Source organism: Streptomyces sp. NPDC048106 (genome assembly GCF_040706415.1).
Classification (GTDB): domain Bacteria; phylum Actinomycetota; class Actinomycetes; order Streptomycetales; family Streptomycetaceae; genus Streptomyces.
Window position 1 is genome coordinate 1 of record NZ_JBEZND010000051.1, and the last position, 56,875, is coordinate 56,875.

A 56,875-nucleotide genomic window follows, 5' to 3' on the forward strand; every position below is an offset into this window, starting at 1 on the left:
ATGACGAAGATCACCAAGCTGATGGACCCGGCCGAGGCGACCGGTGAGTACATCGGCGTCACCCTGATCGAGGGCGACGCGGCCGAGGAGCTGGCGGACGCGCTGAAGACGGTCTGGGAGACCGACCCGCAGCAGTTCTACGAGCACGGTTACCAGGAGCTGGTCGACCGCGGTTTCCGCATCGACGTGGCGCCCATCGGCGACGTCGACTGGGTCGAGATCGACAACCACGACGACCTGGCCAAGGGGCGGGAGATCGCGTGCCGCTACTGACCCGGCTGATCCCCTCGCCGGTCGTCGTGGACATCCGTCCGGGTGCCCTGGACGACCTGGCCGGTGTCCTCGCCGACGAACGCATCTCCCAGTCGGGCCGGCTCGCCGTCGCCGTCAGCGGCGGCTCCGGTGCCCAGCTCCGCGAGCGCCTCGCCCCCTCGCTGCCCGGCGCCTCCTGGTACGAGGTGGGCGGTGGCACCCTCGACGACGCGATCCGGCTGGCCGGCGAGATGAAGTCCGGCCACTACGACGCGGTGGTCGGGCTCGGCGGCGGCAAGATCATCGACTGCGCCAAGTTCGCCGCGGCCCGCATCGGCCTGCCCCTGGTCGCCGTGCCCACGAACCTCGCGCACGACGGCCTGTGCTCGCCGGTCGCCACGCTCGACAACGACGCGGGGCGCGGCTCCTACGGAGTGCCGAACCCGATCGCGGTCGTCATCGACCTGGACGTGATCCGCGCGGCCCCGGCCCGCTTCGTCCGGGCCGGCATCGGCGACGCCATCTCCAACATCAACGCGATCGCGGACTGGGAGCTGTCCCACCGCGTCAACGGCGAGAAGATCGACGGTCTCGCCGCGGCCATGGCCCGCCAGGCCGGCGAGGCGGTGCTGCGCCACCCGGGCGGCATCGGTGACAACGGTTTCCTCCAGGTGCTCGCCGAGGCGCTCGTCCTCAGCGGCATCTCGATGTCGATCTCCGGTGACTCCCGGCCGTCCTCGGGCTCCTGCCACGAGATCAACCACGCCTTCGACCTGCTGTTCCCGAAGCGCGCCGCCGCCCATGGCGAGCAGTGCGGGCTCGGCGCGGCCTTCGCCATGTATCTGCGCGGGGCCCACGAGGAGGCCGCGCACACCGCTTCGGTGCTGCGCCGGCACGGGCTTCCGGTGCTGCCGGAGGAGATCGGCTTCACCGTGGACGAGTTCGTCCGCGCGGTGGAGTTCGCCCCGGAGACCCGGCCCGGCCGCTACACCATCCTCGAACACCTCGACCTCAAGCCGAACCAGATCAAGGACACCTACGCCGACTATGTCAAGGCCATCGGTAGCTGAACTCCGTCCGGTCGTCCATCCCGCAGGGGTGAAGGACCGGCGCAGCGGTGAGCACTGGGCGGGACGCCTCTACATGCGTGAGGTCTCCCTGCGCATCGACCGCTACCTGGTGAACACCAGGGTCACGCCCAACCAGCTCACGTACCTGATGACCGTCTGCGGTGTGCTCGCGGCCCCGGCCCTGCTGGTGCCGGGGATCACGGGCGCGATCCTCGGCGTGGTCGCCACCCAGCTCTACCTGCTGCTGGACTGTGTCGACGGCGAGATCGCCCGCTGGCGGAAGCAGTACTCCCTCGGCGGCGTCTACCTGGACCGCGTCGGTGCCTACCTCACCGACGCGGCCGTGCTGGTCGGCCTCGGGCTGCGCGCCGCCGACCTGTGGGGCAGCGGTCGTATCGACTGGCTGTGGGCCTTCCTCGGCACCCTGGCCGCGCTCGGCGCGATCCTGATCAAGGCGGAGACCGACCTGGTCGGCGTCGCCCGGCACCAGACGGGCAGGCCGCCGGTGCAGGAGGCCGCCGCCGAGCCGCGCTCCTCCGGGATGGCGCTGGCCCGCCGGGCCGCCTCGGCGCTGAAGTTCCACCGGCTCATCCTCGGCATCGAGGCCTCGCTGCTGATCGTGGTCCTCGCCATCGCGGACCAGATCCACGGCGACCTGTTCTTCACCCGGCTCGGCACCGCCGTCCTCGCCGGCATCGCCATGCTGCAGACCCTGCTGCACCTGGTGTCCATCCTCGCCTCCAGCAGGCTGAAGTGAGCGCGGCCATGCGGGTCGGTGCCGTCATCATCACCATGGGCAACCGGCCCGAGGAGCTGCGCGCCCTCATCGACTCGGTCGCCAAGCAGGACGGGGACCGCGTCGAGGTGGTCGTCGTCGGCAACGGCTCCCCGGTGCCCGACGTCCCCGAGGGCGTGCGCACCGTCGAGCTGCCGGAGAACCTGGGCATCCCGGGCGGCCGCAACGTGGGCATAGAGGCCTTCGGCCCCGGCGGCCAGGACGTCGACATCCTGCTCTTCCTGGACGACGACGGCCTGCTCGCCCGGCAGGACACCGCCGAGCTGTGCCGCGAGGCCTTCGCCGCCGATCCGGAGCTGGGCATCATCAGCTTCCGCATCGCCGACCCCGAGACCGGGGAGACCCAGCGCCGTCACGTGCCCCGGCTGCGCGCCTCCGACCCGATGCGGTCCTCGCGGGTCACCACCTTCCTGGGCGGCGCCAACGCCGTGCGCACCCGGGTGTTCGCCGAGGTCGGCGGGCTGCCCGGCGAGTTCTTCTACGCCCATGAGGAGACCGATCTGGCCTGGCGGGCGCTGGACGCCGGCTGGCTGATCGACTACCGCTCCGACATGGTGCTGTACCACCCGACGACCGCGCCCTCGCGGCACGCCGTCTACCACCGCATGGTGGCCCGCAACCGCGTCTGGCTCGCCCGGCGCAACCTCCCCGCCCTGCTGGTCCCCGTCTACCTCGGGGTCTGGCTGCTGCTCACGCTGCTGCGCCGGCCCTCGCGGCCGGCCCTGGCGGCCTGGTTCGGCGGCTTCAAGGAAGGCTGGCGAACGCCCTGCGGACCGCGCCGGCCGATGCGCTGGCGCACGGTCTGGCGGCTCACCCGGCTGGGCCGTCCGCCGGTCATCTGAGAAGCTTCTTACCTGACCAGCAAGCTTCTTACCGAGAGAGTCCGGGTTCTTACTCGTGAGTCACACAACGCATGACGCCGGTGTCGCGGTGAGCGCGATACCGTCGCCCGACGAGGGGCTGACGCCGGCCGAGCTGGCCGCCAGGTACGGGCTCGCCGTCAGCGGCGCCCGTCCCTCCCTGACGGAGTACATCCGCCAGCTCTGGAGCCGGCGCCACTTCATCCTCGCCTTCTCGCAGGCGAAGCTGACGGCGCAGTACAGCCAGGCCAAGCTCGGCCAGCTGTGGCAGGTGGCCACTCCGCTGCTGAACGCGGCGGTGTACTACTTCATCTTCGGCATCATCCTGCACGCCAGCCGCGGCATGTCCCACGACGTGTACATCCCGTTCCTGGTCACCGGCGTGTTCGTGTTCACCTTCACGCAGAGCTCGGTCATGTCGGGCGTGCGGGCCATCTCCGGGAACCTGGGGCTCGTGCGTGCCCTGCACTTCCCGCGGGCCTCGCTGCCCGTCTCCTTCTCGCTCCAGCAGCTCCAGCAGCTGCTGTTCTCGATGATCGTGCTGTTCGTCGTGGCGATCGGCTTCGGCAGCTACCCCGGCGCGTCCTGGCTGCTGATCGTGCCGGTGCTGGTGCTGCAGTTCCTGTTCAACACCGGCCTCGCGATGATCGTGGCCCGCATGGGCGCCAAGACGCCGGACATGGCGCAGCTCATGCCGTTCGTGCTGCGCACCTGGATGTACACCTCCGGCGTGATGTTCTCCATCAGCAAGATGATGGCGGACCGCCCGGAGTGGGCGGTGCGCCTGCTCCAGGTCAACCCGACCGCGGTCTACATGGACCTGATGCGCTTCGCGCTGATCGACGGCTACGGCGCCTCGAACCTGCCGCCGCACGTGTGGGCGATCGCGGTGTTCTGGGCCGTGGTGGTCTTCGCGGGCGGCTTCGTGTACTTCTGGAAGGCGGAGGAGCGGTACGGCCGTGGCTGAGCAGAACGCCGAGCAGAACACCGCCGCGGGCACCGGCGCGCGCCGTCCGACGGTCATCGCGGACGATCTGCACATCGTCTACCGGGTCAACGGCGCCAAGACCGGCAAGGGCAGCGCGACGGCTGCCCTCAGCCGGATCCTCAAGCGGGGCGAGGAGCGGGGCGTGCGCAAGGTGCACGCCGTGCGCGGGGTCTCCTTCGTCTCCTACCGGGGCGAGGCCATCGGCCTGATCGGCTCCAACGGCTCCGGCAAGTCCACCCTGCTGCGCGCCATCGCCGGCCTGCTGCCCGCGGAGAAGGGCAAGGTCTACACCGACGGCCAGCCCTCCCTGCTGGGCGTCAACGCGGCGCTGATGAACGACCTGACCGGCGAGCGCAACGTCATCCTGGGCGGTCTCGCCATGGGTATGTCGCGCGAGCAGATCAAGGAGCGCTACGAGGGGATCGTCGACTTCTCGGGCATCAACGAGAAGGGCGACTTCATCACCCTGCCGATGCGCACCTACTCCTCCGGTATGGCCGCGCGGCTGCGTTTCTCCATCGCCGCCGCCAAGGACCACGACGTCCTCATGATTGACGAGGCTCTCGCCACCGGTGACCGCAAGTTCCAGAAGCGCTCCGAGGAACGCATCCGGGAACTGCGCAAGGAGGCCGGCACCGTGTTTCTGGTCAGCCACAACAACAAGTCCATCCGTGACACCTGCAACCGCGTGCTGTGGCTGGAACGCGGTGAGCTGCGCATGGACGGGCCGACCGAAGAGGTACTCAAGGAGTACGAGAAGTTCACCGGCAAGTGAACTGTTTCGGCCGGGGCCCCGCCGGCAACCTTCCGGCGGGGCCCCGCGTCTGCAAAGGAAGCGTCAACTCCGAAAGCTGTCAGGAATCTTGACGCCGATCGGTGTGTTGTTGTGATGTGCGGGACACCCCCTCGAACGTCGATGCGTTGTACAACGTAAGCTGTACCGGTGCCGGAAAACGGCAAGTGGGGCGATAATGCGCGACACCCTGCGCCAGGTCATGCCCCGTGAATTGCCGGGCGGCGTGTCCGAAATAGTGTGTATTGGGTCGGCAGTGTAGAACGGGAGATGTGACGGCAATGGCTATGGAAACTCCCCAGCTCAATGCAGCATGTGCCGTTGCCGCTCCGGGCGTCGCCCGATGACGGCCACTGAAACGGCGCCGAACACGGAACGCGCCACCCTCGACAAGGCCGCGAGCGAGAACTTCCCCGTGGCCCCCTTCTTCCTGCCCCGCGAGTGGCGCGACGACCTCATGGCGGTCTACGGATTCGCCCGCCTGGTCGACGACATCGGCGACGGCGACCTCGCCCCCGGCGGAGCCGACGCCGAGCTGCTCGGCGTGCCGGCCGCCGAGGCCGGGGACCGCCTGCTGCTGCTCGACGCCTTCGAGGCCGACCTGCGCCGGGTCTTCGACGCCACCCCGCGCCATCCCCTGCTGCGCCGGCTCCAGCCCGTCGTGCGGCGCCGCGCGCTCACCCCCGAGCCGTTCCTCGGCCTGATCGCCGCCAACCGCCAGGACCAGCTCGTCACCCGCTACGAGACGTACGACGACCTCCTCGCCTACTGCGAACTGTCCGCCAACCCCGTCGGCCGCCTCGTCCTCGCCGTCACCGGCACCCAGACCCCCGAGCGGACCCGTCTGTCCGACGCGATCTGCACCGCGCTCCAGATCGTGGAGCACCTCCAGGACGTGGCCGAGGATCTCGGCCGTGACCGGATCTATCTTCCGGCCGAGGACATGAGGCGCTTCCATGTCACGGAAACGGATCTTTCCGCGAAAACGGCGGGCGCATCGGCGCGCGCCCTGATTGCATACGAAGCACAACGCGCCCGTGATCTGCTGAATGAAGGCTCCCCCCTGGTGGGTAGCGTCCACGGCAGGTTGAAGCTGCTGCTCGCAGGGTTCGTGGCGGGGGGAAGGGCGGCGATCCACGCGATCGCCGCCGCCGAATACGACGTACTTCCCGGCCCGCCCAAGCCAGGCAAGGTCCAGTTGCTGCGTGAGGCGGGCGTGATTCTGCGAGGAGAGGGGTGATCCGGACCGTGGAGTCTGCGTCGCACGTGTCCGCACCGGTACTCGCCGCCTACCGCTACTGCGAGACGGTGACCGGACAGCAGGCCCGTAACTTCGCGTACGGCATCCGGCTGCTGCCCACACCGAAGCGGCGTGCCATGTCGGCGTTGTACGCGTTCTCGCGACGCGTGGACGACATCGGTGACGGCGACCTGGCCGATGACGTGAAGGTGGCACGGCTCAAGGACACCCGGGCCCTGCTCGCCCGGATCCAGCAGGGCGGCGTCGAGGAGGACGACACCGACCCGGTGGCCGTCGCCCTCGCCCATGCCGCCGACGCCTTCCCGATCCCGCTCGGCGGTCTGGACGAGCTGATCGACGGCGTCGAGATGGACACGCGTGGGGAGACCTACGAGACCTGGGACGACCTGAAGGTCTACTGCCGCTGTGTCGCCGGTGCCATCGGCCGCCTCTCGCTCGGCGTGTTCGGCACCGAGCCGGGCGCCCGCGGCGCCGAGCGCGCCGCCGAGTACGCCGACACGCTCGGCCTCGCGCTCCAGCTCACCAACATCCTCCGGGACGTCCGCGAGGACGCCCAGGGCGGCCGTACCTATCTGCCCGCCGACGACCTGGCCAAGTTCGGCTGCTCGGCCGGGTTCGACGGGCCGACGCCGCCGCAGGGCTCCGACTTCGCGGGGCTCGTGCACTACGAGGTCCGCCGCGCCCGCGCCCTTTTCGCCGAGGGCTACCAGCTGCTGCCCATGCTCGACCGGCGCAGCGGCGCCTGCGTGGCCGCCATGGCCGGCATCTACCGCCGCCTCCTCGACCGCATCGCGCGCGACCCCGAGGCCGTGCTGCGCGGCCGGGTCTCGCTGCCCGGACACGAGAAGGCCTACGTCGCCGTGCGGGGCCTGTCCGGCCTCGACACCCGGCAGGTCACCCGCCACGGCGCCGGGCGATCGGCCGGGAGGCGCGCCTGATGGACCTCACCGGACCAGGCGACTTCCGCCAGGCAACCCCGCGCCACGGCGTGGCGTCCCTGACTGCGACGACCGGACGTGCACCGTTCAAGCAGCACGGCCGGCACGCACGGAAGGACGCACGATGAGCGACGGCGCACACCCCGCACCGGGCCCGCGCACCCCCGAGAGCACGGCACGCGGCGCCGTCGTGATCGGCGGCGGCCTCGCCGGCATCACCGCGGCACTCGCCCTCGCCGACGCGGGCGTCCGTGTCACCCTGCTCGAAGGCAGGCCCAGGCTGGGCGGCCTCGCCTTCTCCTTCCAGCGCGGCGAACTGACCGTCGACAACGGCCAGCACGTGTACCTGCGCTGCTGCACCGCCTACCGCTGGTTCCTCGACCGGATCGAGGGCGCGGCGCTGGCACCGCTGCAGGACCGCCTGGACGTGCCCGTCGTGGACCTCGCCAAGCCCGAGGGCCGGCGGCTCGGCAGGCTGCGGCGCGACCCCCTGCCCGTCCCCCTGCATCTGGGACGGAGCCTGGCCGCGTATCCGCACCTCTCGCTCGCCGAGCGCGCCTCCGTCGGGCGGGCCGCGCTCGCGCTGAAGGGGCTCGACCTCGCCGATCCGACCCTGGACACCCAGGACTTCGGCAGCTGGCTGGCCGCCCACGGCCAGTCGGCGCGTGCCATCGAGGCCCTGTGGGACCTGGTCGGGGTCGCCACCCTCAACGCGGTCGCGGGCGACGCCTCACTGGGGCTCGCCGCGATGGTGTTCAAGACCGGTCTGCTGTCCGACCCGGGCGCGGCCGACATCGGCTGGGCCCATGTCCCGCTCGGCGAACTGCACGACCGGCTGGCCCGCAGGGCGCTCGACTCCGCGGGCGTGCGTACCGAGGTCCGTTCACGCGTCACCTCCGTCTCTGTCATGGAGAACGGCGGCTGGAGCGTCGAGGTTCCCGGCGAGCGCATCGAAACCGACGCCGTCGTCCTCGCCGTACCCCAGCGCGAGGCGTACGAACTGCTGCCGCCCGGCGCCCTGGACGCCCCCGAGCGGCTGCTCGGCATCGGCACCGCCCCCATCCTCAACGTGCACGTCGTCTACGACCGCAAGGTGCTCGCGCGGCCCTTCTTCGCCGCCCTCGGCACCCCCGTGCAGTGGGTCTTCGACCGCACCCACGCCTCCGGGCTGCGCTCGGGCCAGTACCTCGCGCTGTCCCAGTCGGCCGCGCAGGACGACATCGATCTCCCGGTGGCGCAACTGCGCGAGCGCTACGTCCCGGAGCTGGAAAGACTGATCCCGGGTACGCGCGGCGCCGTGATCGAGGACTTCTTCGTGACCCGGGAGCGCACGGCCACCTTCGCGCCCGCTCCCGGCGTCGGGCGTCTGCGGCCCGGCGCCCGCACCAAGGCCCCCGGCCTGTACCTGGCCGGAGCGTGGACCGCCACCGGGTGGCCCGCGACCATGGAGAGTGCGGTCCGCAGCGGAGTGAGCGCGGCCGACGCCGCGCTCCGCGCCCTGGGCCGGCCCCGCCCGAGCCGTCTCTTCGCCTTCGAGGAGGCGGCCTGATGCCGCACCGGCAGCCGGCGGCCGGCCCCCGCACCTTCGGTACCGCAACAAGAGGAGAGACTGTGCCCACTGTGCCCCCGGCCTCGACGGAGACCGCGGCGGACGTCACCGCGCTGCTGGAGCGCGGCCGGACCCTGGCCACACCGGTCCTGCGTGCGGCCGTCGACCGCCTCGCTCCTCCCATGGACACCGTCGCCGCCTACCACTTCGGCTGGATCGACGCCGCCGGCAACCCGGCCGCCGGCGACGGCGGCAAGGCCGTACGTCCCGCGCTCGCCGTGCTCTCCGCCGAGGTCACCGGGGCCACGCCCGAGACCGGCGTCCCGGGCGCCGTCGCCGTCGAACTGGTCCACAACTTCTCGCTGCTGCACGACGACCTGATGGACGGCGACGAGCAGCGCCGTCACCGCGACACCGTCTGGAAGGTGCACGGCCCCGCCCAGGCCATCCTGGTCGGCGACGCCCTGTTCGCGCTGGCCAACGAGGTGCTGCTGGAGCTCGGTACGGTCGAGGCCGGCCGCGCCACCCGCCGGCTGACCACCGCCAGCCGCGCCCTGATCGACGGTCAGGCCCAGGACATCTCCTACGAGCACCGCGACCGCGTCAGCGTCGAGGAGTGCCTGGAGATGGAGGGCAACAAGACCGGCGCGCTGCTCGCCTGCGCCTCCTCCATCGGCGCCGTCCTCGGCGGCGCCGACGACGCCACCGCCGACGCGCTGGAGCGCTACGGCTACCACCTCGGCCTCGCCTTCCAGGCCGTGGACGACCTGCTCGGCATCTGGGGCGACCCGGACGCCACCGGCAAGCAGACCTGGAGCGACCTGCGCCAGCGCAAGAAGTCGCTGCCGGTGGTCGCCGCGCTCGCGGCCGGCGGCACCGCCTCCGAGCGGCTCGGCGAGATCCTTGCCGCCGACGCCAAGAGCAGCGACTTCGAGAACTTCTCCGAGGAGGAGTTCGCGGCCCGCGCCGCGCTCATCGAGGAGGCGGGCGGCCGCGAATGGACGGCCGAGGAAGCGCGCCGTCAGCACACCATCGCCATCAACGCCCTCGACGCGGTCGGCATGCCGGACCGGGTGCGGGCCGCCTTCACGGCCCTCGCCGACTTCGTCGTCGTACGAAAGAGATGATCGCTATCGGTCGAACAAGCCTCGCGTAGTCGCCGGCCGGTGTCGCGAAACGACGCACACCGGCCGACGGCGGACCCACAGCAGCACGACTCGCACGACTGCACGAAGGGGAAGCCATGACAGCGACGACCGACGGAAGCACCGGGGCCACCTTGCCGTCCCGCGCTGCCGCGGCCAGTGACACCACCCTCGACATCCCCGAGGCGGCCGGGGTACCGGAAGCCGCCGCACGGGCCGCCCGGCGCGCCACCGACTTCCTGCTGTCCCGGCAGGACGCCGAGGGCTGGTGGAAGGGCGACCTGGAGACCAACGTCACCATGGACGCCGAGGATCTGCTGCTCCGTCAGTTCCTCGGCATCCAGGACGAGAAGACCACGCAGGCCGCCGCCAGGTTCATCCGCGGCGAGCAGCGCCCGGACGGCACCTGGGCCACCTTCTGGGGCGGTCCCGGCGAACTTTCCACCACCATCGAGGCGTACGTCGCCCTGCGGCTGGCCGGCGACGCGCCCGACGACCCGCACATGGCGAGGGCCTCGGCCTGGATCCGCGAGCGCGGCGGCATCGCCTCCTCCCGGGTCTTCACCCGCATCTGGCTCGCCCTGTTCGGCTGGTGGAAGTGGGAAGACCTGCCGGAGATGCCGCCGGAGCTGATCTGGTTCCCGGGCTGGATGCCGCTGAACATCTACGACTTCGGGTGCTGGGCGCGGCAGACGATCGTGCCGCTCACCATCGTCTCGGCCAAGCGCCCGGTGCGTCCCGCGCCCTTCGCTCTGGACGAGCTGCACACCGACCCGGCCAACCCCAACCCGCCCAAACCCCTCGCCCCGCCGAACACGTGGGACGGCGCCTTCCAGCGCCTGGACAAGGCACTGCGGCAGTTGCGCCGGGTCGTCCCGCGCCGGGTCCGCAAGGCCGCGATGAACGCCGCCGCCCGCTGGATCATCGAGCGGCAGGAGAACGACGGCTGCTGGGGCGGCATCCAGCCCCCGGCCGTGTACTCCGTCATCGCCCTGCACCTGCTCGGCTACGACCTCGAACACCCCGTGCTGCGCGAGGGACTGGCCTCGCTGGACCGGTTCGCCGTGTGGCGCGAGGACGGCGCCCGGATGATCGAGGCCTGCCAGTCCCCGGTGTGGGACACCTGCCTCGCCGCCATCGCGCTGGTCGACGCCGGACTGCCCGTCGACCATCCGCAGCTGGTCAAGGCGGCCGACTGGCTGCTCGGCGAGGAGATCGTCAGGCCCGGCGACTGGGCCGTCAAGCGCCCCCAACTGCCGCCCGGCGGCTGGGCGTTCGAGTTCCACAACGACAACTACCCCGACATCGACGACACCGCCGAGGTCTCCCTCGCGCTGCGCCGGATCCGGCACCACGACCCCGAGCGGGTGGACCGGGCGATCGGCCGCGCGGTGCGCTGGAACCTCGGCATGCAGTCGAAGAACGGCGCGTGGGGCGCCTTCGACGTCGACAACACCAGCCCGTTCCCCAACCGGCTGCCGTTCTGCGACTTCGGCGAGGTCATCGACCCGCCGTCCGCGGACGTCACCGCGCACGTGGTGGAGATGCTCGCCGCCGAGGGCCTGGCCCACGACCCGCGCACCCGCCGCGGCATCGCCTGGCTGCTCGCCGAACAGGAGCCGAACGGGGCCTGGTTCGGCCGCTGGGGCGTCAACTACATCTACGGCACCGGCTCGGTGGTCCCCGCGCTGACCGCGGCCGGACTGCCCGGCTCGCACCCGGCGATCCGGCGCGCGGTGGCCTGGCTGGAGTCGGTCCAGAACGACGACGGCGGCTGGGGCGAGGACCTGCGCTCCTACAAACACGTCAAGGAATGGGGCGGCCGGGGCGCCTCCACCCCCTCGCAGACCGCGTGGGCGCTGATGGCACTGCTCGCGGCCGGGGAGAAGGACACCGAGGCCGTCGAGCGGGGCATCCAGTGGCTCGCGGACACCCAGCGGGAGGACGGCACCTGGGACGAGCCGTACTTCACCGGCACCGGCTTCCCCTGGGACTTCTCCATCAACTACCACCTGTACCGGCAGGTGTTCCCGCTCACCGCGCTCGGCCGGTATCTGCACGGCGACCCCTTCGAGCGGCAGTTGCTCGCCAGGGTCACCCGGCCGCGGCCCGAGGAGGCCAAGCCCGTCGGGTCCCCGCTCTCCGAGGCCAAGGGGAGCTGATGTGAACGTCCAGCCCGCCCCGGCCCCGCTCCTGATCGCCTGCGCGCTCGGCATCGAGCACCTCGCCCTGCGCTCGGGCGATCGCGGCGGGGCCGGCGGGCCGGTCACGTTCGTCCGTACCGGGATGGGGCCACGGGCGGCGCAGCGCTCCCTCACCCGGCAACTGGCCCGGCCCGCGCTCGCCGAGGCCGCTGTGGTGGCCACCGGCTTCTGCGCGGGCCTCGCCCCCGGCATGCACCCCGGTGACCTGGTGGTCGCCGAGGAGACCCGGGACCCGCACGGGACCGTCCCGTGCGTGGGCACCGAACTGCTGGTGAAGGAACTCGCGCGGCTGCTGCCCGGCCGCACGGTCCACACCGGCCCGCTCACCGGATCCGATCATGTCGTCCGCGGTCCCGAACGGTCCGCCCTGCGCGCGACCGGCGCGATCGCCGTCGACATGGAGTCCGCGGCCACCCTGCTCAGCGCCGTGACCGCGGGCGAGCGCCCGGTCGCGGCCGTCCGGGTGGTCGTGGACGCTCCCGAACACGAACTCGTCCGGATCGGCACGGTGCGCGGTGGAATATCGGCATTCCGCGTTCTTCGTTCCGTACTTCCCGCATATTTCGAATGGCACCGTTCTTTGCTGCTCCCCCGGAGGTGAGCCCAGATGGCAATGCCGTTGCGTCAGTCCATCAAGGTCGCTACATACCTGGCCGAACAGAAGCTCCGCAAGCGGGACAAATTCCCGCTCATTGTCGAGCTCGAACCGCTTTTCGCGTGCAACCTCAAATGCGAGGGCTGCGGCAAGATCCAGCACCCCGCGGGTGTGCTCAAGCAGCGCATGCCGGTCGCCCAGGCGGTGGGCGCGGTGCTGGAATCGGGTGCGCCGATGGTCTCCATCGCGGGCGGTGAGCCCTTGATGCATCCTCAGATCGACGAGATCGTGCGGCAGTTGGTGGCCAAGCGGAAGTACGTCTTCCTGTGCACCAACGCGATGCTGCTGCGCAAGAAGATGGACAAGTTCAAGCCCTCGCCCTACTTCGCCTTCGCCGTGCACATCGACGGGCTGCGCGAGCGGCACGACGAGTCGGTCGCCAAGGAGGGTGTGTTCGACGAGGCGGTGGCGGCCATCAAGGAGGCCAAGCGGCGCGGCTTCCGGGTGACCACCAACTCCACCTTCTTCAACACCGACACCCCGCAGACCATCGTCGAGGTGCTCAACTTCCTCAACGACGACCTGAAGGTGGACGAGATGATGATCTCGCCCGCCTACGCCTACGAGAAGGCGCCGGACCAGGAGCACTTCCTCGGCGTGGAGCAGACCCGCGAGCTGTTCCGGAAGGCGTTCTCCGGCGGCAACCGGAAGAAGTGGCGGCTCAACCACTCCCCGCTCTTCCTGGACTTCCTGGAGGGCAAGGTCGACTTCCCGTGCACCGCGTGGGCGATCCCGAACTACTCGCTCTTCGGCTGGCAGCGCCCCTGCTACCTGATGAGCGACGGGTACGTGCCGACGTACCGGGAACTGGTGGAGGACACCGACTGGGACAAGTACGGCCGGGGCAAGGACCCGCGCTGCGACAACTGCATGGCGCACTGCGGCTACGAGCCGACGGCGGTGCTCGCCACCATGGGCTCCCTGAAGGAGTCGCTGCGCGCCATGAGGGAGACGGTCTCCGGAAACCGGGAGTGAGGCGATGACCGCCGTACCCTCGGGCGGTCCCGAGGTACCGGTCCGGCCGGTGACCCCGCGGCGGCAGCCGCGGGCGATCCGGGTCGGGCCGGTGGCGGTCGATGGCGGGAGCGCCGGTGCCGGCGTGGTCGACGTGGCCCACGAGGCCGATCGGGGAGTTGCCTCGGGCAACGGAAAGGGGGCACAGCGGCTCGCCGAGCGGATGAAGTGAGTCCACGCACAAGCACGGAGCGAGAGGGGGCCACGAACGTGACGATTCTTGAGGCGATCCGGCAACCGCGGGACCTGAAGGGGCTGTCCGGGGAGGAACTCGGCGTACTGGCCGAGGAGATACGGGAGTTCCTGGTGCACGCGGTGTCGCGTACCGGCGGTCACCTCGGACCCAACCTGGGCGTGGTGGAGCTGACCATCGCCCTGCACCGGGTCTTCGAGTCACCCGTCGACCGGATCCTCTGGGACACCGGCCACCAGAGTTATGTCCACAAACTCCTGACGGGGCGTCAGGACTTCTCCAAGCTGCGCGGCAAGGGCGGCCTGTCCGGCTACCCCGCGCGCGAGGAGTCCGAGCACGACGTCATCGAGAACAGCCATGCCTCCACCGCGCTCGGCTGGGCCGACGGCCTCGCCAAGGCCCGCCAGGTGAAGGGGGAGCGGGGCCATGTGGTCGCGGTGGTCGGGGACGGCGCGCTGACCGGCGGCATGGCCTGGGAAGCGCTCAACAACATCGCGGACGCGCCGGACCGCCCGCTGATCGTCGTCGTCAACGACAACGCGCGCTCCTACGCGCCCACCATAGGCGGCCTCGCCGACCACCTGGCCACCCTGCGCACCACCGACAGCTACGAGAAGGTGCTCGCCTGGGGCAAGGAAGTCCTCCAGCGGGCCCCGGTCGTCGGCGCCCCGCTCTACGAGTCCCTGCACGGTGCCAAGAAGGGCTTCAAGGACGCCTTCGCCCCCCAGGGGCTCTTCGAGGACCTGGGCCTGAAGTACATCGGCCCGGTCGACGGGCACGACACCGCGGCCGTCGAGTCCGCGCTGCGCCGCGCCAAGCGCTTCCACGGCCCCGTCCTGGTGCACTGCCTGACGGAGAAGGGCCGCGGCTGCGGGCCCGCGCTCGCCGACGAGCAGGACCGCTTCCACACCGTCGGTGTGATGGACCCGCTGACCTGCGAACCGCTCGCCGCCGGCGGGCCCTCCTGGACCTCGGTGTTCGGCGAGGAGATCGTCCGCCTCGGCGCGGAGCGGGAGGACGTCGTCGCGCTCACCGCCGCGATGCTGCACCCGGTCGGCCTCGGCGCCTTCGCCGAGCGCTTCCCGAACCGGGTGTGGGACGTGGGCATCGCCGAACAGCACGCGGTCGCCTCGGCCGCCGGGCTCGCCACCGCCGGACTGCATCCGGTGGTCGCCCTCTACGCCACCTTCCTCAACCGCGCCTTCGACCAACTGCTGATGGACGTCGCCCTGCACCGCTGCGGGGTCACCTTCGTCCTCGACCGGGCCGGCGTCACCGGCCCCGACGGCGCCTCCCACAACGGCATGTGGGACATGTCGATCCTCCAGGTGGTGCCGGGCCTGCGGATCGCCGCCCCGCGCGACGCCGCGCAGCTGCGGATCCAGCTGCGCGAGGCGGTCGCCGTGGACGACGCGCCGACCGTGCTGCGTTTCCCGAAGGAGAACGTCGGCCCGGACATCCCCGCCGTCGACCGGGTGGGCGGCATGGACGTGCTGCACCGGGCGGAGCGGCCGAAGGTGCTGCTGGTCGCCGTCGGCGTCATGGCGCCGGTGTGTCTGGGCGCCGCCGGCCTCCTGGAGGAGGGCGGCACCGGATGCACCGTGGTCGACCCCCGCTGGGTCAAACCGGTCGACCCCGCGCTGCCGCGGCTGGCCGCGGAACACCGGATGGTGGCCGTGGTCGAGGACAACAGCCGTGCCTCCGGGGTCGGTTCGGCCGTGGCGCAGGCCCTCGCGGACGCGGGGGTGGACGTGCCGGTACGGCTGTTCGGTATCCCGGACCAGTTCCTGCCGCACGCCAAGCGCAGCGAAGTACTGGCCGACATCGGCCTCACGCCCGTGGAGATCGCCGGGCGGATCAGTGGGAGCCTGGCCGTCAAGGATGTCGACGGCACAGTCAAGGAGAGTGAATGACCACCGAGTTCGACCTCGGCGCCCTGCTCGCCGAGCGCGGAGCCGAGCGATACGAGCTGCACACGAAGTACCTCAACCCGCAGCTCCCGCGCATGTTGCACACCATCGGCTTCGACAAGGTCTACGAGCGTGCCGAGGGCGCCCACTTCTTCGACGCCGACGGCAACGACTACCTGGACATGCTCGCCGGGTTCGGGGTGATGGGCCTGGGCCGGCACCACCCGGTCGTCCGCAAGGCGCTGCACGACGTCCTCGACCTGGACCTCGCCGACCTCACCCGGTTCGACTGCCAGCCGCTGCCAGGGCTGCTCGCCGAGCGGCTGCTCGCCCACAGCCCGCACCTGGACCGGGTGTTCTTCGGCAACAGCGGCACCGAGGCGGTCGAGACGGCCCTGAAGTTCGCCCGGTACGCCACCGGCCGGCCCCGCGTCCTGTACTGCGAGCACGCCTTCCACGGACTGACCACCGGCTCGCTGTCCGTCAACGGCGAGACCGGCTTCCGCGACGGCTTCGCCCCGCTGCTGCCCGACACCGCCGTGCCCCTCGGGGATCTCGACGCGCTGGCGCGGGAGTTGAAGAAGGGCGACGTGGCCGCGCTGATCGTGGAGCCGATCCAGGGCAAAGGCGTGCACGAGGCGCCGCCCGGCTATCTGCGCGCCGCGCAGGAGCTGCTGCACAAGCACAAGGCGCTGCTGATCGCCGACGAGGTGCAGACCGGTCTCGGCCGCACCGGCGACTTCTACGCCTACCAGCACGAGGACGGCGTGGAGCCGGACCTGGTGTGCGTCGCCAAGGCCCTGTCCGGCGGCTACGTCCCGGTCGGCGCCACCCTCGGCAAGGACTGGATCTTCAAGAAGGTCTACTCGTCCATGGACCGCGTCCTGGTCCACTCGGCGAGCTTCGGCTCCAACGCGCAGGCGATGGCGTGCGGGCTCGCCGTGCTGTCGGTCATGGAGAACGAGCAGATCGTCGCCGGTGTGCGCGCCACGGGCGACCTGCTGAAGTCCCGGCTCACGGAGCTGATCGGCAGGTACGAGCTGCTCGCCGACGTCCGCGGCCGGGGCCTGATGATCGGCATCGAGTTCGGCAAGCCGTCCTCGCTGAAGCTGCGCAGCCGCTGGGCCATGCTCCAGGCCGCCCGCAAGGGCCTGTTCGCCCAGATGGTCGTCGTGCCGCTGCTGCAGCGGCACCGCATTCTCACCCAGGTCTCCGGCGACCACCTCGAAGTGATCAAGCTGATCCCGCCGCTCGTCTTCGGCGAGGCCGACGTGGACCGGTTCATCGAGGGCTTCACCGCCGTCATGGACGACGCGCACAGCGGCGGCGGTCTGATGTGGGACTTCGGCAAGACGCTGATCAAACAGGCGGTCGCCAACCGCTGACCGCCCCATGAGCGGCGGGTAGCGTTTTTTGCCTCACAGGCAAGAAATTTGCCCTGTGGGCAAAAGCGGGGCTGAATGGAGGCATGAACGCCTCGGATGCCGCGGCGGCGGGCCAGGGTGAGGATCTGCCCGCTGTCGCGCCGCAGCTACGCGCACTGCGCCGACGGGCCGGCCTCACCCTGGAGGCCGCGGCCCGGGACGCCGGACTCTCACCGGCTCATCTGTCCCGGCTGGAGACCGGGCAGCGGCAGCCCTCGCTGCCGATGCTGCTCGCGCTCGCCCGTATCTACGGTACGACCGTCTCCGAACTCCTCGGCGAGCGGGTCGCCGACCAGAACGCGATCGTCCGGGCCGCCGACATGGACCCGACGCCGGCCGCCGGGTGGACCTACTTCCAGGCCGGCGCCCCCGGCCGCGGCATGCAGGCCCTGCGGGTCCACGCCCCGTACGGCGCGCAGGGCGACATCGTGCGCGTCCACCCCGGCGAGGAGTGGCTCTACGTCCTCAAGGGGCGGCTGCGGCTGCGCCTCGGCGACGCCACGCACCTGCTCGCCCCCGGCGACAGCGCCCACTTCGACTCGCTCACCCCGCACCGCCTCGCCGCCGAGGACCCGGACGGCGTGGAGCTGCTGTTCGTCCACACCCTGCTGCAGAGCCCCACGGCCGCACTGTGCCTCGGGCACCTGAACGGAGAGCTGCCATGAGCGATCTCGAGACCAAGTTCCCCCGTTCCCTGTGGATCCGGCTGATCATCTACATCGCCCTGGGGCACGTCCTGGCCGCGTTCCTCTACCTGCTGTTCGCCATCGGGGGCAAGGGCTGAGCCCGCACCCCCGGGCACGGCGGCACGCGCCGGACGAACAGGTCAGTCCACCAGCCGCGCCCGCAGCCGCTCCCGCGTCTCGGGGGTGAGCCGCAGGCCCCGCTCCAGATAGGGGTCCACGCCGCCCCAGGTCTCCTCGATGCTGTCGAAGGCGGCCGCCAGATACTCGGCGCGCGCGTCGAAGAGCGGGCTGAGCAGCTCCATCACCTCGGGCGTGTACGCGCTGTGCGCACTGCCGCTGCGCTGCACCTTGTAGCGGCGGTGCTTGGCGTTGGACTCCAGGTAGTCGGCCACGATCGCGTCGCGCTCCACGCCCACGGCGAGCAGCGTCACGGCTATCGAGATGCCGGCGCGGTCCTTGCCGGCCGCGCAGTGCATCAGTGCCGGCACGCTGTCCTCGGCGATCGCGTGCAGCACCCGCGAGTGCTCGCTGGTGCGGTTGCGCACCGTCGACCGGTACGAGGCCACCATCCGGGCCGCGGCCTTGCCGTCGTCCAGGATCGCGCGCAGTTCGCCGAGGTCGCCGTCGCGGACCATCTTCCAGAACTCCGCGCCGTCCGCCGGGTCGCTCAGCGGCAGGTTCACATTGCGCACGCCGGGCAGCGCGACGTCCGGGCCCTCCAGCTTCTGGTCGGCCGCGTTGCGGAAGTCGAATATGGTGTGCAGGCCCAGGGACGACAGGAAGGCCGCGTCCTCGTCGGTGGCATGCGCCAGGTGCCCGCTGCGGAACAGCACGCCCTGCCGCAGCCGGCGTCCGTCCACGGTCGGCAGCCCGCCGACGTCACGGAAATTGCGCACACCGGCCAGCTCCGGCTCGGTCGACGGGACCTGCTGCGTCACGGGGGCTCCTCCCGATCGGTCCCCGCCGTCACGGCTCGCGGCGGGAGTTGCGTCGACCATACGGCATTGATTTCCCCCGCAATGAGTTGTCCACAGGCATTGTCAGCAGGGGCGACGGGGGCCGATGATGCGCGTACTTGAGCGTTTCCGTTGGCGACTGTGAGGTCTTGATGACGGACATCTCGGAGGACGGCCGCACCTGGCTGCTGACGGGCCCCGCCAGCGGCTACGCCCTGCATCTCACCGCCGCGGACGAGCTGGTGCACCTGCACTGGGGGCCGCGCATCACCCTCGCGGACGCCGAGGCCCTCGCCACCCGCCCACTGCCGGGCTACCGCCCCTTCGAGTCCCCGCTCGACGGCCGCGAGGAGTACCCCGTCGAGGGCGGCCCGCGCTTCGTGCGCCCCGCCCTGTCCGTGCGCACGGGGGAGCGGCGCGGCACCGAGTGGCGCTTCGTGTCGTACGACACCTCGTGCGACACCTCGCGCGGCGCCCCGGGTGACCGCACGGGGGACGAGCTGCGGCTGAGGTTCGCGGACGGCGGGCTCGCGATCACCCTGCACTACCGGATGCGCGGCGACGTCCTGGAGCGCTGGGTGAGCCTGCGCAACGGCGGCGACACGCCCCTGGAGCTGCTGCGCGCCGACGCGGCCACCTGGACCCTGCCCGACCGCGAGGGCTGGCGGCTGTCCCGGCTGCACGGCCGCTGGGCCGCCGAGTCCCTGCTCGACACCGCCCCCCTCACCTACGGCGAGCAGCTCATCGGCAGCCGCCGCGGCCACACCGGCCACCAGCACCTGCCCTGGGTCGCCCTGGACACCGACGCCACCGAGGAGCGCGGCGAGGTCTACGGCTGCGCGCTCGGCTGGTCCGGCTCCTGGCGCATCACCGTCGCCCAACTCCCCGACGCCCGCGTGCAGATCACCGGCGGCGCCGGATACGACGACTCGGGTCTGCTGCTTCTCGCGCCGGGCGAGTCGTACACCACCCCGGTCTTCGCGGGGCTGTTCAGCGACGGCGGCTTCGGCGGCGCGAGCCGCGCCTGGCACGCCTACCAGCGCGCGTACGTGATCCCCGACGCCGACCGGGACCGGCCGGTGCTCTTCAACTCCTGGGAGGCGACCGGGTTCGACATCCGTGCGGAGCAGCAGTGCGAACTCGCCCGGCGGGCCGCCGCGATCGGCGTGGAGCTTTTCGTGGTGGACGACGGCTGGTTCGGCACCCGCACCAGCGACCGCGCCGGGCTGGGCGACTGGACCCCGAACCCCGACCGCTTCCCGGGCGGCCTCAAACCCCTCGCCGACCAGGTGCACGCGCTCGGCATGGGGTTCGGCATCTGGGTCGAACCGGAGATGGTCAACCCGGACAGTGCCCTTTACCGCGCCCACCCGGAGTGGGTGCAGCACCAGAGCGGCCGCGAACGCACCGAGTTCCGCAACCAGTTGGTCCTCAACCTCGCCCGGATGGACGTCCAGGAGTATCTGTGGGAGCGGCTGGACGCCCTGCTCTCCGGCACCCCGGTCGACTTCGTGAAGTGGGACTTCAACCGCTGCTTCACCGACGCCGGGTGGCCCGGGGAGCCGTATCCGCAGCGGCTGTGGGTGGACCATGTGCACGCCTTCTACGCCCTGCTCGACCGGCTGCGCGCCGCGCACCCCGGCGTCGCCTTCGAGTCCTGTTCGGGCGGGGGCGGCCGGATCGACCTCGGGGTGCTCGGCCGTACCGACCAGGTGTGGACCTCCGACAACACCGACCCGCTGGACCGGCTGGCCATCCAGCACGGCTTCAGCCAGCTCCACCCGGCCCGGGTCATGGCCGCGTGGGTCACCGACAGCCCCAACACCCAGCTCAACGGGCGGGTCAGCAGCCTGAGGTTCCGCTTCGTCAGCGCCATGGCGGGCGTCCTCGGCATCGGCGGCGACCTCGGCCGGTGGAGCGAGGAGGAACTGGCCGAGGCCGGGCGGTGGATCCGGCTGTACAAGGAGATCCGCCCCCTGGTCCAGCGCGGCGAGCTGTACCGGCTGCGGCCCCCGACGGGCGGGCTCGCCGCGGTGCAGTACGTCCTGGGCGACGAGACCGTGGTCCTCGCCTGGCTCCAGGCGCAGCGCTACGGCGAACCGGCACCGGCGCTGCGGCTGCGCGGCCTCGACCCGACGGCGTCGTACGAATGCCGCGAAACGGGCGAAGTGCACCGCGGGGCGGTCCTGCTGCACCACGGGCTGATCACCGGACTGCGCGGGGATCTGGACGCGGCGGTGATCCGGTTGCGGCGAATCTGAGGGGTAACAGCCCCGGCGGCGGGCGTATTCCTGGAACGGGGCAACTTCCGGAGTGGCTCATCTCACCGTTCGTCAAGCCTTGCCTACGGTCGCGTAAGTCACAGCCCAAGGTGAATCATGGCCCGACGTGGCAGACGATTCGAAGAATGACAGAACAGTGATCGGGTCGTACGTGGCGGTGGGGGACAGCTTCACCGAGGGCGTGGGCGATCCCGGGCCCGACGGGGCGTTCGTGGGCTGGGCCGACCGGTTCGCGGTACTGCTCGCCGACCGGCGGCCCGAGGGCGACTTCCAGTACACCAACCTCGCCGTGCGCGGGAAGCTGCTGGACCAGATCGTGGCCGACCAGGTCCCGGGGGCCGTCGAACTCGCCCCGGACCTGGTCTCCTTCTGCGCGGGCGGCAACGACATCATCCGTCCCGGCACCGATCCGGACGAGGTGGCCGAGCGCTTCGAGGCGGCCGTGGCCCGGCTCGCCGAGGTCGCCGGCACCGTCATGGTGACCACCGGCTTCGACACCCGCGGCGTGCCGCTGCTCAAGCACCTGCGCGGCAAGATCGCCACGTACAACGGGCACGTCCGGGCCATCGCCGACCGGTACGGCTGCCCCGTGCTCGACCTGTGGTCGCTGAGGTCCGTGCAGGACCGCCGGGCCTGGGACAGCGACCGGCTGCACCTCTCGCCCGAGGGACACACCCGCGTCGCGCTGCGCGCCGGGCAGGCGCTCGGCCTCGACGTGCCCGCCGACCCGGAGCAGCCGTGGCCGCCGCTGCCGCCCCGCGGCACCCTGGAGGTCCGCCGCGACGACGTCCACTGGGCCCGCGAGCACCTCGTCCCGTGGATCGGCCGCCGACTGCGCGGCGAGTCCTCCGGCGACCACGTCACGGCGAAGGGCACCCTGTCCCCGGACGACATCCGGATGCGCATCGCCGCCGTGGCCTGACCGCCCCGCGACCGCTTCCGCCCCGACCGCACGCCATCTGGTGCGGCGCGGGGCGTGCGCGTCTCGCGGTGCCCCCCCCGCCGCGCCCTGCCCCGGCACCGCTCCCTGGGCGGCCACCGGTCGAAGCCGCCCCGTCAACCGCTCCCGGCCCACGCCCGGTTGACCACGACGTCCGGCGGAACGGGGCGCGCGGCGGTCGACGGTGCCGCGGGTGTCCCGCGCGGCGATCAGCTCGGCCGTTCCATGATTGTCCGATGAGCGGACCATAATGGGGAGCCCATGACTTCACCGGGAGGTACCGTGACCGGTCCGCGTTCCTCGTCCTCAGGGCCCCGTGTGCCGCGCCCCGCGGCCTTCGGTGTGGACCCGGGCGGTGAGCGCCTGGCACGCATCCGCCGCTCCCCGCACTTCAAGGACGGCGTCTTCCAGAACCCCGGCGGCACCGCGCGCACCCGGCCCGCCGGCTCCCCGCTGGACTTCGCGAAGGTCTTCTTCGACAAGGAGACCCGGCCGCTGCGCGCCCCCCGGGGCACCGTCCCGGTGCACCCCACGACCTTCGCCGACCTCGCCCGGCCGCCCGCCACCGGCCTGCGGCTGACCTGGATGGGACACTCCAGCGTGCTCGCCGAGATCGACGGCCGGAGAGTGCTGTTCGACCCGGTGTGGGGCGAGCGCTGCTCCCCCTTCCCCTTCGCCGGACCCAAGCGGCTGCACCCCGTGCCGCTGCCCCTGGCCGCGCTCGGTGAGGTCGACGTCGTGGTGATCTCCCACGACCACTACGACCACCTCGACCTGCCCACCATCAAGGCGCTGGCCGGCACCGGCACCGTCTTCGCCGTGCCGCTCGGCGTCGGCGCCCACCTCGAACACTGGGGCGTCGCTCCGGACCGGCTGCGCGAGCTGGACTGGCACGAGTCGACCCGCGTCGGCGGGCTCACCCTCACCGCCACCCCGGCCCGCCACTTCTGCGGCCGCGGCCTGCGCAACACCCAGCACACCCTGTGGGCCTCCTGGGTCGTCGCCGGCGAGGAGCACCGGATCTACCACAGCGGCGACACCGGCTACTTCGACGGCTTCAAGGACATCGGCGCCGCCCACGGCCCCTTCGACGCCACGATGATCCAGATCGGCGCCTACAGCGAGTTCTGGCCGGACATCCACATGCGTCCCGACGAGGGGCTGCGCGCCCACCTGGACCTCCAGGGCGGCGCCCCGCACGGCGTCCTCCTCCCGATCCACTGGGGCACCTTCAACCTCGCCCCGCACCCGTGGGCCGAACCGGGGGAGTGGACCAAGGAGGCCGCCGAGGAGACCGGCCAGGCGGTGGCCCTGCCCCGCCCCGGCGAGCCCTTCGAACCCGCCGGCAAGATCCCGGCCGAGGCCTGGTGGCGAGGTGTGTCCGGCGAGGTCCGCCGCACCTGGCGCTCGGTCGGCGCGCTGGTCGCGGAGCCGCCGAAGCGCGGCTGAGGTTCCGCCCCACGGCCACGGACCTACCCGGGGCCAAGGGCGATACTCTGCGTGACATTCGGAGAGGGGTGGGCGCGCGCTTCCGTGGGGTGTCGGACACGGGCAACTGCCGTGAACCGGGCGGGAGTCGAGAGCCGAAACCGGAGTGCGTCCCTCCGACCCCCTCCGCTCTTTCTGACCGCTTTTGATCGGGCCTTATCGATCTTTTTCGAGTCGGCAGGGGTGTGTCCAACCGGGTCATCGGTCTTTCGTACGGGTCCTCATACCAGAGCGGGACGTCGGGCGGGGGAGTTCCGCAACTGCCGCTCGCGCAGGGGGTGGAGGCAACTACCGTGAGTGTCCGACCCAGGCCCGACGGACCCGTACGAGGACGCAGATGTCTCACCTTCGCGCACCGGGCAGCGGGCGGCACGGTCGCCCGGTCGCCCGGCCCGCTCCCGCACTGCCCGAGACCCACATACGGCCCCAGCTGACGCGGCTCGCCGTGCTGCCCCCGCTCGCGGTCGCACTCGGCGCCACCGCCGCCGTCCTGTTCACCGTCCGCTCCACCGGCGTCCGCACCGGCCCCGTCCTGTGGGCCGTGCTCGGCGGCGCCGTCACCGTGGCCGTCGCCGCCGTCCTGATCGCCGCCGTGGCCGCCGACCGCGCCGCCCGCACCGTCACCGACCACATCGACGCCCTGCGCCGCACCGCCGCCCGCGGCGAGGCCGACCTGCGCGAACTCGTCGACGCCCTGGGCAAGGGGGAGGCCCCGCCGCAGCCCCCGTCCCGCCGCGGGCCGCCCGCGGACGCCGACGGCTTCGAACTGCTCGCCGCCGACCTCGCCCGCGCGCACGACGGCGCCGTCGCCGCCGTCGTACGGGCCGCCCGGCTCTCCAGCCACGCGGACAGCGAGCAGAAGCTGGAGGTCTTCGTCAACCTCGCGCGCCGGCTCCAGTCCCTCGTGCACCGCGAGATCTCGATCCTCGACGATCTGGAACACGAGATCGAGGACCCCGACCTGCTCAAGGGCCTCTTCCACGTGGACCACCTGGCCACCCGCATCCGGCGGCACGCCGAGAACCTCGCCGTGCTCGGCGGCGCCGTCTCCCGGCGGCAGTGGAGCAACCCGGTGAGCATGACCGAGGTGTTGCGCTCCGCCATCGCCGAGGTCGAGCAGTACTCCAGGGTCAAGCTGGTGCCCCCGACCGACGGCGAACTGCGCGGCCACGCCGTCGCCGACGTCATCCACCTGCTCGCCGAACTCATCGAGAACGCCACGGTGTTCTCCGCCCCGGGGACCCAGGTGCTGCTGCACGCCAACCTCGTCACCTCCGGTCTCGCCGTCGAGGTCGAGGACCGCGGGCTCGGCATGCCCGCCGGCGAACAGAACCGGATGAACGCCCTGCTCGCCGACCCCGACCGGGTCAACGTCGCCAGCCTGCTGGCCGACGGCCGCATCGGCCTCTACGTCGTCTCCCAACTCGCCCGCCGGCACGGCATCGGCGTGCGGTTGCAGAGCAACATCTACGGCGGCGTCCAGGCCGTGATCGTCGTACCCGAGGCGCTGCTCGGCACACCGCAGCCGGAGCTCGCGGCGCCGGCCGCCGCGATGCCGTCCGTACCGGTCGCCGCGATGCCGTCCGCGCCCCCGCTGCCCGTCCGCGGCACCCACCACGAGCGCACCGCCCCCGCCGAGGCGGCACCCGGCAGCCGGGCCCGGCACCACGCGGTGGCCGAGGAGCCCGAGGGCGCCTTGCCCACCCCGCGCGTCGACCCGGTGCGCGGCACCACGGCCAGGCCCCGGCTGCCGCGCCGCCGCGCCCAGGAGAACCTGGTCCCCCAGCTCCGCGGCGGCCCCGCGCCCCGCCAGGACGACGACACCCTCGGCGGCCACGACCCCGGACTGATGGCGGCCTTCCAGCGCGGGATCGGCCTCGCCGAGGCCCGGCAGCCCGCGGACGAGCGGCATCCACACGCCGGGCACCCGCACGCCGGGCAGCCGCAGCCCGCGGCCATCCCCTCGGTCGAGCCCGCGCGCGTCCGCGTCGCCCAGCCGGAGCACGACCCGGCCCAAGTGCCGCTGCCGCACGGCCACCTGGAGCACGCCCGCACCGATCCACCGCCCCTGTCCGCCGGCCCGGCCGAGGGAAGCGCACCGGCCGGCTGAGCCCCGTACCAGTCCGTGCGACCCCCAACCCCCAGTGCCCCCACAGAACTTCGTACCCCAAGGAGTCGATCCACCATGGCGAGCGACGCGCCGACCGCTCACGCATCCGACCTCGACTGGCTGCTCAGCGGCCTCGTGCAGCGCGTACCGCACACCAGCAGCGCGGTGCTCCTGTCCTGCGACGGACTGGTGAAGTCCGTGCACGGTCTCGACCCCGACAGCGCCGACCACATGGCCGCCCTCGCCTCCGGCCTGTACTCGCTCGGCCGCAGCGCGGGCGTCCGGTTCGGGGACGGCGGCGACGTACGGCAGGTCGTCGTGGAACTCGCCTCGACCCTGCTGTTCGTCACCACCGCCGGATCCGGCACCTGCCTCGCGGTGATGGCGGGCCGCGAGGCCGACGCGGCCGTACTCGGCTACGAGATGGCGATGCTGGTCAAGAGCGTCCGCCCCTACCTGGTCACCGCCCCCCGGCAGCACGCCGTCGAACCCACGGCGCCGAGGCATTGAGCGTGGCCGCGGCCGGCGACGGACCCTGGCTGGACGACGCGGCCGGCCGGCTCGTGCGTCCCTTCACGGTCAGCGACGGCCGCACCGAGCCCACCGTCGCGCTCGATCTGATCTCGCAGGTGATGGCCACCGGGGTCACCCCGCTCGGCTACCTCGGCCCCGAGCACGCCCAGGCGCTCGACCTGTGCCGGGCACCGGTCTCGGTCGCCGAGGTCGCCGCGCACCTGAAACTGCCCGCGGTGGTCACCAAGGTCCTGCTCGCGGACCTGGTCGACTGCGGGGCGCTGACCACCAAGCCCCCCGCGTTCCACCACACTCCCACCGACCGGTCCCTGCTGGAGGCAGTGCTCGATGGACTACGACGACAGCTCTGACCCCTTCCCCACCGCGCTCAAGATCCTCGTGGCGGGCGGGTTCGGAGTCGGCAAGACCACCTTCGTGGGCGCGGTCAGCGAGATCGCCCCGCTGAGCACGGAGGAGCTGCTCACCACGGTCGGTGCCGAGACCGACAGCCTCGAAGGCATCGAGAACAAGATGGAGACCACGGTCGCCATGGACTTCGGCCGGATCTCCCTCGATCCGGACCATGTGCTGTACCTGTTCGGCACCCCCGGGCAGGAGCGGTTCTGGTTCATGTGGGACGAGCTGTCCGAGGGCGCGCTCGGCGCGGTGATCCTCGCCGACACCCGCCGGCTCCAGGACTGCTTCGCCGCCGTGGACTTCTTCGAGGAGCGCGGACTCGGCTTCGTCGTCGCCGTCAACGAGTTCGACGGGGGCCACCGCTACGACACCGAGGAGGTGCGCGCCGCCATCGACCTCGATCCCGAGGTCCCGGTCGTGCGCTGCGACGCCCGGATCTCCAGCTCCGGCGTGCAGACCCTGCTCGCCCTCGTCCGCCACCTGCTCGCCCACACCCCGGAGCCCGCGCCGAGCCACGGCGCCGCGCACCGGTGATCCCGCCCAACCGCCCACGGAGTTCCCCAGATGAGGCACCCGCACAGCGACGGAGCCCGGCCATGAGCTACGAGCCGCCCCGGCCGGTCCGCGGTCTGCTGCTCACCCCCGAGGACAAGGAGGCCCCCGCCCGCGTCCGGCGGCTGCGGGCGCTCGGCCTCGGAGAACGCCCCGACCCCGCGCTCGACGCCTTCGCGGACCATCTCGCCCACCTCACCGCCGCGCCCTACGCCATGGTCAACTTCGTCGGCGAGGACCGGCAGCTCTTCGCCGGCCTGCGCGCCCCGGCCGTCGCGCCGGTCCTGCGGGAGGACGGCAGCAGGGCGGAGTGGGGCCGGACACTCCCCCGCGACCACGGGTTCTGCCCCCATGTGGTGGTCCGCCGCAAGGCCCTGGTGCTGGAGGACGTCCGCGACTATCCCCGGTTCGCGGGCAACCCCGTCGTGGACGAGTACGGCATCCGCTCCTACCTCGGCGCCCCGCTCCTCGACGGCACCGGCATGGCGCTCGGCACCGTGTGCGCCGCCGACACCGGGCCCCGCGCCTGGGGCAGGGAAGGGCTGGAGACCATCAAGGCGCTCGCCGCCGATCTCGTCGTCCGCATCGAACGCAGCGCGCGGGACGGGCTGCCCATCTGACGATCGGCTCGTGTGACGGACGGGGCGTGAAGGAAAGCTGAGGCGGCGGTTAAGAAAAGCTCGATGGACCCCGGCCCCGCGCATACGGCAGATTGCAGGGTGATTCCACCCCTCTGACCCGGTGCGGGCGCCTTCGGCATGCCCGCGTCCGGGACCTCACCCAACAGGAGCCGCACGCGTGAAGGCGCTGGTCAAGGACAAGGCGGAGCCCGGACTCTGGCTGACGGACGTCCCCGAGCCCGCGATAGGGCCCGCCGACGTACTGATCAAGGTCCTGCGGACCGGTATTTGCGGCACCGACCTGCACATCTGGGCCTGGGACGGCTGGGCGCGGCAGGCGATCAGCACCCCGCTGGTGGTCGGACACGAGTTCGTCGGCGAGGTCGTGGAGGTCGGCCGGGGCGTCACCGACGTCCGGATCGGCGACCGGGTCAGCGGCGAGGGGCACCTGGTGTGCGGCAAGTGCCGCAACTGCCTGGCCGGGCGCCGGCATCTGTGCCGGGCCACCGTCGGCCTCGGCGTCGGCCGCGACGGCGCGTTCGCCGAGTACGTCGCCCTGCCCGCGTCCAACGTGTGGGTGCACCGCGTCCCGGTCGACCTCGACGTCGCCGCGATCTTCGACCCGTTCGGCAACGCCGTGCACACCGCCCTGTCCTTCCCGCTGGTCGGCGAGGACGTCCTGATCACCGGCGCGGGCCCGATCGGCCTCATGGCCGCCGCCGTCGCCCGGCACGCGGGCGCCCGCAACGTCGTCATCACCGACGTCAGCGAGGAGCGCCTGGACCTGGCCCGCAAGATCGGCGTCAGCCTCGCCCTGAACGTTGCCGAGGCCACGATCGCCGACGGACAGCGGGAGCTGGGACTGCGCGAGGGCTTCGACATCGGCCTGGAGATGTCCGGCAGGCCCGAGGCCATGCGCGACATGATCGCCAACATGACGCACGGCGGCCGGATCGCCATGCTCGGCCTGCCGTCCCAGGAGTTCCCCGTCGACTGGGCCCGCGTCGTCACCTCGATGATCACCATCAAGGGCATCTACGGCCGGGAGATGTTCGAGACCTGGTACGCGATGTCGGTGCTGCTGGAGGGCGGCCTCGACCTCGCCCCCGTGATCACCGGCCGGTACGGCTACCGCGACTTCGAGGCGGCCTTCGCGGACGCCGCGAGCGGCAAGGGCGGCAAGGTCATCCTCGACTGGACCGCGTAAGTCACCCGCTTTTCCTAGGAGCTTCTGTCATGTTCGACACCGTCCGCGACGACCTGCGCACCACCCTCGACGAGATCCGCGCCGCCGGCCTGCACAAGCCCGAGCGGGTCATCGGCAGCCCGCAGTCCGCGACCGTCGAGGTCACCGCCGGCGGCCGCCCCGGCGAGGTCCTCAACTTCTGCGCCAACAACTACCTCGGCCTCGCCGACCACCCCGAGGTGATCGCCGCCGCCCACGAGGCCCTGGACCGCTGGGGCTACGGCATGGCCTCGGTGCGCTTCATCTGCGGCACCCAGGAGGTGCACAAGGAGCTGGAGGCGCGCCTGTCCGCGTTCCTCGGCCAGGAGGACACGATCCTCTACTCCTCCTGCTTCGACGCCAACGGCGGTGTCTTCGAGACCCTGCTCGGCGAGGAGGACGCGGTGATCTCCGACGCCCTCAACCACGCCTCCATCATCGACGGCATCCGGCTGTCCAAGGCCCGCCGCTACCGCTACGCCAACCGCGACCTCGCCGACCTGGAGGCGAAGCTGAAGGAGGCGTCCGGCGCGCGCCGCCGGCTGATCGTCACCGACGGCGTGTTCTCCATGGACGGCTATGTCGCCCCGCTGAGCGAGATCTGCGACCTCGCCGACCGCTACGACGCGATGGTCATGGTGGACGACTCGCACGCCGTCGGCTTCGTCGGCCCCTCCGGCCGCGGCACCCCCGAGCTGCACGGCGTCATGGACCGCGTGGACATCCTCACCGGCACCCTCGGCAAGGCCCTCGGCGGCGCCTCCGGCGGCTATGTCGCCGCCCGCGCCGAGATCGTCGCCCTGCTGCGCCAGCGCTCGCGCCCGTACCTGTTCTCCAACACCCTCGCCCCGGTGATCGCGGCGGCCTCCCTCAAGGTCCTCGACCTGCTGGAGTCGGCCGACGACCTGCGGGTACGGCTGGCCGAGAACACCGCGCTGTTCCGGTCCCGGATGATCGAGGAGGGCTTCGACATCCTCCCCGGCGACCACGCCATCGCCCCCGTGATGATCGGCGACGCGGCGCAGGCCGGCCGCATGGCCGAGCTGCTGCTGGAGCGGGGCGTGTACGTGATCGGCTTCTCCTTCCCGGTCGTCCCGCAGGGCCAGGCCCGCATCCGCGTCCAGCTCTCCGCCGCGCACTCCACCGAGGACGTCGACCGCGCGGTGGCCGCCTTCGTCGCGGCGCGCGCGGAGCTGGCGGCCTGACCAGGGGATACCGCCTGGGATAATCGGGGGCATGATCGAGGCACGGCGGCTCCACATCCTCCGTGCGGTGGCCGACCACCGCACGGTCACCGCGGCGGCCGCCGCGCTCTATCTCACCCCCTCGGCCGTCTCCCAGCAGCTGACGGCCCTGGAGCAGGAGACCGGCCACCGGCTGGTCGACCGGGGTGCCAAGGGCGTACGGCTCACTCCGGCCGGCGAGATCCTGCTCAGCCACACCAACGCGGTCCTCGCCCAGTTGGAACGCGCCGAGGCGGAACTCGCGGCGTACGGCTCGGGCGAGGCAGGCACGGTCACCGTGGCGGCCTTCGCGACCGGCATCGCCCAGGTCGTGGCCCCGGCGGTGGCCCGCCTCGCCCACACCGCGCCCGGCATCCGCATCCGGGTGCGGGACGCCGAGGGCGACGCCAGCCTGCCGATGGTGCTGGACCGGCAGGTGGACGTGGCGGTGGCCGTCGAGTACCGGGGCGCACCGGCCGCGGACGACCCCCGGCTGACCCATGTCCCGCTCTACGCGGAGCCGTTCGACGCCGTCGTCCCCGTCGGCCACCGCCTCGCGGACTCGGCCGAGGTCCCGCTCGCCGAGCTGGCCAAGGACACCTGGATCGGGCCCTACCCCGGCAATCCCTGCCATGACGTCGTCGTCCTCGCCTGCGAGAGCGCCGGGTTCCAGCCCCGCCTCGAACACTCCTCCGACGATTTCCGTGCCGTCGTCGCCCTCGCCTCCGCCGACGCGGGCGTCGCCCTCGTCCCCCGCTCCGCCCTGCGCGGCATGGACCTCACCGACGTGATCGTCCGCCCGGTCGACGGCGTGGCCCCCACCCGCCGCGTCTTCGCCGCGGTGCGCCGGGGCGCGGAGGGGCATCCGCTGATCAGGCCGGTGCTGGCGGCGCTGGGGGCGGCGGCCCGGACGTGAGCGCGGCGTAGCGGATCCGCGGGCCGACGCTCACCGCTCCGGGCGCCCGGGATTGTCAGTGGCCGGCGCTACGGTCCGTGGCATGACGGATGCCGAAGACGTACGCCGGATCGCGCTGTCCTTCCCGGACACCGCGGAGAAGACCGCCTGGAACATGCCCACCTTCCGCGTGGCCGGGAAGATGTTCGCGACGCTGCCGGAGGACGAGACGTCCGTCGCCGTGCGCTGTCCGAAGGAGGAGCGGGACGAACTGGTGCTGGCCGAGCCGGAGAAGTTCTGGATCGCCGGGCACGAGGCCCAGTTCGCCTGGATCAGAGCGCGGCTGGCGGAACTTGAGGACGAGGCGGAGCTCCGGGACATCCTCGCCGACTCCTGGCGCCAGGCCGCCCCGCCCCGACTCCTGGAATCCCACCCGGAGTTGGGGACGCCGCCCAGCCGGTGAAAATCCCGGTGACCGGGGGAGGGGGAGTGGCATGATCTCGCGCGGTTCCTAGGAGGGAGAGCGGGGATGACTGGGGCGGGGCCGGGCGGGGATGGTGCCACCGGGGGTGCGCGGGGTGACGGGAGACGAGAGGCCGGCCCGGGGGCGGCGGGAGGGGCCGGGGAGCCGGGGGCGCGGCGCGCGGCCCGAGGGGCGGGCACACCGGCCGACGCGGGGCGCGGGGCCGGGGCGGGCGTGCGGTCGGACGTGCGGCGCGGCGGTGGGCGGGGAGCCGAGCCGGACGCGCGGCGTGGCGATGGGCGCGCGGGGCGTCCGGACGCGGGGCCGGGCGGGGAGCCGGGCGCCGGGGCGGTGGGCCGGTGGAGCGTGCGGCCACGGAGCACCCGGGCCCGGAGTGTCTGGTCGCGTGACTTCGGTCTGTTCTTCGTGGCCCGGGCCGTCGCGCGGCTCGGGGACACCATGCTGCCGGTGGCGCTGGCCGCCGGGCTGCTCGAACACGGGTACGGCGCGGGCGCGGTGGGACTGGCCATGGCGGCGTCGACCGCGGCCTTCGGCGGGCTGGTCGTCTTCGGCGGGGTGATCGCCGACCGGTTCAGCACCCGCCGGTTGATGATCGGCGCCGACCTGGTGCGGGTCTGCACCCAGTCCCTCGCCGCGGGGCTGTTCTTCGCCGGGCACGTGGCGCTGTGGGAGCTCTGCGCCATCGGCTTCGTCAACGGGGTGGCCGCCGCCGTGTTCCAGCCCGGCGTGGCCAGCACGGTTCCGCAGCTCGCCGCCGACGTCCAGGGCGCCAACGGCGCGATCCGCATCGCCGAGTCCGCCGCCCAGCTCGCCGGCCCGGCCGTCGCCGGTGTCCTCGTCGGTTTCGCCTCGCCCGGCGGTGTGTTCGCCGCGCACGCCGGGACGTACGCGGTCAGCGCCCTGTGCCTGCTGCTGCTCCGGCTGCCGCCGCTGCCCCCGGACGCGCGCGCCGCCACCGGTCGCGGCCTGCGCGCCTTCCGGGCCGATCTGGGCAAGGGCTGGCGGGAGTTCAGGTCCCGGACCTGGCTGTGGTCCGTGATCGCCATCTGGTGTCTGTACATGATCGCGGTGAACGGCCCGACCGTCCCCCTGGTGGCCACCGAGGTGGTCCAGCACCACGGCCCGCGCGCCTACGGCCTGGTCAACTCGGCCCTCGGCGCCGGCACCGTCGTCGGCGGCCTGCTCGCCCTCCGGCTGCGTCCCCGCCGGATGCTCCGGGCGGGCGCGCTGTCCCTGTGCGTCTACTTCACGTTCCCGGGGGCCGTCGGTCTCGGCCTCGGCGTGCCGGCCATGGCGGCGGGCGCGGCGCTCGCGGGGGCCGGGATGTCCTTCTGGGGCGTGATGTGGGCGACGAGCGTACAGACCCAGGTGCCCGCCGAGGCCCTCAACCGCATCCACGCCTACGACGTCGCGGGCTCCCTCGCCATGATGCCGGTCGGCCAGGCCGTCGCGGGCCCCGCCGCCGGTGTGCTGGGCGCCGGCCACGTCCTGCTGGTCGCCGCCGTGACCAGCCTCGCCGTGGTCGTCCTCCTCCTCGCCGTCCCCGCGATACGCGGCCTGGTACGCGCCGACGCCGCCCCGGCACCGGGCTGACGCCGCCCGCGATCCGGCGCCGGGACTCACACCCCGGCGCCCGCCCCCAGGAACCCCCCGATCCGCTCCCGCAGCCCCCGCGCGTCCAGGCCGTGCGCGGCGGCATGCTCCTCGACCGTGCCGTAGCGCCGCAGCTCCCGGCGGCCGACGCCGAGGCCGAGGACCCGGTGCGGGAGGTCCGCGAGGGCGTCGTTCACCGCGGCGGTCGACGTGCCCGCGAGATACGGTTCGGCCACCACCACCTCCGTCCCCGCCGCCCCGGCCGCCCTGCGCAGCCCGGCCGCGTCGAACGGTCGTACGGTCGTCGCGTAGAGCACGGTCACGTCCATGCCCTCCGTCGCGTCGAGCGCCGCGTCCAGCAGCGGGCCCACCGCGATCACCACACCGGCACGCCCTTCCCGCACGGTCACGAACCGCTCGCCGTCCACCGGCCGCGCCTGCCGGTTGGACTGCGCGGACAGCCGTACGTAGACCCGGTCGTCGCCCGCGGCGACCGCGTGGCGCAGCAGGGTCCCGGCCTCGTCGGGGTGGCCCGGCACATGGACGGTCCAGCCGTCCAGGGTGTCCAGCAGCGCCACATCGCCCGGCGCCATATGCGTGAACCCGCCGGCCGGCCAGTCGAAGGAGGCGGCCGCGCTGACCAGCACCGCCCCCGTGTCCTGATGCCCGAAGTCCAGCTTGACCTGCTCGAACGGCCGCTCCACCAGAAAGCTGGCGAAGGTGTGCACGACAGGCCGCAGCCCGGTCAGCGCCATTCCGGCCGCCGCCCCCACCAGGAGCTGCTCGCGGATGCCGACGTTGATCACCCGGTCGGGATGCCGGGCGCTCGCCTCGCGGAGGGCGTCCTTGCCGACCTCGGCGAGGACCACGGCGACCCGCGGGTCCTCGTCCAGGAGCCGGGAGACGACGGGAGCGAAACGGTCACGCATGGTGTCCATGGGATTGCCGCCCTTTCGGAGCGTGAGGAAAGTGCGAGGGAAAGCGGGGCGTTCTTCAGGCGTTCTTCGGCTCGACCCGGGCCACGACCACATGCGGCCGCCCCGGATGCGGCGCGGTGAACGCCTCGTACAGGGCCGCGTGGTCGCGCCCGTCGACGGTCACCGCCGACCAGCCGGCGGCCTCGAACCGGGCGGCGATCCCGCCGGGCCGGGCGTGGCTGGCGGAGGCGTTGTCCACCACCACGGTGTGCAGCCGGTCCAGCCCGGCGGGCCCGGCGAAGGCGATGGCCTCGTGGTTGCTGCCCTCGTCCAGCTCGGCGTCCCCGGTCAGCACCCAGACCGCCGGCTCGGTGCGGCCCTGGGCCCGCAGCCCCAGCGCGGTCCCCACGCCGAGGGGCAGCCCGTGCCCGAGGGAGCCGCTGCCGATCTCGGCCCCCGGCACCAGCACCCGGTCCGGGTGGTGCCCGAGCGGGGAGTCGTACCCGCCGAACCCCGGCAGCCAGCCGACCGGCAGGAAGCCCTTGGCGGCCAGTACCGCGTAGTACGCCATCGGACCGTGTCCCTTGCTCAGCAGGAACCGGTCCCGGCCCGGATCCGCCGCCCGCTCCGGCGTGACGCGCAGCACCCGGTCGTAGAGCACCCACAGCACGTCGAGCGTGGAGGTGGCCGCCGGGCCGTGCTTCTCGTCCCCCGTCATCAGGCTCATCAGCCCGGGCAGGTCGGCGTACTCGTGGAGGCGGTGGTCGTCCGCTGTGATCGTCATGTACGACAGCCTGCGACCTCGACCGAACTTGAGGTCAACCCCGGAAGACGTGCGCGATCACCGAGCCGAGTGCGGTATTGTTTCCTTGCACGTTGTGACCGGGGAAACCCCAGGTCAAACGGCACCGGGACGTGGCGCAGCTTGGTAGCGCACTTGACTGGGGGTCAAGGGGTCGCAGGTTCAAATCCTGTCGTCCCGACTTGAGAGAGTCGGATCAGAGGGGCGGCACCGGAGAAATCCGGTGCCGCCCCTCGATCGTTCTCCCGGCGGCCCCGGGCGCCGCGTACCCCTGGGGCACGGGGGGTAGAGGACGGGTGTGAGGGGACCGGGGGAAGAGGGGCTGGACGCGGCGCGGGTGGCCGAGGTCCTGGTGGCGGGGACACCGGCGCGGCGGGGGTCCGGGTACCGGGTCGGGGACGGCTGTGTGCTGACGGCCGCTCATGTCGTCGCGGAGGCCACCTCCGTGCGGGTACGGTTCGACGCGGACCGGCCGGGGGAGTGGAGCGCTCCCGCACGGGTCGTGCTGTCGTCCGTGGCCGCCGACGTCGCGCTGCTGGAGCTCGAGCGCGTGCCCGCGGACCGCACCGGCGTCGAACCGCCGCGCTACGCCGTCGTGCCCGACGCGGACGTGGTGCTGTCCTTCAGCGCGATGGGCTTCCCGCGCTTCAAGCTGCGCGAGGACGAGGACGCGCCGGGTCGGTACCGGGACTCCTGCCACGTCACCGGCACCGTCTCGGTCCTGTCCAACCTGCGCGAGGGCACCCTGGAACTGGCCCTCGCCGCGCCGCCCGCCGACCCCGAGCCGCACCGCTCCCCCTGGGAAGGCATGTCGGGCGCGGCCGTGTGGTGCGGGGGCGCGGTGATCGGCATGGTCAGCGCCCATCACCGGGCCGACGGACTGGGCAGGCTCGCGGCCCGCCGGGTGGAGCGGTGGTACGACTCGCTCACCGCGGCGGAGCTGGAGAGGTTCCGGCGGGGTGCCGGCCTGCCGCCGCGCGACGCGCTCGGCATCGCCGACGGGGCCGCGGGGCGCCGCCCGGCCGGCGGGCTGGCGGGGCTGCCCTCCGACCTGCCGCTGCGCGAACTCGCGGAACTGGTCGAGGCGTTGACCGCCGTGCCGGCACTGCGCAGCGGTAACGGCATGGGCCTCGTGCTGGACAGCATCAGCGACCGCGTCGCGGCCAACAGCCCCCGTGACCCCCGGCTGCGCATGGACGTCTACGGCATCGTCCGCACCTGCCTGCGCTATCCGGGCACCCTCGACCAACTCCTGGAGGCCGTACGGCTGCTGGAGGGACCCTCGCCCGAAGTGGACCGGGTGGACGGCGCGGCCGCCCGGCTCGCCCGGTACCGCGGCTGACTCGATCTCGCGGCGCCGGAAGGCCACAGGGTTGCGGCCGGTGCGGTGCTGGGTCATGCTGGTCGAGGCACCGATAATGCATAACTGGTAGACACGGGAGGGGACTTGGCATCCGTGGAGCATCCGATGCCTGCCGTCGAGTCCGGTCTCGTCGATCTCTCGGGCATCTCCCTCGAAGCGCTGCGCTCCATGGACGGCGAGACGTTCACCGAGTCCCTGGAGCAACTGCTGCATCACATCGACGGCCCGCAGGCCATCACGGTGTCATACAGCCCGTCCCGCTTCGACTGAGCGACGAGGTGATCAGCAGGGTGCTGTGGGGGACACGTGGCCGCTGATGCCACGACGACGGGGGAACATCTGCCGTACCACCGGCTCTCGGCCGCCGGTCTGCGCGCCCTCGCGTGCGGTGAGGGCGACGGCGCGGTCATAGCGGAACTGCTGCACGCGGAGCGCAGCCGCCGGCTCCTGCTGCTGCGCGCGCTGCGCAACGGAGCCTTTCCGGACAGCGCGGACCCGGACGGCATGGACGCGTTCGCACACGGCTGGGACCTGCTGGAACGCGCCCAGCGACACGCTCCCGAGGTGTGCGAGGACCTGCTGATGTCCCCGAACACCGGCATGTGGGTGTCGCTCGCGGTGCGCCGGATCCGAGGCCGGGTCTACGAGGACGCGCCGGACCGGGTGGTCATGGGGCACCTCGCCGCCCTCGCCGCCGCCGCGGCGGCACGGGCCGGACTGGACTTCGACATCACCGTTCCGGCCCGCCGCGGCCTGGTGCCGCTGCCCACGCTGGGCTGCGCGGTGCTGGCGGACCCCGAGCCGTGGGGCACCGCCCGGGTCACGGGGCGTGCCGGGCGGCTGCGCGTCACCGGCGCGGCCGGCGTCGTGGAGGTCCCCGCCGACCCGGACCGGCGCGAGCGGGACTGGATCCCCGTGCGCCGGACGACGCTGGGGGCCGGGGAACAGGCGAAGCCCCTGGTGCTGGAGGAACTGGACCCCTACCGCACGTTCCCCCGTCCGAGCGAGCCCAGCCTGCTGTCCCCGGCGGAGGCGGCCTACTGGGAGTCGTCGCTCGCCGGGGCCTGGGAGGTGCTGCTCCGCGACGATCCGGAGAGCGCCGAGGCGATGCGCCGGGGCCTGATGTCGGTGGCGCCGACCCCCGTGAGAGAAAGGTTTCGGCCGCATAGCAGCACGGCCGGTGACGCCTTCGGCGGCGTCACCGCGTCCCGGCCGGACGACGTCGCCCAGCTCGCCGCGACCCTCGTGCACGAGTTCCAGCACACCAAGCTCGGCGGCCTGATGCACCTGGAACCGCTGAGCGAGGCACCGGCGGACCCCGCGACGCCCGAGACCCTGCTCTACGCCCCCTGGCGTGACGACCCCCGCCCGCTCGGCGGACTGCTCCAGGGCATCTACGCCTTCCTCGGCGTGACCCGCTTCTGGCGCGCCCACCGGCACACCGCCGACCCGGCCTACGCCCCCCTCGCCCACTTCGAGTTCGCGCTCTGGCGCACCCAGGTGTGGGCCACGCTGAACGCCGTCCGCGGCCACGAACGGCTCACCCCGCTCGGCCGGTACGTGGTCGAACGGCTCACCGAACGCTGCGCCGACTGGATGACCGACCAGGTCCCCGAGACCCCGCTGCGCCTGGCCGAGGAGGCCGCGGCCGACCACCAGGCCCGCTGGCGGGCCCACCATCTGCGCCCCCCGGCGAAAGCCGTCGAGGAAGCGGTGCGAGCCTGGCGGCAGGGCGCCCCCAGGTCGCCGTCGGCGCTCGCCGCGGAGCCCCTCCTGGTCCCGGACAGCGAGGTCCGCTTCTCGGACAGCACGGCGGTCCTGGCCCGCCACCACCTCAGCGACCCCGGCGGTTCCTGGCAGCACCCCGGAGGCGTCGACGGCGCCGACCCGGCCGAGGTGCTCCTGCTCCGCGGCGAACACGCCGACGCCCGCGACGCGTTCGCCGCCCGGCTGTCCGCCAAGGGGGCACCCGTCTCCGCCTGGCCCGGCCTCGGCCGCGCCCTCGCGGCCGACCCGGCCCACCGGGGCGCCGCCGCCCTGCTCCTGCACCACCCGGAGCGCGCCCGCGCCGTCCAGGACGCGCTGGAGGCGACGACCGGCCGCCGCGCGGACCCGGTGCGCCTGGCGGCCTGGCTGGGGGCGTGACACACGGGACCGGATGACCCGGCGGGAGGGCTGCGTGGGGGCTCGCCGGGCGGCGGAGCCCCCACCCCCCGTCACAACGGCAGCGGATCGATGTCGCAGTTGGCCCGTCCCCGCTCCCTGAACTGCACCGTCGCCGGGTGCCGCGTCCCCGAGTCCGCCTGGAGGCGCGGAGCGTCCAGGACGCGTTCCATGCGGGTCAGGGTGTCCTCGCGGAGCGCCCTGCACTCGGCCTCGGCGCCGGTCGCGAGGAGGTCGAGGGACAGGTTGGCGGCGCAGGCCAGCGTGGTCGGGTGGTCCTCGCCGAAGGACTCCCGGCACAGGGCCAGCGTCTCCTCGCCGCGCTGCCGCGCCTCCTCGTACCGGCCCACGGCGGCCAGGTCACTGGCCAGGTTGATGGCGCAGACGAGAGCCAGGGGGTGCCCCGTACCGAGCCGTTCGGTGAGCGAGGCGAGCGCCGCCTCGTCCAGCCGCTGCGCCTCCTCGGGCCGGCCGAGCAGCCGCAGGGTGACGGCGAGGTCGATGTCCGCGGACAGGACGTGCGGGTGGTGCGGGTCGTAGATCTGCCGGTACCCCTCGCAGGCCTTCACACCCCGCGTCCGAGCCGCCTGGAGATCGCCGTTCTGCCGCAGCGCGATCGACAGGGCCAGCGCGGCGGCCAGCGACTGGGGATGGGTCTCCCCGTAGCGGCGGGTGAACTGGGCGTGCGCCTCGGTGGCCAGGTCCAGCGACCGCGCGTGGTCGCCCGCCTTGCGGTACGCCTCGCTGAGCTGGCGCTTGGCCTCGACCGTGGTGGGGTTGTTGCGGCCGAACACGTCCTGGCAGGCGCCGAGCACGGCCTCCTGGAGGGCGCGCGCCCCGATGTAGTCGCCCGTCTCGCGGGTGTCGATGGCGACGTGGTTCTCGGAGTGCAGGGTCCGCCGGTCCTCCCGGCCGTACAGCCGCAGCTTCAGGCTCAGCGTGCGCCGGTCGAGTTCCAGCGCGCCCTGGAAGTCACCGACCAGACGCAGGCTCACGCAGAGGTTGTGCGCGATGTTGAGCGTGGTCGGGTCGTCCTCGCCGAAGGCCCGGTGCGCCCGATCGTACGCGATCCGGTCCAGCTCGGCGCCGGTGGCGAACCTGCCCTCCACGCGGCGCACCGCCGCCTCCAGCTGGAGCGCGTCGAGCGCGTCCTCGCGGTTGTCCTCGCCGTCCGCCGACGCGGTGCGCTCGTACACCTCGCGGAGGTGGCTGACCAGCCGCGCCGCGTCGTCGAAGCGGCCCACCACCCAGTACATGAAGCAGAGCCACTGCCCCATCAGGAGGGTCTGCTGGTCCTCCTCGCCGAAGATGTCCAGCCAGGACTTCCATGCCTGCTCGGAGAAATCGAGCGACACGTCGTGGTCGCCCCACCAGTACAGGTACTCCGCGATGTTGTGCACCAGCTGCCGTACCCAGGGCTGGTCGGACTTGATCGCGCCGGCGGCGATCACATGGCTGTACAGCTCCGCGTACCGTGGCCAACTCGCCGGTTCCATGGGCGCCTTGGGGTCGGCGGCGGCCAGCAGCGTGTGCGCCCCGTGCCGCATCCGGGCCTGTTCCTCGGGCGTCATGCGGTTGTTGAGGACCAGCTGCACCAGGCGGTGCATCTCGATGGAGTTCGTCCGGTGGTCGATGCGCGCCAGCGAGTACCGGTTCACCTCCCTTATGGCGCGGGCGAGCCGGATCGGGTCGTTCAGCGCGGCGTCCAGCTCCGGGAAGATGCTGCTGTTGCCCAGGCCGGAGAAGATCGAGCGGGAGATCGGGTCGGGCGCGAAGTAGGAGCAGAGCTGGAGCAGCCGCAGCGCGGCGGGGCTGCGGGTCTCCAGGTGGTCGAGCGAGACGTTCCACGCGGCGGCGACGGGGAGCTGGTAGTCCGGCGGCGGGGCCACTTCGAGCAGTTCCATGCGCTTGTTCTCGAACAGCCGCAGGTACTCGGACGCCGGCATCCCCGTCTCGGCCCGCCAGGCCGCCGCCTGTTCGAGGGCCAGCGGCAGGTCGCCGAGCGCGTCGGCCAGCGCGTCGGCCTCGTCCTCCCGCAGCGGCGGCCCCGAACGGCGCAGCAGTTCCTTGCTCTCCTCACGGGTGAACACGTCCACTTCGAGGGAGCCGCCCACCTGCCCCCAGCGCCGGTTGCGGGAGGTCACGAGGATGGTGCCCCGGCCGCCCTGCGGGAAGTAGTGGCGCACCTGTTCGGGGTTGTCGGCGTTGTCGAAGATGAGCAGCCAGCGCGAGTACGGCCGGCCCTCGCGCAGTGCCTCCCGGACGGCGGGGCCCGCGATGTTGGCCTCGGTGGTGGTCACCAGGCCCAGCCGCTGGGCCAGTTCCACCAGGGCCTGGCCGATCTGTCCGGGCCGCTCGGAGGGGATCCACCACACGATGTCGTACTCGGACTGGTGCCGGTAGGCGTACTCGATCGCGAGCTGGGTCTTGCCGACGCCGCCCATCCCGTGGATCGCCTCCGGCAGCACCGTGGTGGTGCCCTCCCGCAGCCGCTGGTCGAGCAGCTCCAGCAACGCGTCGCGCCCGGTGAAGTTGGGGTTGCGCGGCGGCAGGTTCCCCCAGACGCGCGGCTGTGCGGTGCGCTCTCCCTCCACGGTTTCCTGAGGCGGTGTCGGCATCGATGAGGCTCCTTCGGAAACGGTCCGGGACTCCGGCTCGGCGTCGCGTTCGTCCGCCGCGAAGGCCGGGGCGGACGGATCGGATCCCGTGGATGTGCGTCGCATCTTTTCCAGGGTGAACTTTTCCAGGCTGACTGCGTAGCGTCGATCGTGCCAGCTCAGCACCTTGGCGAGCATCGCGGCACGCTGGTCGTAACGCCCGGACAGGGCACGCAGCGCGGTCAGCTCCACCCGGAAGAAGGTGATGTTGCGGCTGTTGACGCTGGGCATGGCCAGCGTGTCCAGCGGTTCGTCCGGAGCGGGCAGCAGGGAACGGGTCGCCTCGTCCCCGGACAATAACCCCCGGACGTCGTACAGCACCCGCGCGGTCGCGCTGCGGCGCCCCAGCGCCAGCAGTTCCTCGCGGACGTCGGGCGCGAAGTCGAACACCACGTCCGTCAGGCCGTCGCCGCGCGCGGGCACGGGCCGTACCAGACCGCTCATCAGCAGCTCGGAGACGTGCACCGGGCCCGCGTCCGGGGTGGCCGCGACGACCGCCCGGATGACGGGCAGGCTCAGCGGCGCGGCGGCCAGCCGGGTCGCCAGGGTGAACGCCGTGGGGCTGGCGGCGGCCCGGAAGTCGGAGACCCGGTCGGCGGCGGGCACCGGGCTGTACGGGTCGGGCACGTCCTGCGCCCAGGGCAGGGCACGCGCCGCGTCGGGCCTGCTCTTCCACTCCCGCGCCTGCACCGCGGACAGGTCCAGCCACTCGGGCTCGGCCCCGGTCACCAGCCGGGTCAGCGCGGTCGCCCACCGCCCGGACAGGGCCAGCACGGGCACGAGGACGGGGGCGGCGGCCGCCTCGGCGCCGGAGTCGCCGTCGTCCCGCGCATCGGCCGGAGCCTCGCGCTCCGCCCAGCTCCAGGCGCTGTTGGCCACCCACGGGCGCGGGGCGCGGACGCGCACCCGGTACACGTCCAGCCCGGTGCGGAACCACAGGTGCGGGGGCAGCAGATGCACCACGGCGACCGGCTGCGCGCGCCCCCACTCGCGCAGCAGCGGATGCACGGTGCCCAGGCGCCAGCCGGTGGCGATGCCGTCGGTCAGCACGAGCACCACCCGGCGCGCGCCCCCGGCCGGCGCGCCGAGCGGCTCCCCGGCGCGCACCTGCGCCGGATCCGTCTCGTCGGTCCCCAGCAGCCGTACCACCCGCACCCGGGTGAACCGCCCGGACCGCTCCAGCTCCTCGACCAGATCGTCCTCGACGGCTCCGTCCCACACCCGCATCGTGGGATGCGTGTCGACGACGAGCACCGCCTCCACGGGGCCCGGCCCGTCCTTCGGGCCGAGCCGGCTCAGCACACGGGCGGCCTCCCGGCGGGCCCGCGCGGCCTTGGCCGGTCGCTGTTCGTCGTCATCGTGCATGGGTGCTCTCAAGGCGCCGTAGTGACGGTGAGAGTTCTGTGGAGTCCCGCAGACTCCAGGCATGCGTGACATCCACGAACCAAGACTCGCAGCGTGAGCACCCCCGAAGCAAGGACGCGCGGAGGCACGCGGACGGTGTACGCCACAGCACGGCGGAAGCAGGACGGCGGACACGGAACGCACGCGGGCCGGTGGAATCACGCTGATGCATGTCGGGCGCCCCCACTCACAACTGGCGGACGGTCGGTGGCCACGGGGACCCGGCCGGCCGCCTCACGGCTTCACCGGCACATGGGCGGGCCCCGGCGGCTCGGGCTTGCGCTCCGGATCGTCGAGCAGGATCGCCAGATGGCGCCCCACATGGTTGTCCCACCCCTCCGGCCCCATGGCCAGTGCCTCCTTGCGCCAACGTCCGGTCCGCTCCAGCAGCCCGGCCAGCCCCCGGTCCTGCACGATCTCGGCCACCGCCTCCTTGAAGGCGGGATCGGAGCAGTCCCCGCGGTGCCAGATCATGGCCGGAACACCCGCCCTCAGACCCGCCAGGTACTCCTGGCGGCTGGTGGCGGAGTCCGTGCCCGGCGGCTCGCTGAGCACCAGGCAGACGGCCTGCTCGTCCTCCTTCAGCTCCCGTTCCAGATGGAAGTGCGAGTGGCCGGGACGGTTCCAGTACGAGTGCGCCTCCGCCGGACGCTCCTTGAACTGGCGCCACTTGTTGTGCCAGGGACGGTGCCACGCGGCCCTGCGCAGGCGTTCGAAACTGCGGACGAGGACCGTGTAGTCCATCACCAGCGGGGTGGGCGAGGCGGAGTCCGCCTCCTTGTGCCACCACTCGACCGGTTCCCCCAGCAGTTCCCACGGAAGGATGAACTCGAGTACGACGGGTTGCCGCAGATCCGACCAGCGTTCCTCGGTCTGCTCGATGAGCGAGTCCACCTCGGCCGGCAGGTCGTCGCGGTGCAGATGCAGTGTCTCGCCCGGCACGGGGTGCCAGCTCTCCGCGTCCGACTGGCGCCAGTGCGAGAGGTAGTACCGGTCGGGGTCGACCCCGTCCGGCTCGAACTGGATCATCAGATAGGCGGGCATCAGCGAGGCCGGCTGATCGGTGAGGCTGTCGCGCTGCCACTCCGCCATCTGGTCCTCGAAGCCCCAGGTGCGGGCCTGCCGGCGGTTCCAGCGGCGCAGCCGCTCGGCGGCCTCCCGCAGCCCCTCCTCGACCAGTTGGTCCGCGGCCAGCGACAGGAACGCCATGCTCACGGGCAGTTCCCGCGCCGCCGAGTTGCCGCCGGCCAGGCGTAAGAACACCGCCCAGCCCGTGTCGCACCAGGCGGGCAGCTCCTGGGTGCGGGAGCGGCTGGCCCGGCGCGCCATCGCCGCCAGCGTGGCTGAGGAGCGCAGTTCCATCAGGTCGGGGCGCAGCGGGTGCAGATCGGCGCCGTCGAAGAAGTCGACCGCCTCCCACTCGTCCACCAGGCGGTACAGCGCCAGCACGGTGACGGACTGCTGCTCCAGATAGCCGAGGCAGCGCACCAGGCAGGGCAGTCCGTCGGGGACCCGCGCGCAGGCCTCCACGAGCTGGAGCAGATACGGGCGCAGCGTTCTGTTCTGCAACGGCTCGACGGGCGCGCCCAGTTCCTGGCTCAGCATGGTCACCAGCAGATCGGCACTGGTCGGGTGCCGCAGGGTGGCCGATTCCTGGAGCGCGTCGACGACTCCGGCCACCAACTCGTTGCGAACCCGCGCGGGGTTCCGCCCTTCCACCCCCGTGACCTCCGATCGTCACCTGCCGCCGGTTGTGTCCCCCTGACGGTGCCGACCAGCGTACGGCCACCCGTCCCGCCACGTCAGGGTGTCGGGACAGCGGAGCGGCCGTACCGCCGTGGCGGCTTCGTCAGCGTTCTCCCTCTTCTTCATCCCCCGAGATCAGCACCTTCACGTGCGTTCCGTCGGGCGCGACGAGTTTCGGGTGCAGGGTGAGGCTGATCCGATGGGTGCGCGAGGACTCCGACTGCCCCTCGGCGCCGGCCTCCACCACCCAGAACCGCACCTTGCCGCCGGCGCCGCCCCGGCGGCTCACCACGACGTCCGCCGTCACCTCGACGGGACCGAGCTCGAACCGCACGACACCGGACGGGCCTTCGGCCAGGGCGGAGTTCAGCTCCTGGCTCAACTCCCTGATCATTTCAGCCAGTTCGATCACATGCCGATCCTATCGGGGACGGCGGTGGTCGTGACGTACCAGCCGAAAGATTGACAGGCCATAACTCACCTGTTCCTTCCCGCGTTTACCTCCGCGCGGGCGAGTGCCCGTGATCAAGTCTGGAAGGCAGAGAACCTATGAAACGGGTTACCCGGAACGGTGTGATCGCCCTCGCGGCCGCCTCGGGCGCGATCGCTGTGGCGGGACCGGTGTACGCCGACTCCACGGCGGACGGCGCGGCGGTCGGCTCACCCGGGCTGATCTCCGGCAACGGGATCCAGCTCCCGGTACACGTTCCGGTGAACGTGTGCGGGGACACCGTGAACGTGGTGGGCATCCTGAACCCCGCGGTGGGCAACCGCTGCGCCAACACGGGCGGCACCAAGGACGCCACCACCCAGGGCGGCGCCGCGAACGGCGGCGGGGCCACGGCCACCTCCGCGGAGAAGGACTCGCCGGGCGTCGTCTCCGGCAACGGGATCCAGTTGCCGATCGACGTGCCAGTGAACGTCAGCGGTGACAGCGTCAACGTGGTGGGGCTCCTCAACCCGGCCGTGGGCAACCACTCCGAGAACACGTCGAGCACCCACGCCACAGCGCCCGTGACGCCCCCGCGGGCCACCCCGCCGGTGCGCACCGAGCCCCCGGCCCGCCCGCAGGAGCCGCCCACGCACCCGGTCGAGGACCCGCCCGCGGCCGGCCGGCAGTCGACGGGCGCCCTCGCGCACACCGGCGCCGACGGCACCCTCATCGCCGGTTTCGTCGGCGCCGCCTCACTGGTCGGCGGCGCGGCCCTGTACCGGCGCTTCCGCGCCGCGGCGCCGCGCTGATCCACCCCGGCCCGCACAGCGGGAAGCCCCGTGGGACACACGTCCCACGGGGCCTTTTCGGTGGTGGCGAAGAACGTCAGAGGGCGGTCCGGCTGTCCCGCCGGGACACCGCCAGGAACGCCACGAACGCGACGATCGCCACGGTCCACGACAACGTGACCGGACCCAGTCCCCAGCCCAGGCCCCCACGCCCGGCCGGAAGCGCCATCCAGTCCGCGAGGGAGGCGCCGAGCGGGCGCGTGATGACGTACGCCGCCCAGAAGGCCGTCACCGCGCCGAGGACGCCGCCGCGGTGGGCGAGCGCCGGGACCGCGATGGCCACCGCGAACAGGACGACGGAGCCCAGGTACTTGAGGCCGATGCTCGCCGTGAGGTCGCCCGCCGCGGTGCCCAGGGCGAAGGTGGCGAGCACGGCCGCCCAGTAGAAGCACTCGCGGCGACGGGTGCGCACGGTGTGGATCGACAGGGTCCGCTCACTGGCGTACCAGAGTCCGAAGACGGCCGCGAGGACGACGAGGAAGAGCGGGGTGGACACGGTGTACGGCACGCCGAGGCCCACGTGGAGCACGTCCGCGGCCATGGTGCCGAACACGCTGACCATGACGATGGCCGTCCAGTAGATCCACGCCACGTACCGGCGCACGGCGAACTGGAGCACGAGCGCGGCGACGAACGCGAGGCCGCCGAGGCCGACCGCGGGAATCGGGCCCAGTGCCTTGGCCAGGAGGTCGGAGGCGGTCTCGCCCATGCCGGTGGTGAGGATCTTGACGATCCAGAAGTAGACGGTGACCTCCGGCACCTTGCTCGCGCTCTCGCGCAGGCGCGCGCGTATGTGCCCCTCGGGCCGGTGGTCGAGGACGTGCTCTGTGCTCATGCCCCGCACCCTCGCACGCGCGAGGGACCCGCCCCCAGCCCCCTTTGCCATTGTTTTGTGGCCTCTGGTGCAGCCGTTGTCCAGCTCTTGCCGAATCCGCGGACAACCTGTGACGTACGGCGGAATCGCTGGTCAGCGCGGTGCGACGCCGGCGCTGATCAGCGGTCGGCCGGGGGCGTGCCGGTGAAGGTGATGCCCGAGAAGTCGCGCCCCTGGATCACCGGTGCCGAGTGCGTGCCGCCCGAGACGGAGTTGTGGACGTCCCCGCCCGCGCGGGAGGCCCGCCGGGCCGACTCGTCCCAGCGCCGCAACAGCTCCCCGAACTCCGCGTCGGCGGCGGACCGTTCGGCCAGCGCGGTGCTCAGGGCCCGTGCGGCCGCCGCGTCGCCCGGGTCCCGGGCCGGCCGGGCCGGCTCCGCCGCGCCGGAGCCGTCGGGAGCGCCGTCCGGGGCGGCACCGCGCCGCGGCGGACGCCGTACCAGCTCCCCGAGCCCCGCCCACGCCTGCCGGCCCAGCTCCCCGCCGGCTCCCCCCGCCAGTGCCGTCAGCAGCCCCACCGATACCGGATCCATGCGCGATGCCCTCCCCGTCCGGTCCCTCTGGCCCCTCCACTGTGCGGGGCGGCCACGCCGCCTTCAGAGCGCCGACGCGCGTCGCGGCGTGGCCGGACCCGGTCAGAACACCAGGCCCACATGGGCCAGCGCCTGCTTCAGCAGCACGCCGTGGCCGCCCGGCATATCGCTCTGGAGGGCCGCCGACGCCGCCTCCTGGGGGCTGAACCAGACCAGGTCCAGGGCGTCCTGGCGGGGCCGGCAGTCGCCGGTGACCGGGACGACGTAGGCGAGGGACACCGCGTGCTGGCGCGGGTCGTGGTACGGGGTGATGCCCGCCGTCGGGAAGTACTCGGCGACCGTGAAGGGCTGGAGGGAGGCGGGCACCCGGGGCAGGGCCACCGGACCGAGGTCCTTCTCCAGGTGGCGCAGCAGCGCGTCGCGGACCCGTTCGTGGTGCAGCACCCGCCCGGAGACCAGGGTCCGGTTGACCTTGCCGTCCGGGCCGATGCGCAACAGCAGTCCGATGCTGGTGACTTCGCCGCTGTCGTCGACCCGCACGGGCACGGCCTCGACGTACAGGATCGGCAGCCGGGCCCTGGCCATCTCCAGCTCGTCCGTGGTCAGCCAGCCGGGCGTGGTCTCGGTCATGTCAGACATTGCTTGATCATACTTTCCGGGTGGGGCGGCCGCGGGGGTCGCGGACCGGTTCGGATACGGGCGGCCCGTAGAGCCGGCGGGCGTTGTCGCGGCCCGTCCAGGACGCGATCCGCAGCGCGTCGGACAGGCTCAACTCGTCCGCGTCGACACGGCTTTGGAGCAGTTCGGTGAGGCCCCGGCGGAAGCACAGGGCACCCAGGTGGTGGAACTCCGCCACACCGTAGGCGTCGGAGCTGTACAGCAGTTTGCGGAACGGGGTGATCTCCAGGGCCTCCTCCAGCACCACCCGGGCCCGCGCGGGGCCCGCGTAGTGCAGGGCGAGCCCCACGTCCAGGTACACCCGCTCGAACACCGAGGCGAGATAGGCCGCTTGGCGCTGGAAGGGCCAGCAGTGCAGCAGCAGGACGGGGATGGTGCCGGCGACGCGGTGCAGCCAGTCGGTGAGCAGCGCCGGGTCCGCCCGGTGCAGCCGCACGTCCGCGTCCCCGAAACCGGTGTGCAGCTGGAGGGGCAGCCCCAAGTCGACAGCCGTCCAAAGGAGTTGCCGTACCAGGACCGGGTCCGTGAGGCGGCCGCCCCCGGCGGTGAGCCAGCGCTCCGCCGCCCCGGTCACCTCGGCGTCGTCGGGCCGCTCCGGGGCGAGGGCGAACCCGGTGCGGTACGCGGCCACCGACTTCACCGCCACGACACCCGGCCGCCGCACCGCCTCCTCGGCGGCCGCGCGGAGGACGGCCGCGTACTCGCCCGCCTCCACTCCCCGCGCCGCCACCTCCTCGGCGATCCGCTCAAGGCGTACGACCTCACCCGCGGCGGCACCCGCCGCGCCGGCCAACTCGGCGGGGGAGGTGACCGGTTGCGGGGCGTGACCGGTGTCCACGCAGAACGTCCCGACGCCCGCCGCCGTCAGGAAGCGCCGGTTCACCTCCCGCCACCCCAGCTCCGCACGCCGGGCCACGTACGCGTCCGGCGGCGCGTGCCGGGGGAGGTCCAGCAGGGGCGCGCAGTGCCGTCGTACGGCGACGCCCACCGGGCTGTCGAAGGGTGAGACACCGGGCCAGGCCGAGCCCTCGGTGATGAGGGACTCGAACTGCTCGAAGGCCAGGTCGGCCGTCACCGCGCCATGGCAGTGGTGGTCGACCAGCTCCAGCGCGGCCAGCGCCTCGTGGACCGGACCGGCGGGCGCCATGGTCAGTACGTCCAGCGGTAGGCCGCCGCCACCCGCGCGTCGTCGAGCCCCTCGACGGCGGCCGCCTCACCGAGCCGTACGGCACTCACCGCGTCCGCGAGGACCGGGCCGAGCGCCGTCCGCAGCACCTCGTCCGCGCGGAACTCCGCCACCGCCTCCGGCAGGGTGACCGGCAGCCGTCGCACCCCGAGTGCCGCCGCCTCGGCCGGGCCGTAGCGGGCCGGGTCGCCGGTGATCTCCCCGGGCAGCGGGCGCCCGGCCGCGAGCCCGTCGAGTCCCGCGGCGATCAGACAGCCGAGCGTCAGATAGGGGTTGGCGGCCAGGTCGACCGGTTTCACCTCCAGGTTGGCGTCCTGCTGCCGGCGGCCCGTGGTGCCGGTGACCAGCCGCAGCGCCGCCTCCCGGGTCTCGCGGCCCCACGCGGTGAACACGCCCGCCCACTGGGAGGGCCGCAGCCGCAGATAGCTGGCCGGGCTGGGCGCGGTGACCGCCGTCAGCGCGGGCAGCCGGGCCAGGATCCCGGCCGCGAAGGACTCCGCGTCGGGCGTCAGGCCGTACCGGCGCTCGCCGCCCGCGTGCAGGTTGACGCCGTCGCGCCAGCAGGACAGGTGCACATGGCCGCCGTTGCCGACGCTCCCGGCGAGCACGGCGGGGGAGAACGACACCCGCAGCCCGTGCCGCTGGGCGACCGCCCGGATCGTCTGGCGCACCAGCACGCTGCGGTCGGCCGCCGCCACCGGATCGAGGGCGCCCGCCGACAGCTCGAACTGCCCGGCCGCGTACTCGGGATGGACCTGTTCGACGTCCACGCCCTGGGCGTCGAGCGCGCCCAGCAGATCGGCGAGACAGTCGCCCAGCTCCACCTGCCGGATCGCGCCGTACGCCGGTCCGGACACCGCGGGCACGAACTCCCCGGCGGGCGCCGAGCCGAGCCCGACCGCCCACTCGACCTCGATCGCCGCCTTGAAGTCCAGGCCGTGCCGCTCGGCCGCCTCGGTGACCACGCGGCGCAGGAAGGTGCGGGCACAGCCGGGGTGCCGCTCGCCCTCCTGCGTGATCCGGTCCACCGGTGCCCACGCCCAGCCGGGCTGCCCGGCCAGCGCCACCAGCTGGTCCAGGTCGGGGTAGAGCCTGAGGTCGCCGTCGGGGGAACCGAGCACGTCGGTGGCGACGATCGAGTCGTCGGCCAGGAAGGTGTCGAACACCGGGGACATCCCGACGCCCCAGGAGACGGCGGCCTCCAGCCGGGCCGTCGGGACGGTCTTCACCCGGGTGACGCCCGCCGTGTCCACGTACGCCAGGACGATGCCGCGCACGTCCCGGGCGGCCAGCGCGGCGGTGAGGGCGGCGACCCGGCGCAGATCGGCGGGACGGCCGCCGGGCACGGGGTCGGCGAGAGTGGTCATACGTGTCCTCCGCGGGCCGGGCCCGGTGGGGTCGGTGGTTCGGACTGCGGGCACCCGCCGTCATTGTGCCGCCGGGTGATCACGCTGTCCCGGGAACCGCGCCCGGTCGGCGGTTCGGGGTGCCTCGGGGACGTTTTCACCCATGAGGGACACTGGACGGGTACCCTGACCCCGGCCGGAAGCAGGACATGTCCGCCATACCCGTACCCCTCTTCGACGTTCCCGGCCTTCCGGCGGGCCCCGCGGACATCCGCCTGATCGTCACCGACATGGACGGCACGCTGCTGGACGACGACAAGCGGATCCCGTCCGGCCTGTGGCCGATGCTCACCGAACTGCGCAGGCGCGGGGTGCTGTTCAGCCCCGCGAGCGGCCGCCAGTACGCCACGCTGGCCCGGCAGTTCGCGGACGTCGCCGAGGGCATGGTCTTCATCGCCGAGAACGGCACCTACGTGGTCCGCGACGGTGCCGAACTCAGCTCCGACCCGCTGGACCGCCCGGTCGCGGCCGGGATCGCGGAGGCGGTACGAGGGCTGAACGCGGCCGGCGGCGACGCGGGCGCCGTCGTCTGCGGCAAGCGCGCGGCCTACGTGGAGCGGACCGACGAGGCCTTCCTCGCGGAGGTGCGCCGCTACTACGTCGAACACCGTGTCGTCGACGACGTCACCGCGGTGGACGACGAGCTGATCAAGGTCGCGGTCTTCGACTTCCACTCCGCCGAACGCTCCACCGCCCCCGCCCTCGCCCCCTTCGCCGACACCCACCAGGTCGTCGTCTCCGGCGAGCACTGGGTCGACGTGATGGCCCCCACCGCCAACAAGGGCACCGCCCTGCGCGCCCTCCAGCGGACCCTGGGCATCACCCCGGCCCAGACCATGGTCTTCGGCGACTACCTCAACGACCTGGAGATGCTGGACGCGGCGGAATGGTCCTTCGCCATGTCCAACGCCCACCCGGCGGTGGTGGAACGCGCCCGCCACCTGGCGCCGTCCAACAACGAGAACGGCGTCCTGCGGACGATCTCGCGGGTGCTCGCGCTGTAGCCCGGCGGGCGGGCACGCTCAGGCCGCGCGCCGCAGACACTCCTCGGCCACGTCCTTGTCCAGCGCCGCCCGCACCAACGCGGCGGCCAGTACGGCCGGTTCGGTGTCCCCGGCCAGTTTCGTCAGCTTCTTCGCGTCCTTCGGCAGGCCGAGCCGTCGCGCGCCGTCCAGGGCCTTGCCGTCCAGATAGGGACCGACGTCCGGCCACACGCGCTGCGCCTCGCGCAGGAAGATGTCGGCGCCCGCCGGGCCGATCCCCGGCTCCTCCTGGAGCAGGCGCTTCAGTTCCCCGGTGTCGCCCCGCGCCTCCTCGTGCAGCCGGCGCAGATCGCCGCCCCAGCGCTCGTCCAGCAGTTCGGCGCCGTCGCCGAGCTGGGTCGCGGTCCGCTCGTCGTAGCGCCGGTAGCCGCCCCGGCCCAGCGCGTCGACCCGCCGCTGCCAGTCCGCGCCGGCCATCCGGCGCGGACTGTCCAGCCGGTCCTCGTGCAGGGCGCGGGCGGCGGCCATCGCCACCGAGGCCCGGATCCTGGCGCTGAGCAGCAACGACAGCACGAGCAGCCGGTACAGCGGCTGCGGGGTGTCCGCCAGCCGGATGCCCGCCTCCTCGGCGTACGTCCGCCCGTACTCGGACACCAGCTCCCGTACGACGCGTTCGTCCCGGTTCATGGGCGCACTCCCTGCCGCCGCTGTCGTCGCTGCCATCCCCGTGGCGTCGCTAGGGCTTGAGCGGGTCGTGGCCCAGCGTCATCAGCCGGTGCCGACGCCGGGTATCCTCCGGGGCCAGCTCCGGCTCCGGCTCGTTCTCCATGTCCACCAGGTCACCGACGGTGTCCACCACCTCGTACATCACGCGGACGTCGTCGTCGGTGAGATCGGTGCGGCGCTTCTGGAGGATCGCGAGGACATGCCGGCCGGTCGCGCTGCCCGCCTCGTCGGGCAGCGGCTCCGCGCTCTCCTCGGCGTCGCGGACCCTGAGCCAGGCCGCCAGCTCCGCCGAAGTCATGTTCACCACGCGGTGGAAGTCCTCCCACAGCGCCTCGGTCTCCAGGGCGTCGGCCATGGGACTTTCCTTTCGCTCTGAGGCAGGTGTCAGCTTCCGTTCCGAGGCGGGCGTCAGCGCGGCTGGTTCTCCGCCGCGAACATCCAGCGTTCCTTCTCCAGGTCGGCGGTGATGCCGATCAGCAGGTCCTGCGTCACCGGATCGGCCTCGTCCGTGGCCGCGATCCGCTCGCGCAGCCGTGCGATGGCCGCCTCCAGGGTCGAGACCATCAGCTCGACCACCTCGGTGTCCCGCAGCCAGCCGTCCTTGGTCCCGGGCAGCGCGAAGGTCGCCGCGATCGTCTCGGGCCGGCCGTCCGGCGGCACCCCCAGCGCGGCGGCACGCTCGGCGACCGTGTCGGAGTGGGCACGGGCCGTCGCCACCACCTCGTCCAGCTGGAGGTGGATCGAGCGGAACCGGGGACCGACGATGTTCCAGTGCGCCTGCTTCCCGATCAGCGACAGGCCCAGCAGGTCCACCAGGGTGTCCTGGAGCGCGGGACCGGTGACCCCGAGCGCCTTGTCGGACAGCGTGCTCTTCACCACGGTCATGGTGAGTACGTCCCCTTTCATCAGCGTCGTACGACGTACACCTCAGTGCGTACGCTCTCGTCCGAAAGGGCGGGTGCCCCACGTCGCGGGACGCAAACAGCGCTGCTCAGCGGGCCAGTACCCGGTCCAGGAACCGGGTCACCTCCGCGAACGCCTCGTCCTTCACCGTCTCGTGGAACACCTCGTGCCGCGCCCCGGGGAAGATCCGCTCGGTGCGGTCGCCGCCGAGCCGTTCGACGCCGGGCCGGCTGCCGGACAGCGGCACCAACCGGTCGTCGTCCCCGTGCAGCCACAGCAGCGGCAGGGTGCCGAGGTCACCGCCCGCGGCGACGGCGTCCAGGGCGCGGACGAAGGCCTGGAGGGTGGGCCGCTTCATCGGCCCGTGCCAGACCAGCGGATCGGCGGCGTACGCGGCCCCGACGGCCGGGTCGCGGGAGAGCGCGGCCGGGCTGACCGGCGTGTCCGGGATCTCCGGCAGGGCCAGCAGCCGGCCCGGCAGCTCCCAGGCGCCGATCACCGGCCCGGAGAGGATCAGCGCGGCGAGTTCCGGGCGGTGCAGTTGCGCGTAGCGCGCCGCGATCAGCCCGCCCATGGAGTGGCCGACCAGGACCAGCGGCGGCCCCGGGTGGGCGGCGCGGGCCAGGCCGGCCACGCGGTGCGCGTCGGCGACGACGTCCTCGAAGTCCTCGATCAGCACCCGCTCGCCCGCCGACCGCCCGTGCCCCAGGTGGTCGGACGCGTACACGGCGGCCCCGTGTCCGTTGAGGACGGCGGCGAGCCCGTCGTACCGGCCCGCGTGCTCGCCGTACCCATGTGCCAGGAGGGCGAGGAAACGGGGCGCGGGGTGGGGCCACTCGCGGACGGCGAGTGCGCCGCGGGTGCCGTCGAGGACATGCGCGCGAACGTGGGGCATCTCTCCTCCAACTGCCTCGGTACGGTTCCGGAGGATCTTCCCAGGGGGCCGTTCCTGGGTCTATAGTCCAAAACTAGCAGTGCTAATTAAGAGCTGTTCAGGTCCGCTGATCCACACCGTCGTAGGTCAGGAGTCGAACCCGTGCGTCCCGTCCATTTCGCGGCCGCCCGCCGCACCCCCATCGGCAAGCTGCGGGGAGCCCTGTCGTCCGTCCGGCCCGACGACCTCGCCGCGGCCGTGATCCGCCAACTGGTCGCCGAGGTGCCCACCCTCGACCCCGCCAGGATCGACGACGTCTACTGGGGCGCCGCCAACCAGGCCGGCGAGGACAACCGCAACGTCGCCCGGATGGCCGCCCTGCTCGCGGGCCTGCCCGAGTCCGTGCCCGGCGCCACCGTCAACCGGCTGTGCGCCTCCGGCCTCGAAGCCGTCACCACGGCCGCCCGCGCCGTCGCCGCGGGCGAGGCCGACATCGTGATCGCCGGCGGCTCCGAGTCCATGAGCCGCGCCCCCTTCGTGCTGCCCCGCCCCGACGAGGCGCTGCCGCACCGCATGGAGACCTTCGACACCCGGCTCGGCTGGCGCCTGACCAACCCCGCCATGAAGGACCTGCACGGCGTGCTCGCCATGGGCGAGACCGCCGAGGAGGTCGCCACCCGCCACGGCATCTCCCGTGAACGGCAGGACGAGTTCGCGCTGCGCAGCCACCGACTCGCCGCCGCCGCGCGGAAGAACGGTGTCTTCGCCGACGAGATCCTGCCCGTCGAACGCCCCGACGGCATCGTGGTCGAGCAGGACGAGTGCATCCGCGAGGACACCTCGCTGGAGAAGCTGGCCCGCCTCAAGCCGGTCTACCGCGCGGGCGGCACGGTCACCGCGGGCAACACCTCGCCGATGAACGACGGCGCCGCCGGCCTGCTCCTGGTCAGCGAGGAGGTGCTCGGCGAACTGGGCCTGGAGTCCCTCGGCCGGTATGTCGCGGGCGCCTCCGCGGGCGTCCACCCCGACGTCATGGGCATCGGACCGGTGCCCGCCACCCGCAAGGTGCTCGCGCGGGCCGGCTGGGAGGTCGGCGACCTTCAGGAGGCCGAGCTGAACGAGGCGTTCGCCGCCCAGGTCCTCGCCTGCGTCGACCAGCTCGGCATCGACCCCGAGCTGGTCAACCCCACCGGCGGCGCCCTCGCCCTCGGCCACCCCCTCGGCTCCTCGGGCGCCCGCATCCTGACCACCCTGCTGCACCGCATGCGCCGCACCGGCGCCGAGCGCGGGCTCGCGACCATGTGCGTCGGCGTGGGCCAGGGAAGCGCGGTGCTGGTCGAGCGGTCCTGACTCGAGAGGCCCTGACTCGAGAGGTCCTGACCACCATTCGACGAGGGATTCCCTCCCGCCCCGAGGGAATCCCGCCGAGGAACGACAGTACGACCGGTTCGGCACGCGAACCGCAGCAAGGAAACGGAGCCGCCCTCCATGGCAACCCTGTCCGTCGCCGCCATCCTGGCCGAGAACGCCAGGCGCCGTCCCGCCCGCACCGCACTCGTGGAAGGGGAACGGCGGCTGAGCTTCGGCGACGCGTGGCAGGCGGCACTGGCCCAGGCGGGCGCGCTCACCGGCCTCGGCGTACGGCCGGGCGACCGGGTCGCCCTCATGGCCCCGAACACCACGGAGTTCCCGCTCGCCTACTACGCCGTCGCCGCGGCCGGCGGTGTCGTCGTCCCCGTCCACCTCCTGCTGTCCGCGGGCGAGATCGAGCATGTGCTCAAGGACAGCGGCGCCACCCTGCTCCTCGTCCACCCGGCGCAGGCCGCGGCCGGCCGGGCCGCCGCCGAAGCCCTCGGCGTCCGCGTGGTCACCCTGGGCGGGGAGTTCGACCGGCTCGCCGCCGAGGCCGAACCGCTGACCACGTACGTCACCCGGGCCGCCGACGACCCGGCCGTGATCCTCTACACCAGCGGCACCACCGGCGTCCCCAAGGGCGCCGTGCTCAGCCACTTCAACCTGGTGATGAACGCGACCGTCTGCGCCTTCGACGCCAACGACATCCGCCCCGACGACATCGCCCTCGGCGCGCTGCCCCTCTTCCACGCCTTCGGGCAGACCGTCTCGCTCAACTCCACCTGGCGGGCGGGCGCCACCCTCGTGCTGCTGCCCCGTTTCGACGCGGCCCGCGCGATCGAGCTGATGGTGAAGGAGAACGTCAACACCTTCCACGGCGTGCCCACCATGTTCGTCGCGCTCGCGGCGGCCGCGGCGGACGCCGACGTGCTGCCCGCGCTGCGCGTGTGCATCTCCGGCGGCGCCTCGCTGCCCGTCGCGGTGCTGGAACGGTTCGAGGCCGCGTTCGGCGCGCGGATCTACGAGGGGTACGGGCTGTCGGAGACCTCGCCGACGGCCACCGTCAACCAGCCGGCCTTCGGCACCAGGGCCGGCACCATCGGCCACCCGCTGTGGGGCGTCGACGCCGAGATCGCGCGTGCCGAGGTGGAGGGCCGGGTCGAACTGCTGCCGCCCGGCGAGCTGGGCGAGGTCGTCATCCGCGGCCACAACGTCTTCTCCGGCTACCTCGGCCGTCCGGAGGCCACCGCCGAGGCGCTGGTCGACGGCTGGTTCCGCACCGGCGACCTCGGCACCAAGGACGAGCAGGGCTTCCTGCGGATCGTCGACCGCAAGAAGGACGTCATCATCCGCGGCGGCTACAACGTCTATCCGCGCGAGGTCGAGGAGGTCCTGGTACGGCACCCCGCCGTCGCCCAGGTCGCCGTCATCGGCCTGCCCGACGAGCTGCACGGCGAGGAGGTCTGCGCGGTCGTCGTCCCGGCCGAGGGCGAGGGCCCGGCCCTCGACGCCGCCGCCGTCATCGAGTGGTCCAAGGAGCATCTGGGCCGCCACAAGTACCCGCGGCGGGTGGAGTTCGCCGGGGAACTGCCGCTCGGGCCGAGCATGAAGGTGCTCAAGCGGGAACTGCGGGCGCGGTACTCGGGCTGACCGGCCCCGGTCGGGGGCGGGGCCGGTGCGACGCGTGTGGCGGCCGGTGCATGCGGGTGACCGGTGTCCGCGCATAGCATCGGTCTCCGCATGAACATGATGACGCTCTGGCACATATCCGGCTGGGAGTTCGCCGCCCTCGCCCTCGCGGCCCTCCTCGTGGGCTTCTCCAAGACCGCGGTGAGCGGCGCCAACACGGTCAGCCTCGCCGTCTTCGCGGCGATCCTGCCCGCCCGCGCCTCCACCGGGGTCCTGCTGCCCATCCTGATCGCCGGCGACGTGCTCGCCGTCCTCACCTACCGGCGGCACGCCCACTGGCCCACCCTGTGGCGGCTGTTCC

At 72.7% G+C, this 56,875-nt stretch carries 54 protein-coding genes, 1 tRNA gene and 1 pseudogene (1 of these 56 cut by a window edge); 41 read left to right on the plus strand and 15 right to left on the minus strand.

Going from position 1 to position 56,875, the window contains the following annotated elements:
• The 19 genes and pseudogenes from AB0927_RS35210 to AB0927_RS35300 form a co-directional block, all read left to right on the plus strand.
• Positions 1-273 (plus strand): annotated as a pseudogene (locus AB0927_RS35210) (phosphocholine cytidylyltransferase family protein); the annotation flags it as partial.
• Complete coding sequence (locus AB0927_RS35215) at positions 261-1,322, plus strand: iron-containing alcohol dehydrogenase family protein (RefSeq protein WP_366671893.1); 1,062 nt, start codon at positions 261-263, stop codon at positions 1,320-1,322. The pseudogene AB0927_RS35210 and the gene AB0927_RS35215, both read left to right, overlap by 13 nt.
• Entirely contained in the window at positions 1,300-2,079 is a 780-nt protein-coding gene (locus AB0927_RS35220; RefSeq protein ID WP_366671894.1) for a CDP-alcohol phosphatidyltransferase family protein, read from the plus strand. The genes AB0927_RS35215 and AB0927_RS35220 overlap by 23 nt, the downstream gene beginning before the upstream one ends.
• Positions 2,080-2,087: 8 nt before the next feature.
• Entirely contained in the window at positions 2,088-2,960 is an 873-nt protein-coding gene (locus tag AB0927_RS35225) for a glycosyltransferase (protein ID WP_366671895.1), read from the plus strand.
• A gap of 55 nt (positions 2,961-3,015) precedes the next feature.
• A complete protein-coding gene (locus AB0927_RS35230; RefSeq protein WP_366671896.1) occupies positions 3,016-3,945 on the plus strand; it encodes an ABC transporter permease in 930 nt (309 codons plus the stop codon).
• On the plus strand, positions 3,938-4,741 hold the full coding sequence (locus AB0927_RS35235) for an ABC transporter ATP-binding protein (protein ID WP_366671897.1): 804 nt from the start codon (positions 3,938-3,940) through the stop codon (positions 4,739-4,741). The genes AB0927_RS35230 and AB0927_RS35235 overlap by 8 nt, the downstream gene beginning before the upstream one ends.
• Before the next feature lie 361 nt (positions 4,742-5,102).
• Positions 5,103-5,999, plus strand: a complete 897-nt coding sequence (hpnC, locus tag AB0927_RS35240) for a squalene synthase HpnC (protein ID WP_366671898.1) — start codon at positions 5,103-5,105, stop codon at positions 5,997-5,999.
• Positions 5,996-6,958 (plus strand): presqualene diphosphate synthase HpnD, encoded by a 963-nt coding sequence (hpnD, locus tag AB0927_RS35245; protein WP_366671899.1) that lies wholly within the window; start codon positions 5,996-5,998, stop codon positions 6,956-6,958. The genes hpnC and hpnD overlap by 4 nt, the downstream gene beginning before the upstream one ends.
• Positions 6,958-7,086, plus strand: a complete 129-nt coding sequence (locus AB0927_RS35250) for a DUF6380 family protein (protein WP_366671900.1) — start codon at positions 6,958-6,960, stop codon at positions 7,084-7,086. The genes hpnD and AB0927_RS35250 overlap by 1 nt, the downstream gene beginning before the upstream one ends.
• Positions 7,083-8,507, plus strand: a complete 1,425-nt coding sequence (gene hpnE, locus AB0927_RS35255; protein ID WP_366671901.1) for a hydroxysqualene dehydroxylase HpnE — start codon at positions 7,083-7,085, stop codon at positions 8,505-8,507. Before AB0927_RS35250 ends, hpnE begins: the two co-directional genes overlap by 4 nt.
• On the plus strand, positions 8,507-9,634 hold the full coding sequence (locus tag AB0927_RS35260; RefSeq protein WP_366671902.1) for a polyprenyl synthetase family protein: 1,128 nt from the start codon (positions 8,507-8,509) through the stop codon (positions 9,632-9,634). Before hpnE ends, AB0927_RS35260 begins: the two co-directional genes overlap by 1 nt.
• 116 nt (positions 9,635-9,750) lie before the next feature.
• Entirely contained in the window at positions 9,751-11,814 is a 2,064-nt protein-coding gene (gene shc / locus AB0927_RS35265; RefSeq protein WP_366671903.1) for a squalene--hopene cyclase, read from the plus strand.
• A 1-nt stretch (position 11,815) separates the two neighbouring features.
• Positions 11,816-12,457, plus strand: coding sequence for a 1-hydroxy-2-methyl-2-butenyl 4-diphosphate reductase (locus AB0927_RS35270; protein WP_366671904.1), 642 nt, complete (start codon positions 11,816-11,818; stop codon positions 12,455-12,457).
• Positions 12,458-12,463: 6 nt separating this feature from the next.
• Positions 12,464-13,486, plus strand: a complete 1,023-nt coding sequence (gene hpnH / locus AB0927_RS35275) for an adenosyl-hopene transferase HpnH (RefSeq protein ID WP_366671905.1) — start codon at positions 12,464-12,466, stop codon at positions 13,484-13,486.
• Between the two features lie 4 nt (positions 13,487-13,490).
• Complete coding sequence (locus AB0927_RS35280) at positions 13,491-13,697, plus strand: hypothetical protein (RefSeq protein ID WP_366671956.1); 207 nt, start codon at positions 13,491-13,493, stop codon at positions 13,695-13,697.
• Positions 13,698-13,735: 38 nt separating this feature from the next.
• A complete protein-coding gene (gene dxs / locus AB0927_RS35285; protein WP_366671906.1) occupies positions 13,736-15,631 on the plus strand; it encodes a 1-deoxy-D-xylulose-5-phosphate synthase in 1,896 nt (631 codons plus the stop codon).
• Complete coding sequence (locus AB0927_RS35290) at positions 15,628-17,013, plus strand: aspartate aminotransferase family protein (RefSeq protein ID WP_366671907.1); 1,386 nt, start codon at positions 15,628-15,630, stop codon at positions 17,011-17,013. The genes dxs and AB0927_RS35290 overlap by 4 nt, the downstream gene beginning before the upstream one ends.
• Positions 17,014-17,096: 83 nt before the next feature.
• A complete protein-coding gene (locus tag AB0927_RS35295; protein ID WP_366671908.1) occupies positions 17,097-17,717 on the plus strand; it encodes an XRE family transcriptional regulator in 621 nt (206 codons plus the stop codon).
• A complete protein-coding gene (locus AB0927_RS35300; protein WP_366671909.1) occupies positions 17,714-17,836 on the plus strand; it encodes a DUF6126 family protein in 123 nt (40 codons plus the stop codon). The genes AB0927_RS35295 and AB0927_RS35300 overlap by 4 nt, the downstream gene beginning before the upstream one ends.
• Before the next feature lie 42 nt (positions 17,837-17,878).
• Here the strand turns inward: AB0927_RS35300 and AB0927_RS35305 are convergent, their stop codons facing one another.
• Complete coding sequence (locus AB0927_RS35305) at positions 17,879-18,676, minus strand: tyrosine-protein phosphatase (protein ID WP_366671910.1); 798 nt, start codon at positions 18,674-18,676, stop codon at positions 17,879-17,881.
• Positions 18,677-18,846: 170 nt separating this feature from the next.
• Between AB0927_RS35305 and AB0927_RS35310 the strand changes: the two genes are divergently transcribed.
• The 13 genes from AB0927_RS35310 (at position 18,847) to AB0927_RS35370 (ending at position 33,036) form a co-directional block, all read left to right on the plus strand.
• On the plus strand, positions 18,847-20,955 hold the full coding sequence (locus AB0927_RS35310; RefSeq protein WP_366671911.1) for an alpha-galactosidase: 2,109 nt from the start codon (positions 18,847-18,849) through the stop codon (positions 20,953-20,955).
• Positions 20,956-21,112: 157 nt separating this feature from the next.
• On the plus strand, positions 21,113-21,898 hold the full coding sequence (locus AB0927_RS35315) for an SGNH/GDSL hydrolase family protein (protein ID WP_366671954.1): 786 nt from the start codon (positions 21,113-21,115) through the stop codon (positions 21,896-21,898).
• 300 nt (positions 21,899-22,198) lie between these two features.
• A complete protein-coding gene (locus tag AB0927_RS35320; protein ID WP_366671912.1) occupies positions 22,199-23,365 on the plus strand; it encodes an MBL fold metallo-hydrolase in 1,167 nt (388 codons plus the stop codon).
• 376 nt (positions 23,366-23,741) lie between these two features.
• On the plus strand, positions 23,742-25,514 hold the full coding sequence (locus AB0927_RS35325; RefSeq protein ID WP_366671913.1) for an ATP-binding protein: 1,773 nt from the start codon (positions 23,742-23,744) through the stop codon (positions 25,512-25,514).
• Positions 25,515-25,589: 75 nt separating this feature from the next.
• Entirely contained in the window at positions 25,590-26,024 is a 435-nt protein-coding gene (locus AB0927_RS35330; RefSeq protein ID WP_366671914.1) for a roadblock/LC7 domain-containing protein, read from the plus strand.
• Positions 26,025-26,026: 2 nt separating this feature from the next.
• On the plus strand, positions 26,027-26,398 hold the full coding sequence (locus AB0927_RS35335; RefSeq protein WP_366671915.1) for a DUF742 domain-containing protein: 372 nt from the start codon (positions 26,027-26,029) through the stop codon (positions 26,396-26,398).
• A complete protein-coding gene (locus tag AB0927_RS35340) occupies positions 26,376-26,978 on the plus strand; it encodes an ATP/GTP-binding protein (protein ID WP_366671916.1) in 603 nt (200 codons plus the stop codon). Before AB0927_RS35335 ends, AB0927_RS35340 begins: the two co-directional genes overlap by 23 nt.
• 62 nt (positions 26,979-27,040) lie before the next feature.
• The gene (locus AB0927_RS35345; protein WP_366671917.1) at positions 27,041-27,616 is read left to right on the plus strand and encodes a GAF domain-containing protein; all 576 of its coding nucleotides are present in this window, start codon (positions 27,041-27,043) and stop codon (positions 27,614-27,616) included.
• A 178-nt stretch (positions 27,617-27,794) separates the two neighbouring features.
• Positions 27,795-28,823: an L-threonine 3-dehydrogenase gene (gene tdh / locus AB0927_RS35350; RefSeq protein ID WP_366671918.1), complete on the plus strand. Its 1,029-nt coding sequence runs from the start codon at positions 27,795-27,797 to the stop codon at positions 28,821-28,823.
• Between the two features lie 29 nt (positions 28,824-28,852).
• Complete coding sequence (locus tag AB0927_RS35355; RefSeq protein WP_366671919.1) at positions 28,853-30,046, plus strand: glycine C-acetyltransferase; 1,194 nt, start codon at positions 28,853-28,855, stop codon at positions 30,044-30,046.
• Between the two features lie 31 nt (positions 30,047-30,077).
• On the plus strand, positions 30,078-30,980 hold the full coding sequence (locus tag AB0927_RS35360) for a LysR family transcriptional regulator (protein WP_366671921.1): 903 nt from the start codon (positions 30,078-30,080) through the stop codon (positions 30,978-30,980).
• Positions 30,981-31,062: 82 nt separating this feature from the next.
• Positions 31,063-31,422, plus strand: coding sequence for an MmcQ/YjbR family DNA-binding protein (locus AB0927_RS35365; protein WP_366671922.1), 360 nt, complete (start codon positions 31,063-31,065; stop codon positions 31,420-31,422).
• A gap of 351 nt (positions 31,423-31,773) precedes the next feature.
• The gene (locus tag AB0927_RS35370) at positions 31,774-33,036 is read left to right on the plus strand and encodes an MFS transporter (RefSeq protein WP_366671923.1); all 1,263 of its coding nucleotides are present in this window, start codon (positions 31,774-31,776) and stop codon (positions 33,034-33,036) included.
• A gap of 26 nt (positions 33,037-33,062) precedes the next feature.
• On the opposite strand, the gene AB0927_RS35375 is transcribed toward AB0927_RS35370, so the two are convergent.
• On the minus strand, positions 33,063-33,974 hold the full coding sequence (locus AB0927_RS35375) for a transketolase C-terminal domain-containing protein (RefSeq protein ID WP_366671924.1): 912 nt from the start codon (positions 33,972-33,974) through the stop codon (positions 33,063-33,065).
• A gap of 55 nt (positions 33,975-34,029) precedes the next feature.
• On the minus strand, positions 34,030-34,737 hold the full coding sequence (locus tag AB0927_RS35380) for a transketolase (RefSeq protein ID WP_366671925.1): 708 nt from the start codon (positions 34,735-34,737) through the stop codon (positions 34,030-34,032).
• 125 nt (positions 34,738-34,862) lie between these two features.
• Between AB0927_RS35380 and AB0927_RS35385 the strand changes: the two genes are divergently transcribed.
• From AB0927_RS35385 to AB0927_RS35400, 4 genes are all read left to right on the plus strand, one after another.
• A tRNA-Pro gene (locus AB0927_RS35385) sits at positions 34,863-34,936 on the plus strand.
• Between the two features lie 117 nt (positions 34,937-35,053).
• Positions 35,054-36,097, plus strand: a complete 1,044-nt coding sequence (locus tag AB0927_RS35390) for a trypsin-like peptidase domain-containing protein (protein WP_366671926.1) — start codon at positions 35,054-35,056, stop codon at positions 36,095-36,097.
• 126 nt (positions 36,098-36,223) lie between these two features.
• Positions 36,224-36,388, plus strand: a complete 165-nt coding sequence (locus AB0927_RS35395; protein WP_366671927.1) for a hypothetical protein — start codon at positions 36,224-36,226, stop codon at positions 36,386-36,388.
• A gap of 36 nt (positions 36,389-36,424) precedes the next feature.
• On the plus strand, positions 36,425-38,263 hold the full coding sequence (locus AB0927_RS35400; RefSeq protein ID WP_366671928.1) for an HEXXH motif domain-containing protein: 1,839 nt from the start codon (positions 36,425-36,427) through the stop codon (positions 38,261-38,263).
• A gap of 71 nt (positions 38,264-38,334) precedes the next feature.
• Here the strand turns inward: AB0927_RS35400 and fxsT are convergent, their stop codons facing one another.
• The 3 genes from fxsT to AB0927_RS35415 all read right to left on the minus strand — a co-directional run bounded on the left by fxsT (position 38,335) and on the right by AB0927_RS35415 (position 44,500).
• Positions 38,335-42,303, minus strand: coding sequence for an FxSxx-COOH system tetratricopeptide repeat protein (fxsT, locus tag AB0927_RS35405; protein ID WP_366671929.1), 3,969 nt, complete (start codon positions 42,301-42,303; stop codon positions 38,335-38,337).
• A 273-nt stretch (positions 42,304-42,576) separates the two neighbouring features.
• Positions 42,577-44,061, minus strand: coding sequence for a hypothetical protein (locus tag AB0927_RS35410; protein ID WP_366671930.1), 1,485 nt, complete (start codon positions 44,059-44,061; stop codon positions 42,577-42,579).
• Positions 44,062-44,191: 130 nt separating this feature from the next.
• Entirely contained in the window at positions 44,192-44,500 is a 309-nt protein-coding gene (locus AB0927_RS35415) for a trypco2 family protein (protein ID WP_366671931.1), read from the minus strand.
• Positions 44,501-44,661: 161 nt separating this feature from the next.
• On the opposite strand from AB0927_RS35415, the gene AB0927_RS35420 reads away from it, so the two are divergent.
• Positions 44,662-45,330 carry a chaplin gene (locus AB0927_RS35420; RefSeq protein WP_366671932.1) on the plus strand — a complete coding sequence of 223 codons (669 nt, stop codon included), beginning with the start codon at positions 44,662-44,664 and terminating at the stop codon, positions 45,328-45,330.
• Between the two features lie 76 nt (positions 45,331-45,406).
• On the opposite strand, the gene AB0927_RS35425 is transcribed toward AB0927_RS35420, so the two are convergent.
• From AB0927_RS35425 to AB0927_RS35445, 5 genes are all read right to left on the minus strand, one after another.
• A complete protein-coding gene (locus tag AB0927_RS35425; protein WP_366671933.1) occupies positions 45,407-46,204 on the minus strand; it encodes a hypothetical protein in 798 nt (265 codons plus the stop codon).
• 158 nt (positions 46,205-46,362) lie between these two features.
• Positions 46,363-46,776, minus strand: coding sequence for a hypothetical protein (locus AB0927_RS35430; protein WP_366671934.1), 414 nt, complete (start codon positions 46,774-46,776; stop codon positions 46,363-46,365).
• A gap of 102 nt (positions 46,777-46,878) precedes the next feature.
• The gene (locus AB0927_RS35435; RefSeq protein ID WP_366671955.1) at positions 46,879-47,406 is read right to left on the minus strand and encodes an NUDIX hydrolase family protein; all 528 of its coding nucleotides are present in this window, start codon (positions 47,404-47,406) and stop codon (positions 46,879-46,881) included.
• 16 nt (positions 47,407-47,422) lie between these two features.
• Entirely contained in the window at positions 47,423-48,601 is a 1,179-nt protein-coding gene (locus AB0927_RS35440) for an amidohydrolase family protein (protein WP_366671935.1), read from the minus strand.
• A gap of 2 nt (positions 48,602-48,603) precedes the next feature.
• Positions 48,604-50,007, minus strand: a complete 1,404-nt coding sequence (locus tag AB0927_RS35445; protein WP_366671936.1) for a glutamine synthetase family protein — start codon at positions 50,005-50,007, stop codon at positions 48,604-48,606.
• A 188-nt stretch (positions 50,008-50,195) separates the two neighbouring features.
• Here AB0927_RS35445 and AB0927_RS35450 point away from each other — a divergent pair, with 188 nt between their 5' ends.
• A complete protein-coding gene (locus tag AB0927_RS35450) occupies positions 50,196-51,050 on the plus strand; it encodes a Cof-type HAD-IIB family hydrolase (RefSeq protein ID WP_366671937.1) in 855 nt (284 codons plus the stop codon).
• A gap of 18 nt (positions 51,051-51,068) precedes the next feature.
• Here AB0927_RS35450 and AB0927_RS35455 read toward each other — a convergent pair whose 3' ends face one another.
• From AB0927_RS35455 to AB0927_RS35470, 4 genes are all read right to left on the minus strand, one after another.
• Positions 51,069-51,716: an endonuclease gene (locus tag AB0927_RS35455; RefSeq protein ID WP_366671938.1), complete on the minus strand. Its 648-nt coding sequence runs from the start codon at positions 51,714-51,716 to the stop codon at positions 51,069-51,071.
• A gap of 49 nt (positions 51,717-51,765) precedes the next feature.
• Positions 51,766-52,110 (minus strand): DUF3140 domain-containing protein, encoded by a 345-nt coding sequence (locus tag AB0927_RS35460; protein ID WP_366671939.1) that lies wholly within the window; start codon positions 52,108-52,110, stop codon positions 51,766-51,768.
• A 53-nt stretch (positions 52,111-52,163) separates the two neighbouring features.
• A complete protein-coding gene (locus AB0927_RS35465) occupies positions 52,164-52,640 on the minus strand; it encodes a DNA starvation/stationary phase protection protein (RefSeq protein WP_366671940.1) in 477 nt (158 codons plus the stop codon).
• Between the two features lie 106 nt (positions 52,641-52,746).
• Positions 52,747-53,553 (minus strand): lysophospholipase, encoded by an 807-nt coding sequence (locus AB0927_RS35470; protein WP_366671941.1) that lies wholly within the window; start codon positions 53,551-53,553, stop codon positions 52,747-52,749.
• A gap of 141 nt (positions 53,554-53,694) precedes the next feature.
• On the opposite strand from AB0927_RS35470, the gene AB0927_RS35475 reads away from it, so the two are divergent.
• The 3 genes from AB0927_RS35475 to AB0927_RS35485 all read left to right on the plus strand — a co-directional run.
• Positions 53,695-54,882 carry a thiolase family protein gene (locus AB0927_RS35475; RefSeq protein WP_366671942.1) on the plus strand — a complete coding sequence of 396 codons (1,188 nt, stop codon included), beginning with the start codon at positions 53,695-53,697 and terminating at the stop codon, positions 54,880-54,882.
• Positions 54,883-55,020: 138 nt separating this feature from the next.
• Complete coding sequence (locus tag AB0927_RS35480; protein WP_366671943.1) at positions 55,021-56,535, plus strand: long-chain fatty acid--CoA ligase; 1,515 nt, start codon at positions 55,021-55,023, stop codon at positions 56,533-56,535.
• Between the two features lie 90 nt (positions 56,536-56,625).
• Positions 56,626-56,875, plus strand: the start of a protein-coding gene (locus AB0927_RS35485) for a sulfite exporter TauE/SafE family protein (protein WP_366671944.1). It continues 530 nt past the right edge of the window; the window shows 250 of its 780 coding nt (coding positions 1-250); the start codon lies at positions 56,626-56,628; its stop codon lies beyond the right edge, outside the window.

Excerpts from the sequence above, each read along its gene's own strand:
- AB0927_RS35220 (WP_366671894.1), top strand. The coding sequence starts at position 1,300 with ATGTCAAGGCCATCGGTAGCTGAACTCCGTCCGGTCGTCCATCCCGCA.
- AB0927_RS35225 (WP_366671895.1), top strand. The coding sequence starts at position 2,088 with ATGCGGGTCGGTGCCGTCATCATCACCATGGGCAACCGGCCCGAGGAG.
- hpnC (WP_366671898.1), top strand. The coding sequence starts at position 5,103 with ATGACGGCCACTGAAACGGCGCCGAACACGGAACGCGCCACCCTCGAC.
- AB0927_RS35250 (WP_366671900.1), top strand. The coding sequence starts at position 6,958 with ATGGACCTCACCGGACCAGGCGACTTCCGCCAGGCAACCCCGCGCCAC.
- hpnE (WP_366671901.1), top strand. The coding sequence starts at position 7,083 with ATGAGCGACGGCGCACACCCCGCACCGGGCCCGCGCACCCCCGAGAGC.
- AB0927_RS35260 (WP_366671902.1), top strand. The coding sequence starts at position 8,507 with ATGCCGCACCGGCAGCCGGCGGCCGGCCCCCGCACCTTCGGTACCGCA.
- shc (WP_366671903.1), top strand. The coding sequence starts at position 9,751 with ATGACAGCGACGACCGACGGAAGCACCGGGGCCACCTTGCCGTCCCGC.
- hpnH (WP_366671905.1), top strand. The coding sequence starts at position 12,464 with ATGGCAATGCCGTTGCGTCAGTCCATCAAGGTCGCTACATACCTGGCC.
- AB0927_RS35280 (WP_366671956.1), top strand. The coding sequence starts at position 13,491 with ATGACCGCCGTACCCTCGGGCGGTCCCGAGGTACCGGTCCGGCCGGTG.
- AB0927_RS35290 (WP_366671907.1), top strand. The coding sequence starts at position 15,628 with ATGACCACCGAGTTCGACCTCGGCGCCCTGCTCGCCGAGCGCGGAGCC.
- AB0927_RS35295 (WP_366671908.1), top strand. The coding sequence starts at position 17,097 with ATGAACGCCTCGGATGCCGCGGCGGCGGGCCAGGGTGAGGATCTGCCC.
- AB0927_RS35300 (WP_366671909.1), top strand. The coding sequence starts at position 17,714 with ATGAGCGATCTCGAGACCAAGTTCCCCCGTTCCCTGTGGATCCGGCTG.
- AB0927_RS35310 (WP_366671911.1), top strand. The coding sequence starts at position 18,847 with ATGACGGACATCTCGGAGGACGGCCGCACCTGGCTGCTGACGGGCCCC.
- AB0927_RS35325 (WP_366671913.1), top strand. The coding sequence starts at position 23,742 with ATGTCTCACCTTCGCGCACCGGGCAGCGGGCGGCACGGTCGCCCGGTC.
- AB0927_RS35330 (WP_366671914.1), top strand. The coding sequence starts at position 25,590 with ATGGCGAGCGACGCGCCGACCGCTCACGCATCCGACCTCGACTGGCTG.
- AB0927_RS35340 (WP_366671916.1), top strand. The coding sequence starts at position 26,376 with ATGGACTACGACGACAGCTCTGACCCCTTCCCCACCGCGCTCAAGATC.
- AB0927_RS35345 (WP_366671917.1), top strand. The coding sequence starts at position 27,041 with ATGAGCTACGAGCCGCCCCGGCCGGTCCGCGGTCTGCTGCTCACCCCC.
- AB0927_RS35355 (WP_366671919.1), top strand. The coding sequence starts at position 28,853 with ATGTTCGACACCGTCCGCGACGACCTGCGCACCACCCTCGACGAGATC.
- AB0927_RS35360 (WP_366671921.1), top strand. The coding sequence starts at position 30,078 with ATGATCGAGGCACGGCGGCTCCACATCCTCCGTGCGGTGGCCGACCAC.
- AB0927_RS35365 (WP_366671922.1), top strand. The coding sequence starts at position 31,063 with ATGACGGATGCCGAAGACGTACGCCGGATCGCGCTGTCCTTCCCGGAC.
- AB0927_RS35375 (WP_366671924.1), bottom strand. The coding sequence starts at position 33,974 with ATGGACACCATGCGTGACCGTTTCGCTCCCGTCGTCTCCCGGCTCCTG.
- AB0927_RS35380 (WP_366671925.1), bottom strand. The coding sequence starts at position 34,737 with ATGACGATCACAGCGGACGACCACCGCCTCCACGAGTACGCCGACCTG.
- AB0927_RS35395 (WP_366671927.1), top strand. The coding sequence starts at position 36,224 with ATGCCTGCCGTCGAGTCCGGTCTCGTCGATCTCTCGGGCATCTCCCTC.
- fxsT (WP_366671929.1), bottom strand. The coding sequence starts at position 42,303 with ATGCACGATGACGACGAACAGCGACCGGCCAAGGCCGCGCGGGCCCGC.
- AB0927_RS35425 (WP_366671933.1), bottom strand. The coding sequence starts at position 46,204 with ATGAGCACAGAGCACGTCCTCGACCACCGGCCCGAGGGGCACATACGC.
- AB0927_RS35430 (WP_366671934.1), bottom strand. The coding sequence starts at position 46,776 with ATGGATCCGGTATCGGTGGGGCTGCTGACGGCACTGGCGGGGGGAGCC.
- AB0927_RS35435 (WP_366671955.1), bottom strand. The coding sequence starts at position 47,406 with ATGACCGAGACCACGCCCGGCTGGCTGACCACGGACGAGCTGGAGATG.
- AB0927_RS35440 (WP_366671935.1), bottom strand. The coding sequence starts at position 48,601 with ATGGCGCCCGCCGGTCCGGTCCACGAGGCGCTGGCCGCGCTGGAGCTG.
- AB0927_RS35445 (WP_366671936.1), bottom strand. The coding sequence starts at position 50,007 with ATGACCACTCTCGCCGACCCCGTGCCCGGCGGCCGTCCCGCCGATCTG.
- AB0927_RS35450 (WP_366671937.1), top strand. The coding sequence starts at position 50,196 with ATGTCCGCCATACCCGTACCCCTCTTCGACGTTCCCGGCCTTCCGGCG.
- AB0927_RS35455 (WP_366671938.1), bottom strand. The coding sequence starts at position 51,716 with ATGAACCGGGACGAACGCGTCGTACGGGAGCTGGTGTCCGAGTACGGG.
- AB0927_RS35460 (WP_366671939.1), bottom strand. The coding sequence starts at position 52,110 with ATGGCCGACGCCCTGGAGACCGAGGCGCTGTGGGAGGACTTCCACCGC.
- AB0927_RS35465 (WP_366671940.1), bottom strand. The coding sequence starts at position 52,640 with ATGACCGTGGTGAAGAGCACGCTGTCCGACAAGGCGCTCGGGGTCACC.
- AB0927_RS35470 (WP_366671941.1), bottom strand. The coding sequence starts at position 53,553 with ATGCCCCACGTTCGCGCGCATGTCCTCGACGGCACCCGCGGCGCACTC.
- AB0927_RS35480 (WP_366671943.1), top strand. The coding sequence starts at position 55,021 with ATGGCAACCCTGTCCGTCGCCGCCATCCTGGCCGAGAACGCCAGGCGC.